The 54,597-nt window shown below is 68.9% G+C and carries 60 protein-coding genes and 3 tRNA genes (2 of these 63 cut by a window edge); 32 read left to right on the forward strand and 31 right to left on the reverse strand.

Annotated features, from left to right (window positions below):
* Positions 1-559 carry the 3' portion of a YihY/virulence factor BrkB family protein gene (locus TRAD_RS04145; RefSeq protein WP_013177339.1) on the forward strand. It extends 305 nt beyond the left edge of the window, so 559 of the gene's 864 nt are visible here — the last part of the coding sequence; its start codon lies off the left edge, out of view; the stop codon is at positions 557-559.
* Here the strand turns inward: TRAD_RS04145 and TRAD_RS04150 are convergent.
* Positions 556-897 (reverse strand): hypothetical protein, encoded by a 342-nt coding sequence (locus TRAD_RS04150; RefSeq protein WP_013177340.1) that lies wholly within the window; start codon positions 895-897, stop codon positions 556-558. The two genes, TRAD_RS04145 and TRAD_RS04150, sit on opposite strands and share 4 nt — an antisense overlap.
* Positions 898-1,027: 130 nt before the next feature.
* Between TRAD_RS04150 and deoC the strand changes: the two genes are divergently transcribed.
* The 5 genes from deoC (at position 1,028) to TRAD_RS04180 (ending at position 6,181) form a co-directional block, all read left to right on the forward strand.
* On the forward strand, positions 1,028-2,050 hold the full coding sequence (gene deoC / locus TRAD_RS04155; RefSeq protein ID WP_013177341.1) for a deoxyribose-phosphate aldolase: 1,023 nt from the start codon (positions 1,028-1,030) through the stop codon (positions 2,048-2,050).
* A 10-nt stretch (positions 2,051-2,060) separates the two neighbouring features.
* A complete protein-coding gene (locus TRAD_RS04160) occupies positions 2,061-2,315 on the forward strand; it encodes a hypothetical protein (RefSeq protein ID WP_013177342.1) in 255 nt (84 codons plus the stop codon).
* On the forward strand, positions 2,315-2,713 hold the full coding sequence (locus TRAD_RS15065) for a type II toxin-antitoxin system VapC family toxin (protein ID WP_013177343.1): 399 nt from the start codon (positions 2,315-2,317) through the stop codon (positions 2,711-2,713). The genes TRAD_RS04160 and TRAD_RS15065 overlap by 1 nt, the downstream gene beginning before the upstream one ends.
* A gap of 9 nt (positions 2,714-2,722) precedes the next feature.
* Positions 2,723-3,283 carry a GNAT family N-acetyltransferase gene (locus tag TRAD_RS04170; protein ID WP_148221182.1) on the forward strand — a complete coding sequence of 187 codons (561 nt, stop codon included), beginning with the start codon at positions 2,723-2,725 and terminating at the stop codon, positions 3,281-3,283.
* Positions 3,284-3,742: 459 nt separating this feature from the next.
* Positions 3,743-6,181 carry an aldehyde dehydrogenase family protein gene (locus TRAD_RS04180; RefSeq protein WP_013177346.1) on the forward strand — a complete coding sequence of 813 codons (2,439 nt, stop codon included), beginning with the start codon at positions 3,743-3,745 and terminating at the stop codon, positions 6,179-6,181.
* Between the two features lie 42 nt (positions 6,182-6,223).
* Here the strand turns inward: TRAD_RS04180 and lhpH are convergent, their stop codons facing one another.
* On the reverse strand, positions 6,224-7,231 hold the full coding sequence (gene lhpH, locus TRAD_RS04185) for a trans-3-hydroxy-L-proline dehydratase (protein WP_013177347.1): 1,008 nt from the start codon (positions 7,229-7,231) through the stop codon (positions 6,224-6,226).
* 110 nt (positions 7,232-7,341) lie between these two features.
* Here lhpH and TRAD_RS04190 point away from each other — a divergent pair, with 110 nt between their 5' ends.
* Together TRAD_RS04190 and TRAD_RS04195 are read left to right on the forward strand one after the other, a co-directional pair.
* A complete protein-coding gene (locus TRAD_RS04190) occupies positions 7,342-8,370 on the forward strand; it encodes a Gfo/Idh/MocA family protein (protein ID WP_013177348.1) in 1,029 nt (342 codons plus the stop codon).
* A complete protein-coding gene (locus TRAD_RS04195) occupies positions 8,370-9,380 on the forward strand; it encodes a Gfo/Idh/MocA family protein (protein WP_013177349.1) in 1,011 nt (336 codons plus the stop codon). The genes TRAD_RS04190 and TRAD_RS04195 overlap by 1 nt, the downstream gene beginning before the upstream one ends.
* A 201-nt stretch (positions 9,381-9,581) precedes the next feature.
* On the opposite strand, the gene TRAD_RS04200 is transcribed toward TRAD_RS04195, so the two are convergent.
* The 9 genes from TRAD_RS04200 to mgtE all read right to left on the reverse strand — a co-directional run bounded on the left by TRAD_RS04200 (position 9,582) and on the right by mgtE (position 19,909).
* The gene (locus TRAD_RS04200; RefSeq protein ID WP_013177350.1) at positions 9,582-10,406 is read right to left on the reverse strand and encodes a carbohydrate ABC transporter permease; all 825 of its coding nucleotides are present in this window, start codon (positions 10,404-10,406) and stop codon (positions 9,582-9,584) included.
* On the reverse strand, positions 10,403-11,332 hold the full coding sequence (locus TRAD_RS04205; protein WP_013177351.1) for a carbohydrate ABC transporter permease: 930 nt from the start codon (positions 11,330-11,332) through the stop codon (positions 10,403-10,405). The genes TRAD_RS04200 and TRAD_RS04205 overlap by 4 nt, the downstream gene beginning before the upstream one ends.
* 83 nt (positions 11,333-11,415) lie before the next feature.
* Positions 11,416-12,666, reverse strand: coding sequence for an ABC transporter substrate-binding protein (locus TRAD_RS04210; RefSeq protein ID WP_013177352.1), 1,251 nt, complete (start codon positions 12,664-12,666; stop codon positions 11,416-11,418).
* Positions 12,667-12,837: 171 nt separating this feature from the next.
* Positions 12,838-14,205, reverse strand: a complete 1,368-nt coding sequence (locus tag TRAD_RS04215) for a flavin monoamine oxidase family protein (RefSeq protein WP_013177353.1) — start codon at positions 14,203-14,205, stop codon at positions 12,838-12,840.
* Positions 14,206-14,396: 191 nt separating this feature from the next.
* Positions 14,397-15,488: an acyl-CoA dehydrogenase family protein gene (locus TRAD_RS04220; RefSeq protein WP_013177354.1), complete on the reverse strand. Its 1,092-nt coding sequence runs from the start codon at positions 15,486-15,488 to the stop codon at positions 14,397-14,399.
* A 17-nt stretch (positions 15,489-15,505) separates the two neighbouring features.
* Positions 15,506-16,504: a Gfo/Idh/MocA family protein gene (locus tag TRAD_RS04225; RefSeq protein WP_013177355.1), complete on the reverse strand. Its 999-nt coding sequence runs from the start codon at positions 16,502-16,504 to the stop codon at positions 15,506-15,508.
* A 71-nt stretch (positions 16,505-16,575) separates the two neighbouring features.
* Positions 16,576-17,340, reverse strand: a complete 765-nt coding sequence (locus tag TRAD_RS04230; protein WP_013177356.1) for an AAA family ATPase — start codon at positions 17,338-17,340, stop codon at positions 16,576-16,578.
* Positions 17,341-17,461: 121 nt separating this feature from the next.
* The gene (locus TRAD_RS04235; RefSeq protein ID WP_013177357.1) at positions 17,462-18,196 is read right to left on the reverse strand and encodes an MgtC/SapB family protein; all 735 of its coding nucleotides are present in this window, start codon (positions 18,194-18,196) and stop codon (positions 17,462-17,464) included.
* Between the two features lie 285 nt (positions 18,197-18,481).
* The gene (gene mgtE / locus TRAD_RS04240) at positions 18,482-19,909 is read right to left on the reverse strand and encodes a magnesium transporter (RefSeq protein WP_013177358.1); all 1,428 of its coding nucleotides are present in this window, start codon (positions 19,907-19,909) and stop codon (positions 18,482-18,484) included.
* A 408-nt stretch (positions 19,910-20,317) separates the two neighbouring features.
* Between mgtE and galK the strand changes: the two genes are divergently transcribed.
* The gene (galK, locus tag TRAD_RS04245; protein ID WP_013177359.1) at positions 20,318-21,484 is read left to right on the forward strand and encodes a galactokinase; all 1,167 of its coding nucleotides are present in this window, start codon (positions 20,318-20,320) and stop codon (positions 21,482-21,484) included.
* Here galK and TRAD_RS04250 read toward each other — a convergent pair.
* Complete coding sequence (locus tag TRAD_RS04250; RefSeq protein WP_013177360.1) at positions 21,481-22,455, reverse strand: CobW family GTP-binding protein; 975 nt, start codon at positions 22,453-22,455, stop codon at positions 21,481-21,483. The two genes, galK and TRAD_RS04250, sit on opposite strands and share 4 nt — an antisense overlap.
* Before the next feature lie 41 nt (positions 22,456-22,496).
* A complete protein-coding gene (locus TRAD_RS04255; protein ID WP_013177361.1) occupies positions 22,497-23,729 on the reverse strand; it encodes a YibE/F family protein in 1,233 nt (410 codons plus the stop codon).
* Positions 23,730-23,882: 153 nt separating this feature from the next.
* On the opposite strand from TRAD_RS04255, the gene TRAD_RS04260 reads away from it, so the two are divergent.
* The 6 genes from TRAD_RS04260 (at position 23,883) to TRAD_RS04285 (ending at position 27,464) form a co-directional block, all read left to right on the forward strand.
* The gene (locus TRAD_RS04260; RefSeq protein WP_013177362.1) at positions 23,883-24,149 is read left to right on the forward strand and encodes a large ribosomal subunit protein bL28; all 267 of its coding nucleotides are present in this window, start codon (positions 23,883-23,885) and stop codon (positions 24,147-24,149) included.
* A 41-nt stretch (positions 24,150-24,190) separates the two neighbouring features.
* Complete coding sequence (locus TRAD_RS04265) at positions 24,191-25,093, forward strand: metal ABC transporter substrate-binding protein (protein WP_013177363.1); 903 nt, start codon at positions 24,191-24,193, stop codon at positions 25,091-25,093.
* Between the two features lie 60 nt (positions 25,094-25,153).
* Positions 25,154-25,897, forward strand: coding sequence for a metal ABC transporter ATP-binding protein (locus TRAD_RS04270; RefSeq protein ID WP_013177364.1), 744 nt, complete (start codon positions 25,154-25,156; stop codon positions 25,895-25,897).
* A 57-nt stretch (positions 25,898-25,954) separates the two neighbouring features.
* The gene (locus TRAD_RS04275) at positions 25,955-26,869 is read left to right on the forward strand and encodes a metal ABC transporter permease (RefSeq protein ID WP_013177365.1); all 915 of its coding nucleotides are present in this window, start codon (positions 25,955-25,957) and stop codon (positions 26,867-26,869) included.
* Positions 26,870-26,937: 68 nt separating this feature from the next.
* Complete coding sequence (locus tag TRAD_RS04280; RefSeq protein WP_013177366.1) at positions 26,938-27,252, forward strand: hypothetical protein; 315 nt, start codon at positions 26,938-26,940, stop codon at positions 27,250-27,252.
* Positions 27,249-27,464: a hypothetical protein gene (locus TRAD_RS04285; protein WP_013177367.1), complete on the forward strand. Its 216-nt coding sequence runs from the start codon at positions 27,249-27,251 to the stop codon at positions 27,462-27,464. Before TRAD_RS04280 ends, TRAD_RS04285 begins: the two co-directional genes overlap by 4 nt.
* A gap of 407 nt (positions 27,465-27,871) precedes the next feature.
* Here TRAD_RS04285 and TRAD_RS04290 read toward each other — a convergent pair whose 3' ends face one another.
* Positions 27,872-28,156 carry a WGxxGxxG family protein gene (locus TRAD_RS04290; protein ID WP_013177368.1) on the reverse strand — a complete coding sequence of 95 codons (285 nt, stop codon included), beginning with the start codon at positions 28,154-28,156 and terminating at the stop codon, positions 27,872-27,874.
* 79 nt (positions 28,157-28,235) lie between these two features.
* Positions 28,236-30,050 (reverse strand): menaquinone biosynthesis decarboxylase, encoded by a 1,815-nt coding sequence (locus TRAD_RS04295; RefSeq protein ID WP_013177369.1) that lies wholly within the window; start codon positions 30,048-30,050, stop codon positions 28,236-28,238.
* Positions 30,051-30,188: 138 nt separating this feature from the next.
* On the opposite strand from TRAD_RS04295, the gene TRAD_RS04300 reads away from it, so the two are divergent.
* A complete protein-coding gene (locus TRAD_RS04300) occupies positions 30,189-30,764 on the forward strand; it encodes a Maf family protein (RefSeq protein WP_013177370.1) in 576 nt (191 codons plus the stop codon).
* Between the two features lie 122 nt (positions 30,765-30,886).
* Positions 30,887-31,174, forward strand: a complete 288-nt coding sequence (rpsT, locus tag TRAD_RS04305) for a 30S ribosomal protein S20 (protein ID WP_185095215.1) — start codon at positions 30,887-30,889, stop codon at positions 31,172-31,174.
* Positions 31,175-31,261: 87 nt separating this feature from the next.
* Here the strand turns inward: rpsT and TRAD_RS04310 are convergent, their stop codons facing one another.
* Positions 31,262-31,594 (reverse strand): DUF3140 domain-containing protein, encoded by a 333-nt coding sequence (locus TRAD_RS04310; protein ID WP_013177372.1) that lies wholly within the window; start codon positions 31,592-31,594, stop codon positions 31,262-31,264.
* 29 nt (positions 31,595-31,623) lie between these two features.
* Positions 31,624-32,208, reverse strand: a complete 585-nt coding sequence (locus TRAD_RS04315) for a sulfite oxidase-like oxidoreductase (protein WP_013177373.1) — start codon at positions 32,206-32,208, stop codon at positions 31,624-31,626.
* Positions 32,209-32,308: 100 nt separating this feature from the next.
* Between TRAD_RS04315 and TRAD_RS04320 the strand changes: the two genes are divergently transcribed.
* From TRAD_RS04320 to TRAD_RS04335, 4 genes are all read left to right on the forward strand, one after another.
* Positions 32,309-33,025: an RNA methyltransferase gene (locus TRAD_RS04320; RefSeq protein WP_041947137.1), complete on the forward strand. Its 717-nt coding sequence runs from the start codon at positions 32,309-32,311 to the stop codon at positions 33,023-33,025.
* Between the two features lie 64 nt (positions 33,026-33,089).
* A tRNA-Ser gene (locus TRAD_RS04325) sits at positions 33,090-33,178 on the forward strand.
* Between the two features lie 30 nt (positions 33,179-33,208).
* Positions 33,209-33,300 (forward strand) — tRNA-Ser (locus TRAD_RS04330).
* Positions 33,301-33,345: 45 nt separating this feature from the next.
* A tRNA-Arg gene (locus TRAD_RS04335) sits at positions 33,346-33,422 on the forward strand.
* Between the two features lie 147 nt (positions 33,423-33,569).
* On the opposite strand, the gene TRAD_RS04340 is transcribed toward TRAD_RS04335, so the two are convergent.
* The 12 genes from TRAD_RS04340 to phoU all read right to left on the reverse strand — a co-directional run bounded on the left by TRAD_RS04340 (position 33,570) and on the right by phoU (position 42,762).
* Positions 33,570-34,247, reverse strand: coding sequence for a M15 family metallopeptidase (locus TRAD_RS04340; protein ID WP_185095198.1), 678 nt, complete (start codon positions 34,245-34,247; stop codon positions 33,570-33,572).
* Positions 34,248-34,263: 16 nt separating this feature from the next.
* Complete coding sequence (locus tag TRAD_RS15070) at positions 34,264-34,788, reverse strand: copper resistance CopC family protein (protein WP_013177376.1); 525 nt, start codon at positions 34,786-34,788, stop codon at positions 34,264-34,266.
* On the reverse strand, positions 34,785-36,098 hold the full coding sequence (locus TRAD_RS04350; protein WP_013177377.1) for a methanobactin export MATE transporter MbnM: 1,314 nt from the start codon (positions 36,096-36,098) through the stop codon (positions 34,785-34,787). The genes TRAD_RS15070 and TRAD_RS04350 overlap by 4 nt, the downstream gene beginning before the upstream one ends.
* A 54-nt stretch (positions 36,099-36,152) precedes the next feature.
* The gene (locus TRAD_RS04355) at positions 36,153-37,079 is read right to left on the reverse strand and encodes an MbnP family copper-binding protein (RefSeq protein ID WP_013177378.1); all 927 of its coding nucleotides are present in this window, start codon (positions 37,077-37,079) and stop codon (positions 36,153-36,155) included.
* 62 nt (positions 37,080-37,141) lie between these two features.
* Entirely contained in the window at positions 37,142-37,963 is an 822-nt protein-coding gene (locus tag TRAD_RS15075; protein WP_013177379.1) for a copper resistance D family protein, read from the reverse strand.
* A gap of 5 nt (positions 37,964-37,968) precedes the next feature.
* Entirely contained in the window at positions 37,969-38,439 is a 471-nt protein-coding gene (locus TRAD_RS04375; protein WP_013177380.1) for a copper resistance CopC family protein, read from the reverse strand.
* 1 nt (position 38,440) lies between these two features.
* Complete coding sequence (locus TRAD_RS15080) at positions 38,441-39,076, reverse strand: hypothetical protein (RefSeq protein WP_013177381.1); 636 nt, start codon at positions 39,074-39,076, stop codon at positions 38,441-38,443.
* Between the two features lie 120 nt (positions 39,077-39,196).
* Complete coding sequence (locus TRAD_RS04385; protein WP_013177382.1) at positions 39,197-39,583, reverse strand: DUF2946 family protein; 387 nt, start codon at positions 39,581-39,583, stop codon at positions 39,197-39,199.
* A gap of 48 nt (positions 39,584-39,631) precedes the next feature.
* Positions 39,632-41,188: a hypothetical protein gene (locus TRAD_RS04390; RefSeq protein WP_221401654.1), complete on the reverse strand. Its 1,557-nt coding sequence runs from the start codon at positions 41,186-41,188 to the stop codon at positions 39,632-39,634.
* A 115-nt stretch (positions 41,189-41,303) separates the two neighbouring features.
* Positions 41,304-41,618 carry a hypothetical protein gene (locus TRAD_RS04395; RefSeq protein WP_013177384.1) on the reverse strand — a complete coding sequence of 105 codons (315 nt, stop codon included), beginning with the start codon at positions 41,616-41,618 and terminating at the stop codon, positions 41,304-41,306.
* Position 41,619: 1 nt separating this feature from the next.
* On the reverse strand, positions 41,620-42,018 hold the full coding sequence (locus tag TRAD_RS04400) for a FixH family protein (protein WP_148221184.1): 399 nt from the start codon (positions 42,016-42,018) through the stop codon (positions 41,620-41,622).
* A 72-nt stretch (positions 42,019-42,090) separates the two neighbouring features.
* Positions 42,091-42,762: a phosphate signaling complex protein PhoU gene (gene phoU / locus TRAD_RS04405; RefSeq protein ID WP_013177386.1), complete on the reverse strand. Its 672-nt coding sequence runs from the start codon at positions 42,760-42,762 to the stop codon at positions 42,091-42,093.
* Positions 42,763-43,713: 951 nt separating this feature from the next.
* On the opposite strand from phoU, the gene TRAD_RS04415 reads away from it, so the two are divergent.
* Both TRAD_RS04415 and TRAD_RS04420 read left to right on the forward strand, forming a co-directional pair.
* On the forward strand, positions 43,714-44,385 hold the full coding sequence (locus tag TRAD_RS04415; protein WP_013177387.1) for a response regulator transcription factor: 672 nt from the start codon (positions 43,714-43,716) through the stop codon (positions 44,383-44,385).
* An 8-nt stretch (positions 44,386-44,393) separates the two neighbouring features.
* On the forward strand, positions 44,394-45,380 hold the full coding sequence (locus TRAD_RS04420) for a sensor histidine kinase (RefSeq protein WP_049772958.1): 987 nt from the start codon (positions 44,394-44,396) through the stop codon (positions 45,378-45,380).
* On the opposite strand, the gene TRAD_RS04425 is transcribed toward TRAD_RS04420, so the two are convergent.
* Positions 45,363-46,088: a metallophosphoesterase family protein gene (locus tag TRAD_RS04425; protein WP_013177389.1), complete on the reverse strand. Its 726-nt coding sequence runs from the start codon at positions 46,086-46,088 to the stop codon at positions 45,363-45,365. The two genes, TRAD_RS04420 and TRAD_RS04425, sit on opposite strands and share 18 nt — an antisense overlap.
* Before the next feature lie 203 nt (positions 46,089-46,291).
* Complete coding sequence (locus TRAD_RS04430; RefSeq protein WP_013177390.1) at positions 46,292-46,669, reverse strand: PRC-barrel domain-containing protein; 378 nt, start codon at positions 46,667-46,669, stop codon at positions 46,292-46,294.
* A 217-nt stretch (positions 46,670-46,886) separates the two neighbouring features.
* On the opposite strand from TRAD_RS04430, the gene TRAD_RS04435 reads away from it, so the two are divergent.
* The 9 genes from TRAD_RS04435 to TRAD_RS04475 form a co-directional block, all read left to right on the forward strand.
* A complete protein-coding gene (locus TRAD_RS04435; RefSeq protein WP_013177391.1) occupies positions 46,887-47,642 on the forward strand; it encodes an SDR family NAD(P)-dependent oxidoreductase in 756 nt (251 codons plus the stop codon).
* A gap of 81 nt (positions 47,643-47,723) precedes the next feature.
* Positions 47,724-48,335, forward strand: coding sequence for a trimeric intracellular cation channel family protein (locus TRAD_RS04440; RefSeq protein ID WP_041947582.1), 612 nt, complete (start codon positions 47,724-47,726; stop codon positions 48,333-48,335).
* A gap of 1 nt (position 48,336) precedes the next feature.
* Complete coding sequence (locus tag TRAD_RS04445; protein WP_013177393.1) at positions 48,337-49,311, forward strand: threonine ammonia-lyase; 975 nt, start codon at positions 48,337-48,339, stop codon at positions 49,309-49,311.
* 67 nt (positions 49,312-49,378) lie between these two features.
* Positions 49,379-49,753 (forward strand): hypothetical protein, encoded by a 375-nt coding sequence (locus TRAD_RS04450; protein WP_148221185.1) that lies wholly within the window; start codon positions 49,379-49,381, stop codon positions 49,751-49,753.
* Between the two features lie 34 nt (positions 49,754-49,787).
* A complete protein-coding gene (locus TRAD_RS15085; protein WP_013177395.1) occupies positions 49,788-50,825 on the forward strand; it encodes a hypothetical protein in 1,038 nt (345 codons plus the stop codon).
* Between the two features lie 389 nt (positions 50,826-51,214).
* Complete coding sequence (locus tag TRAD_RS04460) at positions 51,215-51,736, forward strand: hypothetical protein (protein WP_013177396.1); 522 nt, start codon at positions 51,215-51,217, stop codon at positions 51,734-51,736.
* Positions 51,737-52,072: 336 nt separating this feature from the next.
* Positions 52,073-52,966: a UbiA family prenyltransferase gene (locus TRAD_RS04465; protein WP_013177397.1), complete on the forward strand. Its 894-nt coding sequence runs from the start codon at positions 52,073-52,075 to the stop codon at positions 52,964-52,966.
* A gap of 23 nt (positions 52,967-52,989) precedes the next feature.
* On the forward strand, positions 52,990-54,411 hold the full coding sequence (locus tag TRAD_RS04470; protein ID WP_013177398.1) for an alkaline phosphatase family protein: 1,422 nt from the start codon (positions 52,990-52,992) through the stop codon (positions 54,409-54,411).
* A gap of 24 nt (positions 54,412-54,435) precedes the next feature.
* Positions 54,436-54,597, forward strand: partial view of a Gfo/Idh/MocA family protein gene (locus TRAD_RS04475; RefSeq protein WP_013177399.1) — the 5' end (the start) only. The gene runs 957 nt beyond the window's last position; 162 of the gene's 1,119 nt are visible here — the first part of the coding sequence; the start codon lies at positions 54,436-54,438; the stop codon falls past the right edge of the window.

Genomic DNA, 54,597 nt, shown 5'->3' on the forward strand with positions numbered 1-54,597 from the left:
TGCGGGGGTGCTCTTCGGCGCTTCGCTCGTGCTCCTCGAGCTGCGCGCGTCCTTAAACACCATCTGGGGGATCCAGGCGGAGGTCGCCTCGAAACGCGAGGGCGTGTTGCGCTTTCTGAAAAACCGCGTTATCTCGGTGCTGATGGTTTTCGGCCTCGGCTTTTCGCTGCTCGTGCTCGTTGTGCTCAACACCTACCTCAGCGCGTCGGCGGCGCTTTTGCAGGGCCGGGTGCCGGTGGTGATGCTGCAACGCCTCGAGACGACCCTCAGCCTGGGCCTCATCTTCGCCTTTTTCCTCTTTGTCTTTAAAGTGCTGCCTTCTGCCAAGGTGCAGTGGCGCGAGGTGTGGCTAGGGGCGCTGGTGAGCACCCTGCTCTTCGCCTTCGGGCGCTACCTCATCGGGGCGTACCTCGCCAACAGCGCCCTGAGCAGCGCCTACGGGGCGGCGGGGTCGTTCGTGCTGGTCTTGCTGTTTGTCTTCTACTCCGCGCAGATCCTCTTTTTCGGCGCGGCCTTGTGCCGCGCGCAGCGCGAGCGGGCGCGCGTCTACCCGGCTTAGGGGCGCCAGTTCAGGCGGCTCCAGCCGACGAGGTCGTCGACGAGTTGATGGCTCGCGAGGTTGAGGGCCACCGCGCCGGGGTCGCGCCCGTGCTGCGCGCGGTAGACCGCCTGCAGGTGCACCTTGACGCGCTCCCGAAACGGCTCGAGCCCCAGCACCTCGCCCCCTTGGCGCTCGTCGTCGCCCGCCCAGCGCGCCTCGAAACCGCCGCGGTCGCCGAGCCCCAAGCCGCGACGCGAGAGCGTCACCGCACATACGCCCAAGGGGGTGCGCACGAGGTAGTGCTCGGCAGCACCCGCCTGCGCGCCGCTAGGGGTGTCGTCGGGGGGACGCTCCACACCCTAGGTTAGCACCGGTAGAACCTCGCGCGTACGCTACACTAACGGTGAGCTAAGCGCCCTCCACGTTTTAGCACCCAGTCAGGACGCCCCGAGAGGACGGGGGCGTCCGCGCGAGCGAGGAGACCCCATGACGGTTCAAGAGACCCCACAAGCAACCCCGAACGGTACGCCGGACGCTGCCTCCTACCCTGCCTTTCACCCCACCCACGGGGTTCGCAACCCCGGCACGGCGCTCGAGCTCGACTGGGTGCGCGGCGCCCAGGTCAACCGGAGCGCCGTCGAGCGCCGCGTCGCCACGCTCCCCGGGCGCCGCACCGTGAAAAACGTTCACCAGGCCGCGTGGCTCCTCAAAGCGGTGAGCTGCATCGACCTCACCACCCTCGCCGGCGACGACACGCCGGGCCGCGTGCGGCGCCTCTGCGCCAAAGCGCGCCGCCCCGTGCGCGAGGACCTCCTAGAGGCGCTCGGGATGACGGGGCTTACCGTCGGCGCGGTCTGCGTCTACCCCACGATGGTGCCCCACGCGGTGCGCGCGCTCTCCGGCTCCGGCGTTCCCGTCGCGTCGGTCGCGACGGGTTTTCCGGCGGGGCTCACGCCCATGCCCCAGCGCCTGGAGGAGATCCGCTACGCCGTCGCCGAGGGGGCGGCTGAGATCGACATCGTCGTGACGCGCGCGTTCGTGTTGACCGGGGACTGGGAAGCCTTGTACGACGAAGTCAGGACCTTCCGTGAGGCCTGCGGCGAGGCGCACCTCAAAGCCATTTTGGCAACGGGCGAGCTCGGCACTCTGCGCAACGTCTACAAGGCGTCCTTGGTCGCCATGATGGCCGGGGCGGACTTTATCAAGACCTCGACCGGCAAGGAGGCCGAGAACGCCACCCCGGAGGTGAGCCTGGTCATGGTGCGCGCCATCCGCGACTACCTGGAGCGCACGGGCTACGAGGTCGGGTTTAAACCCGCCGGGGGCATCCGCACGGCCAAAGAGGCGCTCTTGTGGCTCTCGCTGACGAAAGAGGAGCTGGGGCGGGCGTGGCTCGAGCCCGGACGCTTCCGCTTCGGCGCGAGCAGCCTTTTGGGTGATATCGAACGGCAGCTCGAGCACTTCGTCACCGGGCGCTACTCGGCCGCGTACCGGCACCCGCTAGCGTGAGGAGGCTGGCATGACGGTAAAAGAGCGTGTGATGAGGCGTATTGAACAGCTGGATGAGGCGCAGTTAGAGCAGCTCGAACGCGGCTTGTTGGAGCAATGTGAACATCACGCGAACGCCATCACGCCGGAGTTGGCGGAGGAGTTTCAGCTGCTCGAGGAGCTCGCCGCTCCGATGAGCGAGCCTGACCGCCAAGCGTTTGAGGCGTCGGTGCGCCGCCGACCGCTCTTTGGCGGCAGAAGCTTGGACCTCGAGCCTGACGTTTGATGGTCACGCTCGATACCAACGTCGTCTCAGCGCTTATTACCGGCCACGAGGAGGTGGTCGCGCGGTGGAAGCAAGCGCGCCTGGCTGGCGCGCAGGTAAAGCTCAACGCCATCAGCTACTACGAGATGCGGCGGGGGTTGGTTCTGCCCCGCTTCGCACGCAAGTTCGCAGCTTTCGAGCGCTTGGTCAGCCTACAGGGCTTGTTGCTGCTCGACCGCCCTGCTTTGGATGTCGCCGCGAGCATCTATCAAGACCTCCGCAGTAGGGGTACCCTTTTGGAGGACGCTGACATCTTGATTGCGGCTGTTGCCCTTGCGAACGGAGCGACCCTTGCCACCCGTAACCTCAAACACTTCTCCCGTATTGAGGGACTCAAGCTCGAGTCCTGGGAGGCGTAGGTGTTCGCCATGCGCATTGACGAAGGGCTCGAGCTGCGCCTTTTGGAGCAGCGGCACGCGAGGGCGCTCTACGACCTGACGACAGCCAACCGCGCCCACCTGCGCCCCTACTTGCCGTGGGTGGACAAGCTCGAGTCGGTGCGCGGGACGGAAGCCTTTATCAGGTCGGGGCTCGAGCAGTTCGCGCGCGGCGACGGCTTTCAAGCGGGTATCTACCACCGCGGGGCGCTCGCCGGGATGTGCGGCCTGCACTACATCCGCCCGGACACGCGCCGCACCGAGATCGGCTACTGGCTCGCCGAGGCGGCGCAGGGCCAGGGTATCGTGACGCGGGTCTGCGCGGGCCTCTGCGCGTACGCCTTTGAGGAATTGGGCCTTCACCGCGTCGAGATCCGCTGCCACCCCGGCAACGCCAGGAGCCGCGCCGTGCCCGAGCGCCTGGGGTTTACCGAGGAGGGCATTTTGCGCGGGGTCGACAAGCTCGCTTCGGGGTGGGCGGACTGGGTGGTCTACGGGCTTTTGGAGGACGAGTGGCGGGCCCGAAACGGGGCGGGCGCCGTTCTAGAATGAGCGCACGGCGGGTTAGGTGGTCGGGGAGGTCGCGGTGGAGGTCAGAAAAGCGTTCGGCACAGTTGGCGGGGGCGGCCTCGAGGGGTTGCTCGCCATGCGCGGTGAGGTGCGGGACTGAGCCACCTGGACACGATCCGTGTCGTGCCGCTCTGCACGCTCGAGGCAACGCGTGGGGACGTAGAGGCGTTTTTGCGCAGCCAACCCCTTGACCGCTTGACGGTAAGCCGCTGGGTGGATGCGCGTCTGCGCGCGCGACGCGCTGATGAGGCGGTTCGGTGAGCACGTGGAGACCACCTCTTGCACGTGTGTCCCGACGTTTGCCGACGCCGACCTTGCGGCGACCCTCCTCCTTGCCGCCATTGACAACGCGCGACGTCCCCTCGACACGCTCGGCAAAACCCCTCTTCGCGCCGCGCAGGCGCTCGGCGTCGCCGCGAGCGATGCCGGGATAGGAGCCCCATGACGGTAGACAACCCCACCGTAAAGGATATCTTCGACACGATGGACTACGGCCCCGCCCCCGAGAGCGCCGCGAGCGCCGTCGCGTGGCTTGAGCGCCACGGGCGCACCTTCGACCTCTTTATCGGCGGCGCGTTCGTGAGGTCAGCCTCCGAAGAGCGCTTCGACGTCATCAACCCAGCGACCAGGGAGGTCTTGGCGAGGGTCTCGCAGGCGGGCGAACAGGACGTGGACGCGGCGGTCGCGGCGGCGCGCAAAGCCTTCGGGCCGTGGTCGGCGCTCTCTGGGCACGCGCGCGCCCGCTACCTCTACGCGCTCGCTCGGGGCGTGCAGCGGCACTCGAGGCTCTTTGCCGTCCTTGAAACCCTCGACAACGGTAAACCGATCCGCGAGACGCGCGACCTAGACCTCCCTCTCGTCGCCCGGCACTTCTACCACCACGCGGGTTGGGCGCAGCTTAGAGACACCGAGCTTGTGGGCTACGAGAGCGTCGGCGTGTGCGGCCAGATCATCCCCTGGAACTTCCCGCTGCTGATGCTCGCCTGGAAGGTCGCGCCAGCGCTCGCGATGGGCAACACCGTGGTGCTCAAACCCGCCGAATTCACTCCCTTGACCGCCCTGCTCTTCGCCGAACTCTGCCAGGAGGTCGGGCTGCCGCCGGGGGTCGTCAACATCGTCACCGGCGACGGGCGCACGGGCGAACTGCTCGTCGCCCACCCGGACGTCGACAAGCTCGCCTTTACGGGGTCGACCGAAGTCGGCAAGCTCATCCGCGAGAAGACGGCGGGGAGCGGTAAAAAGCTCTCCCTGGAGCTAGGCGGCAAGTCGCCCTTTATCGTCTTCGACGACGCCGACCTAGACAGCGCCGTCGAGGGGGTCGTCGACGCCATCTGGTTTAACCAGGGGCAGGTCTGCTGCGCGGGCTCGAGGCTGCTCGTTCAGGAGGGCGTGGCCGAGCGGATGACGCACAAGCTCCGCGAGCGCATGGAGCGGTTGCGCGTCGGCTCGCCGCTCGACAAAGCCGTGGACATGGGGGCCATCGTGGCGCCGGTGCAGCTCGAAAAGATCGCCCGCTTGGTCGAGCAGGGCAAGGCCGAGGGGGCGACCTGCTACCAACCCTCGTGGGCGGTACCCGAAGAGGGCCTCTTCTACCCCCCGACGCTCTTTACGAACGCCCACCCCGCCTCCACGGTCGCGCAGGTCGAGATCTTCGGCCCCGTGATCGCCAGCACCACCTTCCGCACCCCCGCCGAGGCGGTCGAGCTCGCCAACCACACCCGCTACGGGCTGGCCGCCTCGGTGTGGACGGAGAACGTCAACCTGGCCCTCGACGTCGCCCCCAAACTCAAAGCGGGGGTGGTGTGGATCAACTGCACGAACCTCTTCGACGCGGCCTCGGGCTTCGGCGGTTACAAGGAGTCGGGCTTCGGCCGCGAGGGGGGGCGCGAGGGGCTCTTCGAGTACCTGGTGCCGAGCTGGGAGAAGAGGCAGAAGTCAGAAGTCAGGAGCCAGAAGTCAGGAGGTAGGCGTCAAGCGACCTCGGAGGGTTCAGAGTCCACGGCAGATGAGACCCTGCCGAGCTTCGGGATGCCGCCCATCGACCGCACGCCGAAGCTCTACATCGGCGGCAAGCAGGTGCGGCCCGACTCGGGCTACAGCCTCCCCGTCTTTGACGCCAAAGGCAACCTCGTCGGGGAGGTCGGCGAGGGCAACCGCAAGGACGTTCGCAACGCCGTCGAGGCCGCGCGCAAGGCGTCGGGTTGGACAAAGGCGACGGCGCACGCTAGGGCCCAGGTGCTCTACTACCTCGGCGAAAACCTCGCGGCGCGCGCCCCCGAGTTCGCGGCGCGGCTCTCGCAGCTCACCGGGGCCTCGAGGCGAGCGGCCGAAGCGGAGGTCGAGGCGGCTATCGAGCGCATCTTCTTCTACGCCGCTTACAGTGACAAGTACGACGGCGCCGTGCACGCGACCCCGGTGCGCAACGTCACCCTCGCCATGCTCGAGCCCCTGGGCGTCGTCGGGGTGGTCTGCCCGGACGAGGCGCCCTTGCTGAGCCTTCTGTCGCTCACGTTGCCCCTCATCGCCCTCGGCAACCGCGTGGTGGCCGTCCCGAGCGAGCGCTACCCGCTCCTAGCGACCGACCTCTACACGGTTCTGGATACCTCCGACGTGCCGGGCGGGGTGCTGAACCTCGTCACGGGGCCCCGTGACGCGCTCACGAAGACGCTAGCTGAGCACGACGAGGTGGACGCGCTTTGGTACGTCGGCACCGCCGAGGGGAGCGCGCTGGTCGAGCGGGCGTCGGTGGGCAACCTCAAAAGGACGTGGGTGAATGACGGCTACGCGCGCGACTGGTTCGACCCCGTGCAGGCCCAGGGGGGGGAGTATCTGCGGCGCGCGGTGCAGGTGAAGAATATCTGGGTGCCGTATGGGGAGTAAACTTGGGAGACGATATTAAGATGCTTGTTTCGTTCCCGGGCGCTAACGCAGCAAGAACCCCTCGCCCACCGCGTCATCGGGCTCGACGACCCACTGGCAAAAGCCGGTGATGTGGGCGCTGCCGCTCACTTCGGGGACCACGGCGGGAAGGTCCCCCACGGTCGTCTCGCTAAGCACCCTGCCCGTAAAGACCGTCCCCAAGATGCTCTCGTTGACGAAGGTCTGGCCGAGCGCGAGACGCCCCCGCGCGTAGAGCTGCGCCATGCGCCCCGCCGTGCCGGTGCCGGTCGGGGAGCGGTCGACCTCGCGGTCGGCGAACACGCAGATGTTGGCCTGGTCCGAACCCTCGTGCCGCGGCGGGCCGCCGATGATGGTGCCGTAGAGGCCGCGCAGCGCGGGCTCCTCGGGGTGAACGACCTCGAGCGTCGCCTCGACCGCCCGCTTCACCTCGTCGCCGAGCTGCACGAGCGCGCGGGTGTTCTCTGGTCGCACCGCTAGCCCCGCTTGCGCCCCGTCCAGATAGGCGTAGAACGCGCCGCCGAAGGCGATGTCCAGGGTCAGCTCGCCGAAGCTGGGCGTCACGACCGTGAGGTCGCGCGCGTACAAAAACGACGGCACGTTGCGAAAGCGCACGCCCGACGCCTTGCGGCCGTCCCACGCCACGAAGGCCTCGATAAAACCCGCCGGGGAGTCGATGCCGACGCGCGTCTCGGGCGTTTGCGCGCTCACCATGCCCGTCGCCACGGCCACGGTCGCTACCGCGATGATGCCGTGGCCGCACATGGTGCTGTAGCCCTCGTTGTGCATAAAGATCACCCCGAAGTCGGCCTCCGGGGTGACGGGTGGGGTCACGTAGCAGCCGTACATGTCGGCGTGCCCGCGCGGTTCCCACATCAGGCTGCGGCGCACCCCATCCAAGTTGTCGCGCACCCAGCGGCGCTTTTCGAGCATCGTCGCGCCGGGGATGAGGGGGATGCCTGCCGTGACGATGCGCAGCGGTTCGCCGGCGGTGTGGGCGTCGATGGTGGTGTAGGTGCGGCGAAACTCCATGCGAGCAGTATAGACGCCCGGAGCCGTTGGCAAACGCCGTAGCCGGGCGGTAAGCTCGGCTAACGCTGCACAAGGAGGGCGCCGCGAGGGGCGTCCGAAGGAGGCTCGTCATGCGCGTTGGGATCGTCGGGGCTGGAACGATGGGCCGAGTTCACGCGGCCGCCTGGTCGCAGACGGAAGCGGAGCTCGTAGGGGTGACCGCGCTCGAGCCCACCTCGAGCGCCGCGCTCGCCGAGCGTTACCGCGCGCGGGCCTTTGCGAGTTACGAGGAGCTGCTGCGTGAGGTCGACGTCGTCGACCTCTGCGTGCCGACCGACCTTCACTGCGCGATGACCCTACGGGCCGCGGCGGCGGGCAAGCACGTGGTGTGCGAAAAGCCGCTCGCGCTCTCTTTAAGTGACGGGGAGCGCATGATCGGCGCTTGCGAGGCGGCCGGGGTACGCCTTTTCGTAGCGATGGTGGTGCGCTTTTTCCCGCAGTACGCGCTCGCCGCGCGCGCGGTGCAGGCGCTCGAGCTGGGCACGCTCGGGGTGCTGCGCCTCAAACGCGTCTCCTACCCGCCGCAGGTTTTAGACAACTGGTTCGCCGACCCCGCGCGTTCGGGGGGGATGCTGGTCGACCTGATGATCCACGACCTCGACTACGCCCGCTGGCTCGCGGGGCCCGTGACGCGCATTTTTGCCAAGTCGGTGCGTTCGCAGCGGGCGGGGCCCGGCGCTGCAGAAAGCGAGGCGGGGGGCGCGCGCGCCGACTACGCCCTCGTCACGCTGCGCCACGAGAGCGGGGCGATGTCGCTGATCGAGGGGGGGTGGGCGCACCCGCCGGGGGTCTTTCGCACGGGGTTCGACCTCGCGGGCTCGAGCGGCGTGCTCGAGTGGCGCTCTGAAGACACCGAGACCATCCGCCCCTACCTGTACCCCACGGCGGACGCGCGGGACGTCGCCGGCGTCGGGGTGCCGACTTCGGCGCTCCTGGAAGATCCCTACAGCGCCGAAATCCGGCACGTGTATGAGGCGCTCGCGAGCGGCGCGCCCTTTCGCGTGACGGCCGAGGAGGCGCTAGAGGCGCTGCGGCTCGCGCTGGCCGCGCAGCGTTCGCTCGAGACCGGCCGCCCCGTACACCCGCAGGAGGTCGCGTGATGCCGCGCGCGCCGCTGCGGATCGGTATCCTGAGCCTCGCGCACGTGCACGCCGACGGGTACGCGCGGCTGCTGCTGGAGCGCCCCGACGTTCGCTTCGTCGGCGTTTCAGACGACGACCCACAGCGCGGGGCGCGGGCTGAACAGGCCTTCGGCGTGCGCTGGTTTGCGCGCCACGAGGACCTGCTCGCCGAAGGTCTCGACGGCGTCCTGATCTGCTCGGAAAACGCCCTGCACCGCGCGCACGTCGCGTTGGCCGCGGCGGCGGGCGCGCACGTGCTGTGCGAAAAACCCATCGCGACCACCCTGGAGGACGCCGAGGCGATGCGCGCGGCCTGCGCGCGCGCAGGGGTGCGCTTTATGACCGCTTTCCCCATGCGCTTCGACGCTTCGGTGCGCGCCGCCAAAGATCTCTTGGCGCGCGGCGACCTCGGCGAGCTCTACGCGGTCAACGGGATCAACCATAGTGAGAACCCCAGAGGGCACCGCGCCTGGTTTGCGCAGCGCGACCTCGCCGGTGGCGGCGCCGTGATGGACCACACCGTTCACCTCGTCGACCTCCTGCGCTGGTATACGGGGAGCGAGGTGCGCGAGGTCTACGCGGAGGTCGCCAACCCCTTCGACCCCGAGGTGGACGTGGACACCGCCGGGATCGTCACGCTGACCTTCGGCAGCGGGCTTTTTGCCGCCGTAGACTGCTCTTGGAGCCGCCCCGCCGGGATCTATCCGCGCTGGGGGCACCTCAAGATGGAGCTCGTCGGCGCGCGCGGCGTGGTTTCAGTCGACGCGTTCGGGCAGTACGCCACCCGCTTTGGCGGCACGGCCAGCCGTCCGGTGACGTGGCACAACTGGGGGAGCGACCCGAACCGCGCGATGTTGGCGGCGTTTTTAGAGAGCGTCCGCGAGGCTCAAGAGCCGCCGGTGACGTGGCGAGACGGGTACGAAGCGCTCAAGGTGGCGCTGGCGTGTTACGCGTCGGCGGCGCGGGCGCAGCCCGTAGCCCTTGGGTAGCTCGAGCGGCGGCCTTCGCGCCTCGTAGGAGCGGCTGGGGGGCACAACCGCTTCACGACTGGCTGCCGTTACCCTCTCGGGACATGCGTGCTCGACGGAAAACGCGCGCGTCGGGGCGGTGTGTGTACGGGCACGCACATCTGCACATCTGGCGTCTGGGGTGGGCTCGAGCGGCCGCCGCGTGGGGCCGGTTCGGGAGGCTCACTTCACCGACCCCGCCGTCAACCCTCGGATGAGCTGCCTGGAAAAGAGCACGTAGAGGACGATCACCGGCACCATCGCCAGCGTCAGGGCGGCGAGCACCGCGTTCCAGTCATTGATGTACTGGCCCAAGAAGACCTGCGCGCCCAGGATGACCGTCTTGGTGCGCTCGGCGGGCGCCAAAATGAGCGGGAACCAGAGGTCGTTCCAGATGGGGATCATGTTAAAGACCGCCACCGTGCCCAGCGCGGGGCGCACGAGCGGCAGCACGAGGGCGTAGATGCGGTACTCGCTGGCGCCGTCGATGCGGGCGGCGTCCTTGAGGTCCTTGGGGACCTGGCGCATGAACTGCGTCAGGATAAAGACCGCCAGTGGAATCCCCGCCGCCGCGTAGACCAGGATGAGCGCTAGGAGCGTGTTGGTGAGCCCGAGACGCACCATCATCTGCAGCAGGCTGACTGTGCCTAAGCGGATGGGCACCATGATGCCCAGGGCGAGGTAGAGCCCCAGGAGGGTGTTGCCGGGGAAGGGGTACTCGGCGAGCGCAAAGGCGGCCATCGAACTTACCCAGAGGATGAGGGCGAGCGAGGCGAGTGTGACGACGAGGCTGTTGCGGAAGTACAGGGGGAAGTCCGCCCCGCCGAGCACCGTCCGGTAGCCCGCGAGGTCCCAGGTTTCGGGTGTCGGCGGCGCGTAGGGGGTGCGGAAGATGGCCAAGCGTCCCTTGAACGAGTTGACGATCACGAGCACTACGGGGAAGAGCGCCAGCGCGGTGTAGAAGAGCAGCACCGTGTGCGCGGCCAGGGTCGCGGCGGGGCGCTTCACAGCTCGATCCGCTGCAGGCGGCGTTGGTAGCCGAAGAGGTACACGAGCACGCCCGAGAGGATGACCAGCAGCATCACCCCCGCGATCGTAGCGCCCATCGTGGGGTTGCCGGGTTGGAGCTGAAAGCCGAAAAAGGTGCGGAAGAAGAGGGTGCCCATGATGTCGGTCGAGAAGTTGGGGCCGGCGATGGCGCGCTGGGTGGTGTAGATGAGGTCGAAGGCGTTGAAGTTGCCCACGAAGGTGAGCACCGAGACGATGCCCACGGTGGGCAGGATGAGCGGGAACTGGACGCGCCAGAACACCCCCCAGGCGGTCGCGCCGTCGACCCTAGCGGCCTCTAAAAGTTCATCGGGGATGCCGACGAGGGCCGCGAGAAAGAGCATCATCGGGATGCCGACGTTTTGCCAGACCGACACCAGCGACAACGTCACGAGCGCCGTCGACTCCTGACCGAGCCACGGTTGGTTGAGGTGCTCGAGGCCGAAAAGGCCCAAAACGTCGCCGGAGATGCCCCACAAGGGGCTTAAGATAAGGCGCCAGATAAAGCCGATGAGGACGACCGAGAGCACCGTGGGGGTAAAGATCAGCGTGCGGTAGACCGCGCGGCCGCGCACCAGCTTCGACGAGAGCAGAACCGCTAGAGAGAGCCCCACGGGGTTTTGCACGAGCATGTGGATGGCGAAAAAGAGGACGTTGTTGGAAAGCGCGTTCAGAAGTTGCGGCGCCCACTGCGGGTGCGAGAGGAGCGTGCGGTAGTTCTGCAACCCGACGAAAGCCAGCCCCCGAGCGCCCCCCTCCTCGACTGTCGGCGCGAAGAGGCTGAGCCGTAGGGAGTCCAGCAGCGGATAGATCATAAAGGCCGTGTAGAGCAGCACGGCGGGGGCCAAGAAGACGAGGATGTGGACGGGGAAGGGTCTGCGGCGCATGGGGTAAGCAGAAGTCAGTAGCCAGTAGTCAGAAGTCAGTAGGGTTTATTTTGACTTCTGACTACTGAATGCTGGCTACTAGTCTACTCTCCCTGCTGCGGCTCGTACCAAGCCTCGAGCCCCGCCTGCACCGTCTGCGCCGCCTCTTGCGGGGTGATCTCGCCGTTTAACAGCCGCGCGGAGACGTTCCAGAGCTGGTTCTCGTTGTTCGGCTCGCCGCGCGAGAGGATCTGGTAGCTCGAGCGGATGGTCGATGCGCACTCGCCGCGCCAGCTCACGAACTCTTGGGCCAAGGGGTCTTGAAGCGTCACCTCGTGGTTCGAGAGCGGGAAAAAGCCGGGGAGCGCGTTTGCGTAGAGCTCGGCAAATTCGGGCGTGGTCATCCACTCCAAAAAGAGGCGCGCGGCCTCCTGATTGGGGCTAGCGGCGTTTAGGCCCATGCCGATGTCCGTGTGGTCGCTGATAAAGCAGTCCTCTTGGCCTTCGGGCGGGGGCGGGCGAAAGGCGCCCATGGGGAAGGGGGCCTGCTGGTTGAAGACCGAGATGTCCCACGAGCCCGCCGGGTAGACCGCGCCCATCCCGAGGGTAAAGGCGGCCTGCGCGTCGGGGTAGGTGGTCGCCTGGTAGCCGTTCATCAGAAAGGGCCGCCACGCGGCGAGCGCTTCAAACGCCGCCAAAAAGCCGCCCTCGTCGTAGCCGATGGTGCCGTCGATGAGGCCCCGCCGCCCCTCTTCGCCGCGCCAGTAGTTCGGACCGATGTTCTGGTAGCCCATGGTGGCCGCTTCCCACTGGTCGGCGGTGCCCATGATGAGGGGTTCGTAGGCGCCGCTCTCGCGAACCGTCTGCAGCAGGCTCAGGAACTCCTCGTAAGTCTGCGGCTCAGAAAGGCCTAACTCGGCGAAGATGTCCTGGTTGTAGATAAAACCGTGGATGACCGAAGCCATGGGGACGCAGAAGACGTCGGAGCCGTCGTCGGTGATCCAGGCGCTCTTGGCGACGTCCGAAAAGTTCTCCATACCGGGGAGGTCGTTTAAGGGGGCGAGGTGCCCCCTCTGAAAGAGGTCCAAGGAGACGTCGAAGGGGCGGCAGGTGATGAGGTCGCCCGCGCTGCCCGCCTCGAGCTTGGAGTTAAGCACCGCGTTGTACTCCGCCGGAGCCGACGGCGCGAAGGTCACCTGGATGTCTGGGTAGCGCGCGTTAAAGGCGGGGATGATGGTCTCTTGCCAGACCGTGAGGTCGTCGTTACGCCAGCTCTCGATGGTGAGGCTTCCGCTCTGAGCGAGCGCGGCGCCGAGCAGGGTAGAGCAGAGGACGAGGCCGAGGCGAAGCTTCATAGACCCTCCTATAGATCTGTGAGCTGGCCTCTACTCTACGCTTTTGCCCGCGCGCTCGCTAGATGTGGCTCTGTAGCGATGGCCCTGTAGCGCGCCGAAGTGGGGTGTCGGGGCAGCTTGAGCGGTACCCAGGTTCGCCTCGAGCGCCCCGCGACACCCTAGCGAGCCCCGTTACAAAAGAGCCGCGACCCTCTCGGCGGCCGCCTCGCCAGTGCGCACCGCCCCCTCGAAAAAGCCGGGCCAGCGCTCGGCCACCTCCGTACCCGCCCAGTGGATGCTGCCGACGGGGGCGGCGAGCGCTTCGCCGAAAGACGTCCACACGCCGGGCGGCATAAAGGCGGTGTAGCCCCCGCCGGTCCACGGGTCGCTCGTCCAGTCGGCTTCGTCGTAGGCGATGGGGGAGAGGGCCTCATCGCCGAAATAGCGGGCGAGGTCGGCGAGGATGGCGGCGCGGCGGTCGCTCTCGTTGAGCTGCCGCCACGCGTGGTAGCGGTGGCCGTAGACGAACGCCGCGATGACCCCGACGTCGCCTGCAAGCTCGGAGCTGTCGGCGCACAGCTCGACCCAGCCGCTATTGCCGATGCCGGTCCCGACAAGCCCTCGGTCGCGCCAGAAGGGGCGGTCGTAGGCGACCAGCAGTTTGGCGCAGGTGCCCATCGGCATGCGCTGGGTGAGCTGGCTGCGAAGCGGCGGCAGCGGCGGGTCGTAGGCGATCCGGCCGGCCAGGTGCGGGGGCATGGCGACGATGGCGAACCGTGCGGCGTAGCGGCCGCGGGGCGTCTCGAGCGTAACGCCCGCGCCGTCTTGGCGCGCGCGCAAGACCGGTTCGCCCGTACGGACGCGTTCGGCAAACGCTGCGGCGATCTTCGCGGGGAGCTGCCCCGCTCCGCCGCGCAGGAGCTCGGCTTCCGGGTACTCGGCTTGCGAGGCCACGCGGTGGCCCCAGAGGACGTGGAGCAGCGACACCTGCTCCGGTTCGGCGCACCCCGTGCCGACCGCTCGAGCCATGTAGGAAAAGTACCAGTTGCCGAACGCCGTGCGGGTGTTTTCACCGATCCACTGCGCGAAGGTCACGGCGTCGAGCTTGCGGGTGAGGTCGTTCGAGCGCGGATGCTCCGGTTCCAGACGCGCCGCTAGGGCGTCGAAGCGGGCCCACGCGTCGATCGCGTCGCTCCAATCCCCTTCCGGAACGCCCGGGGGGAGCCCCTCGAAAAACCCCTGAAAAAACCCCTCGAACTCGTAGCGTTGGTCGCCGAAGATGAGCACCTTGCGCCCCTGCGACGGTGAGGGGAAGCGCTCGACACCGTACTCGCTTAAAAGCGCACAGAAGCGCTCTTGGGTGGGGCCGACCCACTGCCCCCCCCAGTCGACCCACCCCCCCGAGGGCAGCGCGCGGCCGTACATCCGGCCGCCTATGCGGTCTCGCGCCTCGAGCACCAGCACGGAGGCGCCGGCGCGGTGCAGGTTGCGAGCGGCGACGAGGCCGGCGAGTCCGGCGCCGACGACGATGCAGTCGTATGTCGGTGTGTCTGTGGGCAACGTCAAGGCTCCTTTCCACGGATCGCGCGCCCACCCCGACCCCACGCGGTTTTCCAGAGCCTAACAGGTGGTGTGCCGGCTCAAGTTGGCGGGCGCCTACATCGGGCGTGCGGCGAGCCATAAGGCGCGCGTCGGGTAACGCGGCGTCCGACCGTCCCGCGTGGCGGTCGGCGCGCCTAGGGCTTTGGCGCCTAGAGGCCGAGCGCGCGCCGCCCGACAAGCTCCAAAGCCGCGTCACCCGAGGGGGGGTGCATGAGCCCCGCCCGGACGTCGCGGAAAAGGCGTTCTAAAGGCAGCTCCGGTCCGAGGCTGGCGCCGCCTGCGAGGCGCAGCGCCGCTTCGGTGACCCAGAGCGCCGCCTCGATTGCGACGTGCTTGGCGGCGACGACGCGGGGGTAAAACGCCTCCCGGTCGCCCTCACCCGTCCAGGCGTGGGCGGTCGCGACGAGGAGGGTGCGCGCGGCGGCGAGCCGCACCGCCATCTCGCCGAGCTGCCGCTGAATGGTGGGGAGCGTGGCGATGGGGCGGCCGAGCGCGGTCGGCACGCGCTCCAGGGCGTAGCGCGCGGCGGCCTCCTGCGCCGCGAAGGCGGTGCCCAGGTAGGTCGCGGCGATCAGGGTCGGGAACCAGAGGTTGGGACCGGCGCGCCCCTCGGCGACGAGGTGCGAGACGGGGACGCGCACCCGGTCGAAAAAGACGTCGTCCGAGTTGCTGGCGCGCAGGCTGAGGCCGCCCCCCCAGGTGCGTTTCCAGCGGACGCCGGGGAGGTGGTTGGGGAGCCAGAGGGTGCGCGCTTGTTCGTCGAGGGTGACCCGCACGAGCAGGTGCTCGAGCCGCTCCCCGCCCGTGACCCACGTCTTGTGGCCCGTGACGACGAGCGCGTCCCCCTCGCGCACGGCCTCGGTCTGCGGCAACCCGCCGCGCGACGGCGACCCGAGCTGCGGTTCGCTGGCCGCGGCGTTAAAGAGCTCGCCCCGCACGGCGCGCTCGCAGAACTCGGGGGCGAGCTCCCCCCAAGCGCCGGTCTCGAGCGCGTGCCCGAAGAGGTGGAGCTGCATGGCGGCTACCAGGGCGGTTGAGGTGCTGCCCTCAGCCAGCGCGAGCTGCGCTTCGGTGCAGACGCCCAGAGAAGCGCCCGCGCCGCCGTAGCGTGCGGGCACCGAGAGCGCCAAGTAGCCCGACCCCTTGAGGTCGGCGACGTCCGCCTCGGGGAGCTCGCCTTGCTGGTCGGCCTCGGCGGCCCGCGCCGCGAACCCCCGTGCGAGCGCCCCTGCGAGCGCCACGGGGTCGCCCGTTCGGTTCAGGGCCGCCCCTCGTCGGCGCGCCGCGCGGCGCGCAAGAGCGCCTCGATGACGCGGAGGTTGGCCGCCGCGTCGCTGACGGGGTAGGGGACCGGGGCGCCCGTCAGGGCGCTCTCGGCGAACGCCTCGGCCATGAGGGTGAACTTGTTCGCGCCCGCGACCGTGTGGACCCGCTCCTCGGTCGTCTTGCCCCGATGCGTGCGCCGCTCGAGGATCGTCGTCTCCGCTTCGCCCACGCTAAAGGGCGCCTCGAGCCGCAGCGTCCCTTCGGTGCCGGTGAGCTCGAGCACGTCGCGGCGCGCAGCGGTGAGCGCGCAGTCAAAAGACGCCGTCACCCCGCCCGGAAAGCGCAGCAGCCCCGACAAGCTCCCGTCGACGCCCCCCTCAAAGCTCGCGAAGGCCGCGACCTGCACGGGTTCGGCGCCGGCGAGCGTGCGGCTCGCGTTGACGCAGTAGCAGCCCACGTCATAGAGGGCGCCGCCGCCGAGCTCGGCCTGCCAGCGGATGTCCTGGCGGTTGTCCAGCCGAAACGAGAAGGCGCTGCAGATCGCCCTTAGCTCCCCGATGGTGCCCGCCGCGAGCAGCTCTTGCAGCGCTCGAAACCGCGGGTGGAAGCGGTACATAAACGCCTCCATCACCGCAAGGCCCGCGCTAGCGGCGGCGCGGCCGATCTCGAGGCACGCGCTCGCCGTGACGCCGAGCGGTTTCTCGCAGAGCACGTGTTTGCCGGCGGCTAGGCTCGCAAGCGCCCACGGTTTGTGCAGGGTGTTGGGTAAGGGGATGTAGACCGCGTCGACCTCGGGCGAGGCTAAGAGCGCCTCGTACGAGCCGAACGCCTGCGGGATGCCGAGCGCGCCGGCGGCCTCCCTGGCCCGCGCCTCGTCGCGGCTCGCGAGCGCGACGACCTCGCCGTTACGCGCCCTTTGCAGCGCCGGGACGACCGACTTGAGCCCGATGCGCGCGGTGCTCAGCACCCCCCAGCGGAGTTTCTCTGCCACACGAAACCTCCTGCAAAGAGCTTACACCGCCCCGGTAACCCGCAGGTCCAAGCGTTGGTCGGCGACGAACCTCAGGGCGTGGTGGCGCGGTAGGGCGGGTCGTTTGGTGTAGGTGGCGTGGGCGTGTCGCCGCCGCTCGTGGCGGCGCGCTCGATGAGGCCGAGCGCGCGCGGCAGCAGCTCGGGGGCGTCGCTTTCGAGTACGGGTACCCGCAGCTCGCGGGCGGCCGCCTCGAGCCCGGCTTGCAGCGCGCGGATCTCCTCGAAGCAGCCCAGATAGCGCGCCGCCGCGCGTTGTCCAAAAGTTTCCTGGGCGCGCGCCAGGAAGCGGCGGCGATGTTCGTCTGCCGAACGCACGACGAGCAGCAAGGGGACGCTTAGGACGTTCCGGCGGGGCTGCGGTAGCAGTCCGGGGACGAGGTGTACGCCCTCGACGATCAGGGCGGCGCGCTCACACGCGGCCCGCTCGACGACCGCCTGCAGCCCGAGGGCGACCTGGGTCGCTTGAACCCGAAACCCAGCCATCACGCGCTCGGGGGCGGCGTTACCGGGGGACGCGAGGACCGCACAGGCTTCAAAGCTCGAGGCGTAAAGCGCCGCCATCTGCTGCGGCGAGGTCAGCGCGCGCATGATCTGACGCACGGTGTCGCTCGAGATGACCCGGTAGATGCCGAGCCGCTGCGCCAACGCCGCCGCCAGCTGCGATTTGCCGCTGCCGCTGACGCCGCCGATCAGAAGGTGTAGGGGTGGCGCTTCGAGACTGGGGTCAGCGCCTAGGGTGGAAGGACGAAGCGGGGCGAGGTGATGCTGGTAGGGGGGCGAGCGGTGCGTAGCCATGAGAACCTCCGGTAGAGGCGCCGGTAGGGGGCGTGGTGGGGGAGGGGCGCTGGGCCGGCGTCGCCCACCGACGTCACGCGCGCCGACGCGGTGGCGTTGTCGGCTCGGGTCGCCAGCGGCGCTAGCCGCTGGCGACCTCCCAGCTGACTTCGGTCACGCTCGGCTCCAAACTGAGCCGCCCGACGAGCTGCTCGAGGACGGCGTCGGCGCGGCCTTGGGTGACGAGGCGGGCGCGCACGCGCACCTGTTCGGTGTTTTCGACGTCGCGGCTGCGCAGGTTGCGGATCCTTAGGGGGCTGCCGCTCAGCATCTGCAAGAGGAGCGCCCGCACGTGCGCCTCTTGGGGGGCGACCGAGACGATCTCGATGGTGTAGCCCGTCTCGACCTCGCTGTCACTAAGCGGTTGCCGGTCGATGCGCCGCGCGAGCGGGCGCAAGAGCACGTTGGCGAGCAGCACCACCAGAGCGGCCATAAGCGCCGGGATGACAAATCCCGAACCCGCCAAGACCCCGACGGCGGCGGCGCCCCAGAGCGTGGCGGCGGTGTTGAGGCCGCGCACGCTGGCGCCGTCGCGGATGATCACCCCAGCGCCCAAAAAGCCGATACCGGAGACCACCTGTGCGGCGACCCGCGTGGGGCTCGCGTCGCCGTCTATAAAGAGCGGCAGCGACACGAACGAGGCGGCCCCGACCGAAACGAGCGCGTTGGTGCGGAGCCCAGCCATGCGCTGCCGCCACTGGCGCTCCAGACCGATGGTGGCGCCGAGCGCTAGGGCCAAAAGGAGCTTGAGAAAGAACTGCGCGTAGGGGTGCGCAAAAGCCGCCCCTAGCGTTGCGGAAAGGTCAAAAGGCGTCACAGCGCACCTCCTTGGGTCAGAGGGTCGAGAACGACCGCTGTTAGCTTACTGTTTGGCGCCGGTGCGCAGCGCCGGGCGTGAGCGCGGTGGCGTAGAGGGCGACCGACGCGGACGCTCGGGCCCCGTGCCAACAGGCGCGCAGCTTCTTACGCTGCCGCTCGTAGCTTGCGCGTTTTGCCGAGAGGGGCTCTCTGCGCGCCCAGCTCTGCGAAGGCGCCTCCGGCCTCCGGCATGTGCCAGCGGCCTAGCACGGCGAGCGGCCACGGCCCGTGATCGCGCGCTAGCCTAGAGGAGCGCAAGGGCGCCGAGCGCCGCTTCGACACCCCCCTCGCCGACGCCGATCAGCGCCGAGACCAGGTAGAAGTAGAGGGCCAAGCCGACAAAGTCCTTGATGGTGGTGATAAAGGGGTCGGCGCCGGGGGCGTGGTCGAGCCCGAGCTTGACCATCAGCCAGGGCAGCAAAAAGCCGAGCAACGTGGCGAACGTCACCACCGTGGCGATCGACACGCCGACCGCGACGCCGAGCTGCGGGACGCCGTTGGGCGCGCCCTGCCAGAAGTAGGCAGCAGCGCCCGCGACGAGCCCCAAGACGAGGCCCATGATGGCGCCGATAGCGACCTCGCGCCCCAAGTGGCGCCCGAAGCGGCGCAGATCGATGTGGCCGAGCGCGAGCCCGCGCGCGAAGATGGTCGTCGACTGGGTGCCGACGTTGCCGCCCATGTCCATCACCAGAGGGATAAAGACGGCCGCGGCGATGACCGCCTCGAGGATCTCCTCGAAACGGTCGATCAGCCCGCCTACCGCCAGCCCACCGGCGAGCGTCACCAGCAGAAACAGGATGCGCACCCGCACGGGGTACCAGACGCTCCCTTGGGTGAGGCGTTGGCTGTTGACCTCGTCTTTGCGGCGAGTCAGGTCGCCCACCCCGGCTTTCCAGTACATCGTCTCCGACGCCTCCTCCTCGAGCAGATCGACGACGTCGTCGAAGGTAATAGCCCCGACGAGCCGCCCCTCGGCGTCGGTGACGGCCAGGGCGGGGAGGCGGTGGCGTTTGAGGAGGGTCGCTGCGCGCAGGCGGTCGTCGTGCGCGCGGACGTAGACCTCCGGCGCCTCGACGAGGTGGCGAACTGGCGCCTGGGGGTCGGCTTTGAGGAGGCGACCGGCTTGGATAAAGCCCTGGTAAAAGCGCCCCTCGTCGATGACGAAGACCACCCCGAGCTGCTCGCCGCTTAAGGGGCTGCTCCGCAGCGAGGCGAGCGCCGCGCCGACGGTGGTGTCCATGCGCACGGCGTGGTAGTAGGGGCTCATCTCGCGCCCGGCGCTCTCTTCGGGGTAGCCGAGCAGCTCGTTGACGACCCGCCGCGCGTCGGGGCTCAACCCGGCGATGAGGCGTTTGGCGACCTTGGCGGGCAGCTCGTCAAAGAGGCGCATGCGCTCGTCGGGCTCGAGCGCCTCTAAAAGCGGCAGCACCTCGGGGTCCTCCATCCCGCGCACGAGCGCCGCCTGGTCGCGCGGTTCGAGGCGCTCGAAAACGACGATGGCGCGGTCTTTGGGGAGGAGCCGAAAGGCGATGACCTGCTCTTTGGGCTCGAGCGTGGGCAGCAGCTCGGTGAGTTGGTCGGTGCTGGTCTGGGCGAGGCGCTCTTTAAGGGTCTGTAGCTGAACGGCGCTGACGCGCGTACCGGCGAGGGTGCGGATGTCGGGTTGCGTCATGGGTGACCTCCGTCGACGTGAGGGCCCTGCAGCCCTCTTGGGCGGGGTCACGCCCGCGCAGTGTCAGTAGCTAGACAGCACCTAGCAGCGCACACCCCCGAAAGGGCCGCAGGGTCGGCGTTGGGTTGTTACCAGACGTGAAGGCGGTTTGGCGTCCGAACTGTGCGGTTCGTCTTGCAACGCGTGTCGGCTCCTTTCTGTGGGGGTTGGCCTAAAGCCTTTGTTAGGGTAGTCACTCGTCGGCGCGGGTGTCAAGCCCAGATGGACTTTGGGCTCTGACCTTGGGCTCTGGGGCGTCTCTGGAGTTGCCGTATAGATGCCGCTCTGCGCCGCTCTCTTGGCCCAGAGGGCCCGCGCCGCCGTAAGCTCGCCTCACAGCCGTTCGCGGCGCGGTAGAGTGAGCGCGTGATGCGCTACACCGCCGACTTGCGAGCCGAAGTGACCGAGGCCTTCAAAACGCGTTACGGAGCCCCGCCGGAGGTGCTCGTGCGCGCCCCCGGCCGCGTCAACCTGATCGGTGAGCACACCGACTACAACGACGGTTTCGTGCTGCCCATGGCCCTAGAGCGCGCCGCGTGGCTGGCGCTGCGCGCGCGCCCGGACGACACCGTCACCGTGCGGTCGCTCGAGCTCGGCGACGAGGTGAGCTTTCGCCTGAGCGCCCTCGAGCGCGGCGAGGGGTGGGCGGAGTACCTCAAGGGGAGCGCCTGGGCGCTGCAAGAGGACGGGTTTCACCTGCGCGGTTTTGAGGGGGTGCTGCGTAGCGACGTCCCCCTGGGGGCGGGGCTCTCCTCGTCGGCGGCGCTGGAGCTCGCCACCATGCGCGCTTTCGCCGAGGTCTCCGGCTTTCCCTGGGAGCCCAAACGCATGGCGCGCCTTGCGCAGCGCACCGAGAACGCCTGGGTGGGCGCGCAGACGGGCATCATGGACCAGCTCATCTCGGCCTGCGGCGAGGCGGGGCGGGCGCTCCTCATCGACTGCCGCAGCCTCGAGACGGAGGCGGTCGCGCTGCCGGCGGGGACGGCCGTGGTCATCATGGACACCGCGACGCGCCACAAACACGTCGAGTCGGGTTACAACGACCGCCGCCGCCAGTGCGAGGAGGCGGCCGCGTTTTTCGGCGTGCGCGCCCTTCGCGACGTGTCGCTAGCGGACTTTCGGGCGCGCGAGGAGGCGCTCGCGGCCGCCTGCGGCGACGAGGTGCGCCGCCGCGCGCGCCACGTGGTCTCCGAGAACGCCCGGACGCTCGCCGCCGCCGCGGCGATGCGCGCGGGCGACGCGCCGGCGCTCGGGCGGCTGATGGACGAGAGCCACGCGAGCATGCAGGGCGACTTCGAGATCTCGTCGTCTGAGCTCGACCTGATGGTGTCGCTCGCGCGGCAGCAGCCGGGGTGTTTGGGGGCGCGGATGACCGGCGGCGGTTTCGCGGGGTGCGCCGTGGCGCTCGTGCGCGAGGCGGACGCGCCCGCGCTCGTTGCCGCCGTGAGCCAGCGCTACGCCGCCGAGAGCGGCCTTGAGGGGGCCTTTTACCTGAGCGAGGGGGCGGCGGGGGCGAGCGCGGAGCGGGTCGCCTAAGCCCGCGTCCGCGCGCGCCGCGCCAGAAAGCGGCGTTTGGGGGGTGGCGCTGCGGTCTCGGCGAAAGCGGCGCGCAGCGCTTCGGCGTCGAGCTCGCGCCCGATCACCACGAGCTGCGAGCGGCCGTCGGCCGGTTCGGGGAGCAGGGTGAGGTTTAAAACGTCGCGCACCGCCTGCACGAGGAGGCGCTGCTTGGCGCCCTGGAGGCTCACGAAGCCTTTCGTGCGCAGGATGCGGTCGGGTTGGCTGAGGATAAAGGTCTCGAGAAAGCGGTTGAGCGCCCCCCGCTCGAGCGCCGCTTCGCCGGTGAGCACGAGGCTCCGGAGCCCCGGCGTGTGGGCGGTCGCGTGCTCCGGGCGCCACGCCGGGGCGAACAGCTCGGCGCCGAGGAGCGCTGCGGGCAAGACGCGGCCGTGCTCGGCCTCGAGCACTGCGGCGAGCGGGTTGAGTTTGGCGATGATCAATCGCGCCCGCGTCCGCTCGGCCTCGCCGACGGCGTCGCACTTGTTGAGCACGACGACGCTCGCGTAGGCGAGCTGCAGCGCCCCCTCGGGGGAGCTCTGCACGGTCTTTTCGAGGTTGCGGGCGTCGGCGACCCCGACGAGCGCGCGCAGCTCGAAGAGCGCCTTGACGTAGGGGTCGAGGATGGTCTGGGCGACGGGTACGGGGTCGGCGACGCCGGAGAGCTCGACTAAGATGTGCTCGGGCGGGTCGTCGCGCAGGCCCAGTTTGATGAGCGCGTCGACGAGGTCGTCGCGGCCGAAGCAGCAGAGGCAGCCGTTGGCGAGCTCGGTGACGCCGCCCTGCTCGAGCGTCTCGATAAGCGCGCCGTCGACCCCGAGCGTACCGAACTCGTTGACGATGACGCCGAAGCGCGCCCCCCCCGACGCCAACAGGTGGTTGACCAGGGTGGTTTTACCGGCGCCCAAAAAGCCGCCGATGACCGAGACCGGAATGCGCCGCTTAAGCATGGGCACCTCGCGTAGGTATTTGAGAAAGGCTTGTCAAGAGGTTACTTGCCGCGGCCGCGCAGACTCGCCTCGCGGCGCCTTAAGAGCGCCTGCGCCGCCGCTTCGGGGTCGCGGGGGGGTTGCAGGTCGAACTGCCGCGCGCGTTGCAGCTCCCCCCCGGCGGGGTGGGCGTGCAGGTTGAGCTCGCCGCGGCGCAGCGCGAGCTTGTCGCCGCGGAACATCAGGGCGGCGATAAAGGTCGTCAGGGGCACCGCCAAGATCAGCCCGACCGACCCGACGAGCGTGTGCACCACCTCGGAGGCGACGAACTCGAAGTTGAGCGCCCGCGTGAGGGTAAAGTCGTTGACGCTTAGCAGCACGAGCAGCGGGAGTGCGGCGCCCGTGTAGGCGAGCACGAGGGTGTTGACCAAAGAGCCGACGTGGTCGACCCCGACGTTCATCCCGCGGGTGTAGAGCTCGCGCAGCGAAAAGCTCGGGTTGACGTGGGCGAGCTCGCGCACGACGCTCGCCTGCACGATGGTGATGTCGGTGAGCGCCCCTAAAGCGCCGATGAGGAGCCCCGCGAGCAGCAGCCCGCGCAGGTCGACCTGCGCTGCGACCACGGCGATCGAGAGCGCTTCGTCGCTGCCTAGGCCGGTGAGGTAGGCCGCGCGGGTAAAGAGGACGCCCAAGACCATCGTGACGATAACGGCGACGAAGGTTCCCAAAAGGGCGGCCGTGGTGCTCCACGAAACGCCGTGGACGAAGTAGATGGCGAGCACCAGCATGCCGCCGACCCCGAGCAAAGACACCACCATGGGGTTCCACCCCGCGAGGATGGCGGGGACGACGAAGGCGATGGCGATCAGGAGGCTCGAGCCCGTCGCCAGCACCGCCCGAAACCCCTTGCCGCGCGCGATGGCGGTAGCGACCACCAGAAAGAGCGCGAGCAGCCAGCCGAGCGCCGGGCGGCGCACCCAGTCCGAGACCACGTACCGCACCCCGCCCTCCGGATGCGGGGCGTAGTAGAGCTCGACCCATTCGCCGACGCGGTACGCGGGCAGGTCGAAGTTGGGAGCGCCGGCGCCGTCGGGGAGCGGGGTGGGGAGCTCGGCCTCGACGGTCTCGCCGCTGCGCAGCGTTACGGTCGCGCGCTCGCCTAGCGCGACGATGCGGCCCTCGACGAAGCCGACGTCGCGGCGGGTGTCCGGGGCTGCGGGGGAGGCGGCCCACCCCACCGCGAGCCCGCACCACAGGTAGAGCCAGAGGGGCAGGGAGAGGAGGCGAAGCGACATGCAGGGCAGTTTAGCAGAGCCCTAGATGAAGCGCCTTAGGCGTGAGCCGTTGGGTTAGCGTGTCGGGTGGCGCTAGACAGCCACCTAAATGATAACGTAGTATCAACAAGCGAGGAGGGCGCCGTGCTTCGCCCCAACCGAAAAGGAGACGTTATGCCCAAAGTGTGCGCCGTCACCGGCAGACGAACCCGCCGCTTAACGACCAGCAGACGCCGCGGCTCCGCCAAGAGAAAGGGTGGGGTCGGCCTGAAAAAGGTCGGCGTTCACACGCGGACGCAGCGGCCGAACCTGCAGAAAAAGACCCTGTGGCTCGGGGGTCGGGCGCAGCGCGTGTGGCTGAGCGCCAAGGCGCTCCGCAGCCTCGACCCGACCCTGCTCGCGCCGCCGCTACGCGCCGAGCGCCGAGCTGGTGGCCGATAGATGCCTGCGTTGCCGATCCCGCCGCGTTTTTGGAGGAACCGATGACACGAACCCTGTTGGGCCTGCTGCTGGCCCTGAGTCTCGCGCTGAGCGCCGTCGGGGTGGCGCAGGGGGAGCGCCCCGTGGTGGTGGCGTCCATGCACCCGCACTACGACCTTATCCGGCAGATCACGGCTGGGGAGGCGGAGGTTGTGCGCCTGCTGCCCATCGGCGCCTCGCCCCACACCTTCGACCCGACGCCGCGCGACGTCGCGCGCGTCGGCGCGGCCGACCTGGTGATCTTTAACGGCGGCGTCGACGCGTGGCTGCACAACCTGGTGGCGGCCTCGGGGACGGACGCGCCGCTGCTCGAGCTGATGGCGGTGTTGGACCTCGACGCAGCAGCCGAGGGGGCGCGCCCCCGCGACCGTGGTGTTGGGGACGACCACCGCGGCGTCAACCCCCACGTCTGGCTCGACCCCGTGCTGATGGCGCAGGCCGTACCGCACTTCGTCGACGCGCTCGCCGCAGTCGACCCGGCGCGCGAAGCGCTCTACCGCGCCAACGGCGAGGCGCTCGTCGCCGACCTCGAGGCGCTGCACGCCGAACTCACCGAGATCTTGGCGCCAGTTGCCGGCGCGCCCTTCGTCCCCTTTCACGACGCCTGGCCCTACTTTACGGCGCGCTACGGGCTCGAGCAGGTCGTGGTCATCGAACCCGCCCCCGGGCGCGAACCGACCCCGAGCTACCTCGCCGAAGCGCTCGCGCTCATCGAAGCGAGCGGCGCGCGCGCGATCTTTAACGAGGTGCAGCTGCCCGCCCGCCCCGCCGAGGTTTTAGCCGAGCAAGCCGGCGTCGCGCTCTACACCCTCGACCCCGAAGGGGGGGGGACGAGCGACGAGGAGACCTACCAGGCGTTCATGCGCGACAACGCGCGCACCATCGCCGAGGCGCTGTCGCGGTAGCGCGTTGGGGCGCTCTGGCAGCTTCGACCTCCGCGCACCGAACGGGATAAGCTAAGCCGCGTGACCTCCCCCGACCGCCCCCCGCTTCACTTCCACCACGTCAGCGTCCGCTTCGGCGAGGCGGAGGTGCTCAGCGACATCTCGTTTGACCTCTGCGCGGGGGCGTTTTTGGCCCTCGTGGGCCCCAACGGGGCGGGCAAATCGACCTTGATCAAGGTCGCTTTGGGGCTCGTTACCCCACATAGCGGGCACGCGGCGCTCTTCGGCGCGGCGGCGGGGCGGCACCCCGAGCGCATCGGCTACGTGCCGCAGCTTAAAACGTTTGACCGCACCTTTCCGGCTTCGGTGCTCGAGCTCGTCGTCTCGGGGCTGCGCCGGAGCTGGCCGGCGCGCGTCCAGAAGCGCGAACGCGACGCGGCGCGCTTGGCGCTCGAGCAGGTCGGTGCGGGGCACCTCGCCCTCAAACACCTCCCCAAGCTCTCCGGCGGGGAGCTGCAGCGCGCCTTTCTAGCCCGCGCCCTCGTCCGCCGCCCCCAGCTCGTCTTGCTCGACGAACCGGCGACCGGGGTCGACTTCCTGGCCGAACACGACCTCTACGACCTTTTAGAGCGCTACCAACGGGAGACGGGCGCCACGGTCGCGATGATCACCCACGACCTCGCCGCCGCGCGCTACCACGCGACCCACGTCGCGGTCCTCAACCGGCGGCTGCACGGCTTCGGTCCCCCCGCCGAGGTCTTCGCCGGCGACGCCCTGACGCGCGCTTTCGGCCACCTCGGCCACCCGCACAAGCTCGCGGTGTAGCGCGCTGTGGCGTTGTGGCGACCCGGTGCGGCACGCAGCGGCGCGCCGGCCGTAGCGATGAGCGTTAGTGCTACGCTGACCGGTGGCCTCGACCGGGGCGCCACGACGACCCCTCAGGCCTCCAAACCAAACGCCTCCGTGCACCTAGAGGAAACCGATATGCTCGCCGAACTCATCGACGTCTTTCAGCTCCCCTTTATGCAGCGCGCGCTCCTCGCGGGGCTTCTCGTCGCGCTCATGTGCGGCGTGTTGGGGGTTTTCGTGGTGCAGCGGGGGCTGTCGTTTTTGGGCGACGGCCTCGCCCACGCGGCCTTCGGGGGGGTAGCTCTGGGGCTTTTGCTCGGGGTCGAGCAGCCTCTGTGGGTGGCGCTCGCCTTTACCCTGGTGGCCTCGCTCGGCATCGCTTGGGTGCGCGACCACACGCGGCTCTCGTCGGACACGGCGATCGGCATCTTTTTCGCGGTCTCGGTGGCGCTGGGCGTGATGTTTATCAGCTTCGAGACGCAGTTTAACGTCGACGCCTGGCACCTGCTCTTCGGTTCGATCCTGGGTATCGGCCAGCAGGAGCTGCGCCTCATCGCGGGGCTCGCGCCGCTCTCGTTGGGGCTCTTGGCGCTGCTATGGAGCCACCTCGCCTACGCGACCTTCGACGCCGAGCTCGCGCAGACCGACGGGGTGCGGGTGCGCGGCCTCGAGTACCTGCTCTTTGCCCTCGCGGCGGTGGTGATCGTCGCTTCGGTGCGGGTCGTCGGGGCGATCCTGATCGCCGCCTACTTGGTCATCCCCGCCGCGAGCGCGCGCCTCGTGACCCGCTCGCTTTTCAGCATGACGCTCCTGAGCGCCCTCCTAGGGGTGTTCAGCACCGCCTTCGGCCTCGGCGCCTCGTACGTTTTGGAGGTGCCTTCGGGGAGCACCATCATCTTGACGCAGGCGCTGCTCTTTCTCGCCGCGGCGCTCGCCTCGCGGCGTTAGCGGGTGTCGCGCGCGCCTCCATGCGCTAAACTCCAATCTGCCGGGGGTGCGGTGCCGTAAACTCACGCATGGCGTATCGGCAGATTGCAGAACACCACATAGGCACGGGGGCGGTGCCGGGTATCCAGCGCTTTTACCGCTGCCCCAACCGCTACGGCGCGATCGTCTTTCAAGAACCGCTCTCGGGACCTTCTGCGCGGCTCCTCGTGACCCCGGTGTACTTCGAGGGGGACAGCGAGGACGACTACCGCGTCCTCTCGAGCGACAGAGCGACCGAGGGCCGCTCCGACGACCTCTTGCGCCCCGCCTTCGTCACCTCGCAAGCGGAGGTCGAGGCGCTTTTAGATGAGCTCAGCCGTCTACCCGAGGAGGAACCGCGATGAACCAGCTTAGCCGTGAGGACTTTTTTGCCCTGCCGCTCGAGGAGATCGAGGGCCGCACCGGCCTCCCCGCCCCGCAAGGCGCCGACGAAGCGGAGCTGCAGGCGTACCGTGAACGCGCCTGGAGGAGTTACAAGCTCGACGTCGCCAACCGCGAGGAGTGGGTCGGTATCGAGGGGGAAAACGTCGGCCCGGCCGAGGACGAGACGCTCTAGCGACGACACCCGCCAGGGCTCGAGGCGCCACTTAGCACTAGGGCCCACCCTGCGCGCCGAGGTGACCGAACCCCTCGGCGCGCAGCCCTTGGGCAACGCTAAAGCACCCCTGCGGCCCCTTCGGGGAGGTCGGCAACGACCAGAAATCGTCAGGAAGGTCTCAGCCGCCCCTGAAAGCGGAGGCGTAGCGGAAACCGCGCGCTCCGGGAAGTCGGCGAAGGCGTGCGGCGAACGCTTTTGCCGCCGCTAATGCCGCCCTGGGCCAGGACGAGCGTGCGCTCGGCCCGACGCAGCCAGCCTCTATACGCGTCATGGTCGGGTCACACGCTGGTCTAGTAGGCGGCGCGCCCCAAAAAAACCGTCCGGAGGGTGTCCGGACGGCCTCTGCGTTCGGTGTTTGGGGTTGGTTAACGCCTGGTCCCGTCGACCACGACGTTGCGGTCGCCGCCGCGGCCGCGGCCCGTGAGCCCCGCCAACCCGAGCAGGCCGAAGAGCCCGATCCAACCCCACCCGCCGCCGGTGCCCTGCGTCGTGGTCGTGGTCGCGGGCGCAGCAGGGGCGGTCGTGGTCGTCTCTTGGACGTTCGTGCCGGTCGTCCCCGTCGTCCCGGCGGCGTGGGCTGCGGGGAGCCCGACGAAGAGCAAGCTGAGTGCGAGGGCGCCATTGCGGCAGGTTTTTTGCAGCGTGGTCATGGTTGCCTCCCTTGGGTTTACCCTAGACGAGGTAGGGGAGCGCGGTGTGTACTGCGCCTCACACTGCTGCTGCGCCCGCTCAACCGGGGACGGGCTCGTTGACGAGCCGGGGCCAGAGCGCGTCGACTTTGCGCTTGACGGCTTCTGTCATGGTGATCTTTTCGGGCCAGCCGCGGTGAAACCCCTCCTCGGGGAGCTTGGGCGTGCCGTCCATCACGAACACCGGTCCGCTCGGCCCCGTTAAGACCTCGACGTCGCGCTCCGGGTCGATGTTGTTGAGAAGCGTCCAGATGCAGTCTTCAAAGTCTGCGGGGTCGGTCTCGTGGTCGAGCACGGCAATCAGCCGCACCCCGGTGGCTTCGGGCTGCGCGGCGGCCCACGCCCCGAGCTCCCGACCCTGCCCCGCGCGCTGTTTGTGGGTGGTCAAAAACCAGAAGCCGCCGGCGAGCTGGTGCTGCCGCGACACCGCTTCGTGTGTGGGGAGCTCCGCTTGTGAGCGCGTTTCGTTCGGCGTCCAGGCGGCGTTCGCCCCCTCCTCGTCGTGTTTGCGGGTGCCGTCTACGATCAGCTTGCTGCCGTAGCTCCACGAGCGGCTCGAGTGGTCGAGCACATCGATGGGCCCCTTGGCGAACTGCGAATCCCGCCCCGGCACGGCGTTTTGGAGAACCGTGCGCCAGAACGCGAGGTGCTCTTGCGGCTTGACCTTTTCGTCGGTCACCAGCAGCACCTTGGCGAACATCATCTGCCCCAGACCCAGCAGGCCGTTGGCGACCTTGTAGGCTTGTCCCGGGTACTCTTTGTTGATGACCACGTTGACCAGGTTGTGGGCGATGCCGGCGGGGGGCATGTGATAGTCCACGATTTCGGGCAAGATGAGCTGCGCGGGTACCAGAAAGATGCGCTCTGAAGCCTCGATGAGGTAGGCGTCCTCCATCGGTGGGCGGCCCACGATCGTCGCCGGGTAGAGGGGGCGCTCGCGCATGGTGATGGCCGTAACGTGAAAGACCGGATAGAGGTCAGAAAGCGTGTAGAAGCCGGTGTGGTCGCCGAAGGGCCCCTCGGGGCGCCAGGGCTCTTCGGGGTCGACGTAACCCTCTAAAACGAACTCGGCGTTCGCGGGCACCTCGAGGTCGACCGTGAGGGCTTTGGTCAGCTCGATCGAGCGCCCGCGCAAAAAGCCCGTGAGTGAAAACTCGTTGATCCCCGGAATGGGCGGGATGGGGGCGGTGGCGGCGTAGGTGAGCGCGGGGTCGCCGCCTAATGCGACGGCCACCTCGAGCCGACGCCCCAGCCGCTTGGCCTTTTCAAGGTGCTTCGCGCCCGTCTTGTGCCGCTGCCAGTGCATCCCGGTGGTCGCGCGGTCGTAGACCTGCATCCGGTACATGCCGATGTTCGGCTCGCCCGTCTCGGGGTCTTTGGAGATGACCAAGGGCAGGGTGATAAAGGGCCCGCCGTCTTGGGGCCAACACGTGAGGATGGGGAGCTTGGTGAGGTCGACCTCGTCCCCGCGCCACACGACCTCCTGGACGGGGCCGCCCCGCACGCGCTTGGGCGGCAGCGAGGCCAACTCTTTGAGTTTGGGCAGGTTCGAGGCGAGCCCCAAAAGGCCGCCGCCCAGCTTGACCTCGGTGAGGTTGCGGATGCGCTCGCCGATGGCGTCGAGGCTTTTGGCGCCCAGTGCCAGCGCCATACGCTCACGGGTGCCGTAGAGCCCGATCACCAGCGGGAAGTCCTTACCGGCGACATTTTCAAACAGCAAAGCGGGGCCGCCCGTCTTCACCATGCGGTCGGCGATCTCGGTGATCTCGAGCTCCGCCGAGACGCTTTCGCGAATCCGCAGCAGTTCGCCGCGGCGCTCGAGTTCGGCTACGAAGCTCTGCAGGTCGGTGTACATGCCCCTAGGATACGGGTGGCGGGCGCGCGCGCGCGTCGTGTGAGAAGGCTGGGTGCGGCCTTTCGGTGTCAGGGCGGCCCCTCGGTGCCAGGGCGGCGCGTGCGGGGTGGTGCCGGGGGGCGGGGTAGACTCTAGAGCGTGAGCAACCCCCCCATCATCCTGGCGAGCGCTTCGCCGCGGCGCCGCGAGCTGCTGCAGAACCTGGGCCTACACTTCGACGTGATCCCCGCCGACATCGATGAAACGCACGGCCCCGACGAAACCCCTTTCGAGCTCGTGCGCCGCCTGAGCGTTACCAAGGCCGAGGCGGTAGCGCGGCGCTACCCGGACGCGCTCGTGATCGCCGCCGACACGCTCGTCGTGCTGCGCGGCGAGATTTTAGGCAAACCCAAGGATCGGGAGCAAAACCGCGACTTTATCGCGCGGCTCTCGGGCCGCACCCACGAGGTCTTCACCGGACACGCGCTCCGACGCGGTGAAGGGCGCGCCGAGCGGGTCGTCAGGACCGCCGTGCGCTTTCGCAAGCTCACCGACGACGAGATCGACCGCTACGTGGCGACCGGCGAAGGGCTCGACAAAGCGGGCGGTTACGCCGTGCAGGGCCGCGGCGCGGCGCTCGTGCGCGAGGTGCGCGGCTGCTACTTTAGCGTCGTCGGGCTTGGGGTGGCGACGGTGGTGGCGCTCGGCCGCGAGCTAGGGGTGACGCTCGTCTAGGGGGCGCCGCGGTGCCCCCGCGCGCGTTGCGCTAGCGCGGGCCGCTATGCTAGAGTCAAAAGGTTGACGGCCCGACCCGGGCCAAAGAGCGCGAAACCCGAAGACGCTGACCCCAAAGGAGCATCATGGCAAGAAACCCGTCGGCAATGAAGTACCACCGCCAGTCGCAAAAAGCCAGGGCGAAAAACCGCGCCGCGAAGAGCACCATCCGCACCTTCGGCAAAAAAGCCGTCGAGGCGGCCGAGCGGGGCGACCTGGAGGCCGCCGCGAAGTTTCAGCGCGTGACGGTGAGCCTCATCGACCGCGCCGCGAAGGGCTCGACGCTGCACAAAAACGCCGCGGCGCGGCGCAAGTCGCGCCTCGCTAGGCGCCTCAACAAGCTCGCCGCTGAGCAGGCGCAAGCGGGCTAGCGCGCCCCAAAAACGACCCCGAGCGCAGCGCTCGGGGTTTTTACGTGGAGGTGTCCACGGTAGCGCCACGCGCCGCTGCGACCCGCGCTAACCGTCGTCCTTACAGGGGTCGTGACCCCAATTCATGAGCGAGTAGCGCCAGTTGCTCTCCTTGGGGTCTCCCTCGGGCCGCTGCGCTAAGTGGCGTTTGATGTAACCGACCACGCGGCGCATGTGCGCTCGGTCCTCGTCGGTGAGTTCAGCCTTCTTCTTGCGTTTGATGCTGAGGATGCGCCTGCCGGAGGCGTGTCCCTTGGACTCGCCGTTCCCATCTTTTTGACCGACCGACTTTGAAGCGTCGGTCTCGAGCCACCGCTCTAGCTCCTTGGGTTGCATGTTGACGAGTTCGGCGAACTCACGCTCGACATCCTCTTGTGCCATCACCCCTCCTGTCGCGGCGGTAGCCCGCGTTAGCTGTAGCGCTCTTCGCGAAAGGGGTCGCCGCGCCTATGGTAGCCGTTGCGCTCCCAAAACCCCGGCCGGTCCCCCCGCATGAACTCGATCCCGGAGAGCCACTTGGCGCTCTTCCAGGCGTAGAGGTGCGGGATCACCGCGCGCACCGGTCCGCCGTGGTCGACCGGGATGGGCTGCCCTTCGAGCTTGTGCGCGATCAGGCAGCCGTCCGCCAAAAAGTCCTCGAGCGCGAGGTTGGTGGTATAACCGCCGTAGCAGTGCAGCATCACGTGCGTCGCTTCGGGGTGGACCGCGAGGTGCCGTATCAGCTCGGTCGTCAGCACCCCCGTCCAGCTCACGCCCAGCTTCGACCAGTGCGTCACGCAGTGAAAGTCCCTGGTGATGCGCGTCTGCGGCAGGGCGAGGAGCGCCTCCCACGAGAGGGTCGTCTCTTCGGCGAGCCCGAAGATGCGCAGCTCAAAGGTCGCCTCGCTGACGCGCGGGGTAGGACCGTAGGTCATCACGGGAAAGCGCTCCGTCACGCTCTGTCCCGGGGGCACGTTGGAGCTGGCGGGCGCCTTGTGGAAGATCTTGCCGAGCATGGTTCAAGCTAGCACGGCGCCCGGCGCGCAACCTTGCTCTAGTCGACGCTTTGAGCGGCCCCGCCGAAGGGTGCGCGGAACGGGGGCGTATACTAGCGGCGTGGGTGCGCTGCGTATCGTGCTTGTTCGGCCCAAAGACCCCGCGAACGTCGGTGCGGCCGCGCGGGCGATGAAAAACTTTGGCCTCGGCGACCTCCACCTTGTCGCGCCACAGCGCCCCATCGGTCGGCGCGCCTACGCGCTCGCCTCGCACGCCCAGGACGTGCTGCAGCGTGCCGTGGAGCATGAGAGCGTCGCCGAAGCCCTAAAGGGTTGCACGCTGGTACTCGGGACGACTGCGAGGGAGCGCCGGGAGGGGCGGATGTACACGCCCCGAGAGGCCGCGCAGACGCTCACACCGGAGGGGCTCGCGGTCCTTTTCGGCCCCGAGGACTTCGGCCTCAGCAACGACGACCTCAAGCACTGCCAGGGCTACATCCGCATCCCGACCGCCGCCTACGCTTCGCTCAACCTGGCTCAAGCGGTGCAGCTCGTCGCTTACGAGTGGTTTGTCACCTCGCAGGAGCAGCCCCCCCCGAGCCCCCCGGAGGAGCGTGCCGCGCGGGAGCTGCTCGAGGGGATGTACGACCACCTCCTCAAGACCCTGCACCTGATCGGTTACACCGACGCCCAACGCCAGGGGAGCGCCGAGCGGCTCTTTCGCGCCATCTTCGACCGCGCCGACCTGAGCGCGCGCGAGGTCGCCGCGCTCCGCGGCCTCTGGCGCCAGGTGGCGTGGGCCGTGACGCGGGGCAGCGCGAGGGAGCAGGGTTCGTAGAGACCGGGTTCGTCGAGGCGTTGACAGAGCTCAAGCCGGGTAGGTATACTCACGAACGCTGACCGGAGGGTTGGCCGAGTGGTTGAAGGCAGCAGTCTTGAAAACTGCAGTAGGGTCTCCCTACCGGGGGTTCGAATCCCTCACCCTCCGCCACCGCCAGAGCGCTTCGGCGGCTGCGAGTGTGGAGAGGTGGGTGAGTGGTTTAAACCACAGTCCTGCTAAGACTGCGTTCGGCGAAAGCTGAACCGAGGGTTCGAATCCCTCCCTCTCCGCCACTGCTTTAGGGTATACTCTAGAGCGTAGGGCCGAGCCCCTAGCATGCGCCCGTAGCTCAGCTGGATAGAGCGTCTGACTACGGATCAGAAGGTCAGGAGTTCGAATCTTCTCGGGCGCACCACAGAACAAGCGTCTAGGACGCGAAAAAAAGACCCCGCACCGCGCGGGGCTTCTTTTTTTGGTGGCGCTTTACACCTCATGTGACCCCTACTTGGCACCGACGCATTGACACCCCTGTGGGGGGTGCTCGAGGCCTTCCGGTGTCGCCCTAGCGCTCCCCCGAACCCCGCCGCCACAACCACTCCCGCAGCGTCAGCCCGCTCTCGGTGACCGCCCGCGCGACCTCGCGGCCCACGTAGCGGTAGTGCCAGGGTTCGTAGATATAGCAGGTGAGTTCCTCTTGGCCCGCGGGGTAGCTCATCACGAAACCGAAGCGGTGGGCGTTCTCGGCGAGCCAGCGGCCCTCCGGGGTCTCGCCCCAGTCGCTCACGTCCCAGGGGTCGGGGCCGCCCGCGCTGCGAAAGTCGAGCGCCGTGCCGAGCTGGTGTTCGGAGTGGCCGGCTCGAGCGCTGCTCCTCAAAGCGGCCTCGAGCCCCTCGCGCGCCACCCAGTAGGCGAAGGTTCGCTCCTGGTAGCCGTACGAACGGTAGGCGGAGGTGAGCTCGAGCGCTAGCCCGTCGGCTTCGGCCGCTTCGCGCAGCGCCCGGAGGTCGTCAATCACGAGCTCGCGCACCAAAAAGCCACCCGCGAACCCCGCCAGCTCGGCGCTGACGAGGTCATTTGGGGCGTAGCTCTCGGGGAGCCGGTAGGTGGTGTCGAGCAGGGTGTAGGGCCAGTCGTCGAGGTCGCTGAGGGGCGTCCGGACGTCCCCGTAGGCGCACGGGGGCAGCGGCGCGGCGAGCGCGAACGCGCACGCGAAAAGGAGGAGCTGCGCGAGCTTTGCCAAGGGGGGGTGCAACGCGCTACTCGCTCCCTTCGGGGTCGTAGGTGAAGGTAAAAAAGTCTTGGATCAGACGCCCGTCTTCGGCGAGCGCGCGCCACATCACCACGTACGCCCCCGCTGGTAGCGCCTCCTGGAGGCTGAGCGTGACCGTGGGGCCGTCGGCTTGCACCCCCGTATCGACGCGCGCGTCCTCGTCGTCTTGGAGTGGGAGCACCTGGGCGGCGAGGGTGGTGGCAGCCTCATCGAGGGTGTCGGGGTCGTCTGGGTCTGGGGTGGGTGCCGGGGGGAGCGCCCCGCCCGTCTCGGTAGCGCCCGCATGCGCCGCACCCACCTCGAGCGACGCCTGCGCCGCCTCGACGGGGAGCGGGTAGACTTTGAAGAGGCTGAAGTCGAGCGTGACGCTCTCGCTAAACGTCAGCACCACCTCGGCGGGGGGCTCGGTGAGGGTGGCGCCGGCCGCGGGGCTCGAGGAGATGAGTTCGGCGTGCGCGTGTGCGGCGCCAAGAGCGCTACAGGTCAAGAGAGCAAGGGCGCGTACGATCATCTCGTTAGCTTAACGCGCCGCGCTCGCTGCGGCTCGGTCCAGGGGTTGCTGAAACGGGGGTCGGTGAGGAAGGTTTCGTCGGTTAGGCTCTCTAAAAAGGCGATGAGGTCGGCGCGCTCGTCGTCGGTCAGGGAAAACCCCATGACGAAGCCGCTCTTGAAGGGGTTCGTCCGCCCGTCGCCCGCATTGGGTCCCGAGGCGATCACCCGCCCGCCGGCTTCATAAAAGCGCACGACCTCCTCGAGGGTCTGGGCGCTGCCGTCGTGAAAGTAGGGTGCGGTGACGGCGACGTTGCGGAGGCTCGGCGCGCGAAACCGGCCCATGTCGGCGGGGTCACCGGTGATCTCGTAGAGGCCGGTGTTGGGGTGCGGGTAGCGGCCCTTGCCGCCGAGGTTGTAGAGCCCGGTGTTGTGAAAGGCGCTCTCTCTAAAGGTCGTGTTCTCGTGGACCGTAGGGCCGGCGAAGTTGAACCCGCCGTGGCAGTGGTGGCACTCGAGGCGTTCGGACAAAAAGAGTTCGAGCCCGCGCTGCGCCGAGTCGGAGAGCGCGTCCCAGGCGCCGCCGTAGACGAAGCGGTCGTAGGGCGAATCGCCCGAAAGAAGCGTGCGCACAAAGGCTGCGAGCGCCTGCACGGTGGTGCGCACCGAGAAGGGGTCGTCGAGCTCGGGGTAGGCGGCGTGAAAGAGCTCTTGGTAGCGCCTGTCGGCGCGCAGCCGTGCTAGCAGCTCGTCTTCGCGCCCCGCGAGGCCGAGCTCGACGGGGTTTTCGCCGAACATGGGGACGAGGATGTGCCGCTCGAGCTCGGTGAGCGTCGGGTTGGCCCAGTTGAGCGTCGGCATGTAGACGACGTTGGCGAGCGAGGGGGCGTTGCGCGGCCCCCGCTCGCCGGTCGAACCGACGCTGCGCTCCCGCCCGTCCGTAAAGGCGCGCGCTTGGACGTGGCACGAGGCGCACGCCTGCGTCTGGTTGCCGGAGAGCCGCACGTCGTAAAAGAGGTGCCGCCCGAGCGCCACCTTGGCGTGCGACATGGGGTTGTCGTCGGGGACGAGGGGTTGCGGGAAGCCCGGGGGAAGCTCCCAGGTAAAGGGCGCGGCGGGGGCGGGCGCCGAGACGCTGCTGGCCGAGGTGCTGCTGCGGCCCGCGTGGGTCGTCTGCACGAGGGTGTGACCGAAAACGACCGCAACGGGAAGAAAGAGCGCGCTGAGCACCCCTCCCAGAAGCCAGAGGTCCAGACGGCGACCGGTGACGCCCTTGGCGCCGCGCCGGTCTGCCCGCGCGTACCGTGGCGTTAGCTGCGTGTGTCTACGCATCCTTGCCTCCTTGAAGCTGGAGGCGGGTGTCCGCCTCCAGCTTGTGCCAAAGCGCTACTGCGCGCGCGCTACGCGGAAAAAGCTCGCTCCCGGCTCGCTGCTGCCACTCTGGAGGTCGAGTCCGAGGTTGGTGAACACGACCTCGCAGTCGGGGTCGTCGTGGCCCGACATGCACCCCGGAGGGGCGAGCTCGAGCGACTGGCTGAGGTCGACGCCCTCATAAAGCCGTGCGAGGTCGGCGACGATGGTGTCGCGCATGGGGTCGAGCTCGAGCCGCACCTCGACGCGGTTGGGGCGCTCACACTCGGCGTTGGGGGGGACGACGCTCGAGGGCGAAGCGCAGCCGGTGCTGCCCAGGTGAAGGGGCCAGAACCCCTCGCGCGGCGCGGCATGCCCCTCGGTGTCCTCGGGGTCGCTCTCCGGCGTCGCAGCGTGCTCGCCCCCGCCGGTCGCTTCGGGGCTGCTAGCGGTCTGCAGGTCGATGCGGGCGAACTTGTACCCCGCCTGCCAGTTCCACCAGAGGGCGCTCAGGTTGAGCGGGCTAGGGGCGGTGGTGACGTCGAGGTGATTGAGCGTAAAGGGCACCCCGAGGGTAAAGGCGACGCCGATGTAGTCGCCCGCCGGGGCGCGCCCCATCACCTGGGTGTTGGTCTCCGCCGTTCCCCCCTCGCAGCTGCCGCTGCCGTCCTCAAAGTCGAGGAGCGCGACGGGCCCGTGCTGCCAAGCGTTCTGCTCGAGCTCGAGGGGTACCTCATCGCCGGTGGCGCTCAGCAAGCGGACGTTAGAGACGTAAAAGCGCAGGTCGAGAAGTTCGGTTTCAGTCGCCTCGCTGCCCAGGGGTGGCAGCGGCGCGCCGCACGAGACGCGCTCGTCACCAGCGCGAACATCGAAGGTGAGGGTCACGGGGGAAACGTCATCCTGCGCGCTCGCGAGCGGCAGGGCGAAAGCAGCGAGCGCGGCGAGGACGGCGGTCGTTTTCATACGGCCTCCTTGGCGTTGGGTGTTCGTGGTGTTCACGGTGCGTCCCTAAGCGTCCTTAATCGCTAATCGTGAGGTAAAGGGCTCGTGGTGAGCACGCCGGTCACGGCGAAGATCGCCAGCAACAGCCCCGCTTCGGCGAGCAAAACGGCGCCGAAACGGTGGGTAAGCGTGGCCGAGTTCCCCCGACGCAGCCGCGGCAGAAAGTGCCAGCGGTTAAGCGCTGCGAGCGCGAGGGTAAGGCCGACGAGGGCGACCTTACCGAGGAGCGACCAGCCGTAGCGGGTAGTGACGAGGACCTCGGGGCGCTCGATGTGGAGCGCGCTGGCGTAGACGCCGGTGGCGACGAGCAAGAGCACGCTCCACAAGCCGATGCGGGAGACGCGTCCGAGCACCCCTAGGCGCGCCTCCCCGAGGCCGCGCCAGCCAAGGGCGGCAAAGAGCACCGCGCCGCCCCAGAGCATCGCGGCAGCGAGGTGCCCCAGGTCGGCGACCAGCGCGGGGGGGCCGTGCATCACGGCGCCGTGGCTAAGGGCGCTAAACGAGAGGAGCACCCCGGCGCCCGCTAGCCCAAAGGGCCACGGGCGCGAAACGCGCAAAAGCCCGACGAGCGCGCCGGCGAGCGCGACGCGCGCGAGCACCCAGCGCCCGTGACGGGTCGTGGCGGCGTACTCGAGCGTGAGCCCCGCGTCGAAGCGGCCGGTGAGCCGAACGAGCGTCCAGACGAGGTCGCCCAAGCTGCCGAGGACGAGCAGTGCGGCCCCGAGGAGGGCGAGCGCGCGCAGGGAGCGCTCCGGCGCGCCGGGGCGGAGCGCGAAGCGGTAGAGCCCGGCGCCCAGGAGCAGCAGCGCGCCGAGGTACGCCGAGGCCTTTAGAAGGGCGTCCACGGGCCCTAGGGAAGCACGCTAAAGGTAAAAAACCCCTGCGTGGTGTGGGTGTCTATCGACAGCACGCGCCACATCACGACGTAGTGCGGCGCCTGCAAGCCCTCCTTGAGCGGCAGCGTGACCTCGGCGCTGACGCGTCCGTCGGCTTGCACGCCGGTGTCGGCGCGCGCCTCGTCGTCGTCCCTGGCCTCTAAGACCTCCGAGACGAGCTGCCCGGCGAGGGCACTCAGCCGCTGCTGCGCGTTCTCGGCCGACAGGTCGATCTCCGCCTCGAGGGGGTAGACCTTGTAGAGGCTGAAATTGACCTCGGTCGGCTCGGTAAAGCGCAGCGTCACCGCCTCGGGGAGTTCGCTCAAGACCTCCCCTTCGGCCGGCGTCGACGCCTCGAGGTAGGCGTGGGCGTGCGCCGCCCCCCCCAAGAGGGCGGCGCACGCCAGGAGCACGCGGAACAAGGTGGTAGCGGTGAGCGGCGTCATCTCAGGGGATGCTGATCGCCTCGAGCGGCAGCACGCCCGGTTCGCTGTGGGTGTACGCCTCGAAGGTCTCGTCGACCTCGAGCTCGCCGATAAAGCCGAAGATGCGGATCGGGTAGTCGCCGCTCTCGGTCGGGACGAAGGCGGCGGTGTAACGCCCCCCGCCGAGGTCGATGAGTTCGAGTTCGAGGGTGCTCTGGCCGTCCGGGCTGATGATCTGCGCGCTCAGCCCGGGTGCGAGGTTTTCAACCCCGGCGCCGCCGTGGCTGTGGCCGTGCTCGTCGGCGTGATCGTGCGCGTCGGCGTGCTCGTGCCCGTGGTCGTGGCCGTGGTCGTGCTCATGGTCGTGGGTGTGCTCATGATCGTGGCCGTGCTCACCCTCGTGCGCTGCGGCGGCGTGGTCGTGAGCGTGACCGTCCCCGTGGCCGTGTTCACCGGCGGCCTCGAGGTCTTCGGGGCGCGCTTCGGTGATGATGAGGTCGAGGCCGTTGAGGATGCCCGCATAGGCGGGGTTGACGGTGAACCCGACGGTGATCATGTAGGGGGTACCCGCGCTCTCACCGACGATGCGCGACTCGTGGGCGAAGGCGGCACTGAGCAGGGCGAGGGCGCACGCGGCGCCGAAAAGGCGTTGCAGCATAGCTTTCCTTTCATAAACGTGTCGGTCAACGACGGCCCAAGCTGTCTGGGCCGCCCTTGGTAGGGGGGAGGGTGTAGATGATGTCAGCAGGGGTGCGGCGAGGCGCGTGCCCAGATGCCGCTACGCTGCGCGGGGTGGCGCGCGGCTCCGGTAGTGCGCGACGGTGCGGTGAGAGGGCGCTCGGGTCGCGGCGCGAGCGGTTCTAAAGCGGCGCAGCGAGGCGACGGTCGGGTTGACTTCGGGGGCGAGGAGCCCCGCGCCGACGACGCAGAGCGCGCAGTGCGGCTCGCCGCGGTCGTGATGGCTTTTGTGCTCGCCGTGTGAGCGCTCCGGGGTGGGGTGATGGGGGTGCGCGGCGCATGTCGCTCCGTGGCCGAGCTGACCGAACGCGGCCACCTTGTGCGGTGCGTAGGGGGCCAGAGAGACCCCGAGCCCCACGGCCAGGGCCAGAGCGGCCCGCGCTACCCAGCGGAGCGCGTTATGGTTGCAGACGCGCCGGTGCCTCATGGCTCGCACCACTCACCAGCCTCATACCCCAGGGCCACGCCAAAGGCCCTAAAAGGTCGGACCAAACACGGTGCCGCGCATCTCCATGGGCTGGGCGAGCACCCACACGGAAAACGCGGCGAACACGAGGATGAAGATGAGGGGTGGCCAGAGCGCCAGGGCGCCGCGCCGTCCAAAGTCGCGCAGGGCGATCCTAAAGGCAACCCAGAGGGCGAGGAGCGAGTAGAAGCTCACCAGGGTCGCGCCGATGGGGAAAAGCCAGCGCGTCGGGATCAGCCGGGAGAGCCGCCAGTTGGGATCTACGGGCAGCCCGCGGAGGGCGAAAAAGTGCTCGAACACGGGGACGATGCTGAGCGCGCCGGTTAAAAAGTGAAAGAGGTAGTGCGCCGCCCAGAAGCCGAACGCCAGCGGCAGGAGCACGTAGCCCCAACGTAAGAGCGCTGCCTGGAGCCCCTGCCGGACCCCGCCCAAACGGTCGGCGTAGAGCGCCATCGCGGCGGTGATGCCGAAGCCAAAGGCGCTCACGAGCCCGAAGATGAAAGCGAGCAAGAGCGGTTCGTTGCGCGTCCCCAAGGTGTCGGACAACCACTGCGCAAAGCTGAAGTAGGGCCCGATCATGGCAACAGCGTTGAGCAGTCCCCAGAAGGCGAGAAAAACCCCGAGCAGCACCACGCTCAGCTTGCCGCGGCGCGCCCACACCTCGCGGGTCCACTCCCACCCCGGAGCGCGCGTGACGAGCGCGACGTTGTCGTAGGGGCAGGCGCGCACGCAGTTAAAGCAGTTCGTGCAGTCCATGTTCGACTGGATGGTGGGAACGAAGAGGTCCGTTTCGCACCCCGGGAAGAAGCCCTCGCCGTTGGGGCGCGTAATCTCGCTCAAGGGGATAAAGGCGGCTTCGCCCTTCGCGTCGGCGCGGTCGGCGTAGCTCTCGCGGCCGTGCAAGCACGGTTTATGCTCGCACCGGCGGCAGATGTCGGCGTCTTTGGCGGCGATCTGCGTCGGCGAGGCGGTCGCGAGGGCGAAGTTGAAGTTGCCCAGCGGGCACACGTAGCGGCAGAAGGTGCCCGCCGGAAAGAGGGTGTCGATAATGAGCGCGCCCGCGAAGTAGGCGAGCACCAGCCACGCGGTCAGCCAGGGGCTCGCCCAGAGGTTGAACGCTTCGTACGAAAAGAAAAAGAGCAGCAGCAACAGGAGGACGACAACCTTGTTTTTGAGCACGCCGGGCCAGCGGAGTTTGCCCGGCAGCAGGCGCTCGAGGCGCCGGGTCGCGCCGCGCGTCAGCATGAGCGGGCACGCGGCGCAAAAGGCGTTGCCCAACAGGGCGAGCGCGACCACCACGAGCCCGCGGTAGTGGAGCCAGACGCTGGTGGTGGCGACGTTGCGCGGGGCGAGCTGCCGACCGGTAAAACCGTCAACGAGGACGAAGAGGGCGAGCACCAAAAGTGGCAGCTGAAGGGCCAAGCGGGCGTAGCGCCAGCGCACGAACGCGCGCAGGCCCGGCAGAGCGAAGAGGTCGAAGCCTCGAGGTTGCGCGACGAGGGGCCCCGAACGCGGGGTGTGGGCGGGGGTCGCGCGCTCGGTAGGGTACATCGGCAGCTCGGTCATCTGGTGAGCTGCTCCGGCGAGAGGTGAACGGTCATCGGTCCCCTCCTAGGGTGTGATGGGTGGGCGCCGAGGGGGACGCCTCGGCGCGCGGCTTCGGTAACGGCGCGTGCTTAGGTTACGGAAGCTGCCCGGGAGGGGCGCGGCTACAGGAGCGGAGGCGCAGCGGCGCCGCGGCGCGCGGTGTGAGGTGCGTAGGGGGCGCGTCGCTTTGGTAGAGCACGAAGGGCACCACCGCGGGTGCGCAGAGGGTGGCGACGCCCAGAACCGCGTCGACCGTATGCACGTGCGGCGGGGTCCCCTCGGGGTGGGTGTGGCCGAAGTCGTGTTCAGCGGCGAGGACGGGAGTGGCAAAAAGCGCCGAGGTCAGCAGAAACGCGAGCAGGGCCCTGAGCCCCGCCGAGAGGGCGCGCTGAAGCCGCGGCGCGTGCACCTTAGCCTCCGGGAACGGAGATCGGCCGGTCGGCGCTCGCGCGGGCGCCGTCGGGCAGGGTCACCTCGGCGGTGAGCAGCCAGTCGCCCGCCATGTTGAGGTCGAAGTCGGGGACGCTGTAGAGGCCGGGCTCGAGCTCCTGCGCCTCGGCGATGACCGGCTCCATGCCGGCGTGCGTCATGTTGCCCGTCACCGTGACCTGCGCCTCGGAGACGCCCTCGCTACCGTCGAGGACGTAGACGAGCACCTCGGCGGGGCCGACGGCGGGGGGGTTGGGCAGCTCGAGGCTCACGCGCACCCCCGGCGGGTTCTGCACGCTCCCCGCACCGCTGGCCGCTTCGGGCGGCCGGCAGGCGCTAAGGGGCGCGCACAAAAGGAGCATCAGGACAAGTCGCTTCACTCCGCCTAGTGTACTCCGCGCGGGCGCTTGGGGGGGTGGTACGAATGTCCTCAGCTGTTTGCCAGAGGCGGGCTAGGGGTTCAGGACTGCGAAACGCTCGCCAGTAAGCCAGTAGAGGGTGTGTTCGTTGACGTTCTCGAGGTGGTCGCCGATGCGCTCTAGGTGGCGGGCGACGCTCAGCAGCTTCGTCGCTTGGCCGATCAGCTTGGGGTTTTCCATCATGTAGGTTAGCAGTTCGCGCTGGATCTGCTCGTAGAGGTCGTCGATCTCGTCGTCCATGGCGTGCGCCTCACGGGCCGCGTTCGCGTCGGACTCGGCGATCGCTTTGATGGTGCGCTCGTTCATCAAGCTCAGGATCTCAAAGATGCGCACCGTGTCGACGTACTTTTTGATGGGCGGTTTTTCGGCCAGCTCGGCGCCCGCCCGCGCGATGTGTTTGGCGTTGTCGCCGGCGCGCTCGATGTCGGCTAAGGCGCGGTGCATGGCGCCCAAAAAGCGCAGGTCCGAAGCGGCGGGTTGGCGCCGCGCGATGACCGTCAAGATGGTCTGCTCGAGGCTCGCCTCGAGCGTGTCGACCTGCCGGTCGTTCTCCGCGCAGCGCTCGGCCGCCGCGACGTCGCCGTCAATAAGCGCGCGTTTGGCGAGTTCGCACGACTCGCGCACAAACGAGAGCATCCGCACGACCGAAGCGGTGATCTCCTGGAGGTTTTGGTCCAAGGGGTTCATGATGTCAGAGCGTAGCATCTTACGAGTATGACCGCGCGCTGTCAGGGGGGTGTCAGGAGAGCGGTTAAGGTAGTTACGCAGCCTTTACAAGGGGGCGGTGCTCCACCGCCACCGACGTTCGCGAAAGAAGGCGCACGGGGGCTTGGACCGCGGGCTTCTGCCGGGAGGGGAATAGAGGCTTGGGTCGAGAGCGGTTGCGCTGGACGCCCCACGTTTCTGAGGTGCTGTGCAAGGAGATGCTCACATGAAGAGCCAGGGAGAGCTACCAGCCAGAGGGGCCCTGATAGCGTACGAGCCCCCACCCCCGCAGCCCCCTGCCGTTCAGATGCTAGTTGTAACTTCTGGTAGAGCTGTTCTCGGTCAGGAGGTGGTCCGCCGCTGGTGGTAGATGGAGAACTGGTTGAAGTGTCCTTGGACGACGCTGCGGCACGTCAGCTCGAGTGGCCTTTCCCGCTCATAACCCCTAGTACGGGAGACTTGCGGTGGACGTTCCACACCGCTGTGGCGCCCAGAAAGGTGGAGCTACAGATCATAGACGCTGCCACGTTTGACCCGCTCAAGCTCCCTCACGAGCACGACAACCTCGCCTCGTGTACGGTCAACGGCGACGACTTCGGCGGACAGCTACCCCGCTGCCTCTCGTCAAAAGATGACAGCGGACAGTGATTGCTATCCACCCCGGTCGACCGCAAGGTGGACACTCCCATGAAGGTTATCTTGACAGCCTGGTGGCACTACCTCTCTCCCTCGTCCTGACGGCTACCTCGCTTGATGAAGCGTTTGATTCAACAACCTTGTGGGCGACTTGGGTGTTTACGCTGTCTGGTGAGTCAAAGTAGGCGGTCGTCGGCTTACGTCGTCCCGTTCCCTGACGGCGCCCTGACAAAGGGGGGGCTACAATGCTCCTATGCAGGCCCTCGGGACCCCGGATAGCACGCGAGGCACGCCCAAACGCGGCATCCCCAAACGATGAGCGCGCGCGTCTTGGTCGTTGAAGATGAGTTCGTGGTGCGCGAACTCATCGCGTTTCACCTCACGCAAGCGGGCTTTACCGTCGAGGAGGTCGGCACGCTCGAGGAGGCGTGGCGTTCGCTCACCGGCGTCGACGCGGTGGTGCTCGACTGGATGCTCCCCGACGGTTCGGGGGTGGAGTGGCTGCGGCGGCTCCGGGCGACCGTGCGGGGGGAGCGGCTGCCGGTGTTGATGCTGACCGCCCGCGCGAGCGAGCGCGACAAGGTCTTCGGGCTCGACGCGGGGGCGGACGACTACCTCGCCAAACCGTTCTCGTCAGCCGAGCTGACCGCCCGGCTGCGGGCGCTGCTGCGCCGCACCGAGCCGCAGCGGGTGCACAAGGTGGGCCCTTTGGAGCTCGACGAGCGCCTCGGGGTGGTGACCTTAAACGGCCGCGAGCTCTCCTTGACCCGCCGCGAGTTCGAGCTGCTGGCCTTTCTCTGCGCGAGCCCCGGGCGCGTCTTTTCGCGCACCGAGCTGCTCGACCGGGTGTGGGGGGAGGACTTTCTGGGCACCGAGCGCACCGTCGACCAGCACATCGCGCAGCTCCGGGCGCTCGTCGGCGCGGAGCTCATCGAGACGGTGCGCGGGCGCGGCTACCGCCTCCGCGCGCCCGAAGGGTCCGCTTAGGCTCGAGGATGGAGGGGCGCGTGGACGCGAGCGGGTTGGGCGCCGAGGCCTTCGGCGACTGGTTCGACGCGCTCGACGACGGCCTGATCCTCGTGCGCGGCGGCCGCGTGGTGCGGCTCAACGCTGCGGCGGGGCGGTTGTTGGAGGTCGACCCCGAAGCGGCGGTCGGTGTGCCTCTGATCGGCGTGCTGCGCGACCACCGCCTCGAGACGGTCTTCTGCGAGGGGGGCGAGGTCGAGCTCGAGACGCGCGGCCGGGTGCTGCGCGCCAAAGCGACCCCCACGAGCCTGTTGCTGCGCGACATCACCGAGGCGCGCCGCGCCCAGGAGAGCGCCCGCGAGCTCCTGGCGGTGTTGTCGCACGAGCTGCGCACCCCCGCGACGGCGATCCGCTCGAGCCTAGAGGCGCTCCGCTACCCCTTACCCGAAGAGCAGCGCGAGCGCTTTTTGGCCCACGCCGAGGCCGAGACGGAGCGCTTGGTGCGGCTGCTCGACGACCTCACCGTGGACGTCAAACCGCCGCGGCTGCGCTCGCTGGCGCTGCGCGAGGTGTTGGCGCGCGCCGAGGCGCTCCTGGAGGACACCTTCGAGGCCCACCGCGTGCGGCTTAAGACCGACGTGCCGCCGCTGATGGTGTGGGCGGACGCCGACAAGCTTCTGCAGGTGCTGATCAACCTCCTTGAAAACGCCGCCATCCACGGTCCCGACGGCGCTACCGTACACCTCAGCGCGCGACCGGTCGGCAGCATGGTGCAGGTCGTGGTGCGCGACGAGGGGACGCCGCTGCCGCAAGGGGGTATCGAGCGCCTTTTTGAACCGCACGCGCGCGGGCGGCGCGTCAAGGTCAAGGGGACGGGGCTAGGGCTCTACATCGTCCGCAGCATCGCGCAGCGCTGGGGCGGCCAAGCGTGGGGGCGGCCGCTCCCTAGCGGCAACGAGTTCGGCTTCAGCGTGCCGTTAAAGGGGAGCGCGCAGGCCTCAGAACCTCCCCGGTAGCTTCTCCGTCATCTTGCCGCGCTGCACCGCCTCGGCGACGGCTTTGGGCAGCCCCCACGCGACGATGTCAAACGCGACCGCGGCGACGTCGTAGTCGACTTTGTCCATGACGACCTCGAGCCCCCGCTCCGAAAAGCTCAGCAGGGCGTAGTCGGCGCCCGGTTCGCCGTTTAACGAGAGCCCGACCGACCCCGGGTTGATCACCCAGCCCGCTTGCAGGGCGTGATAGAAGGGCACGTGCGAGTTGCCGACGGCGAGGAGCTGGCAGCGCTGCGCCGCCAGCAGTCGGGTGAGCGCGGCGGCGTCTTGGTGGAGGCTGATGCGCTCACCCTGGCCCAGGGTGCCGTGGCACGCGCGCAGGCGTCCCAGAGGGGTCTGGAGGCGGAGCTGGACGGGGAGCTGCCTCAAAAAGGCGACGTGCTCGGGGTGGATCACGCTGCGCGTCCACTCGAGCGTCTCGTCGGCGACGCCGGCGCGCGGGCGTCGCGGGCGGGCGAACGCGAAGGCGACCTGTTCGTCGGCGGCGCCGAGCAGACACATCACCCGTTCGCGGCGCAGCAGCTCGAGCGTCTCGTTGGGCGAGGGGCCGTAGCCGACGACGTCACCCAAGCAGAGGATCGTCTCGGCGCCCCGCCTTTTGAGCTCCCGCAAGACCGCCTCGAGCGCGAGCACGTTGGCGTGAACGTCGCTGATGAGCCCTAACCGCACACGCGGAGTCTAGCACCGCGCGCGCACGCGCCGTGTCGGAGATTTCTCGTCGTGGCGCCCGCCGCCGCGGTGAGCGGTGGGCCTGCGCGAAGGCGGCGAGACCCGGTCCGGGTGTCCGAGCCGCCCGACGACCCAGCAAAAAGCCCAACAAAAAGCAAAAAAGGTGGGCCTAAAGCCCACCTTCACCTTTCGCTGGCCGCGCGTTAGACGCGCTCGTCCCAGTAGGGGCGGGTGCCGTAGTGCTGGTGCACGCGCTGGCCCCAGTCGCGGTCGGCGACGTTGGGCCAGTTGTTCTTGTCGAAGCCCTCGGCGTTTTTGAGCACCTCTTGGTCGACGTCGAGGATGAAGTTGTGGTTTTCGGCGTCGAGCCTAAAGGCGTTCCACGGTACGGCAAACAGCTTGTCACCCATGCCCAAGAAACCGCCGTAGCTCACCACCACGTAGGCGATCTTGCCGCCCTCGAGGTCGATCATGAGGTCCTGGACGTTACCCAGGTTTTCCCCTTGGCTGTTACGGATGTTGTCGCCGATCAGGGTTTTGGCGGTCAGGTTGCGGCCTTCTGGGGTGCGCATTTGGCTCATGTGTTCTGCCCTCCCTCGTAAAGTGAGCGCCCTTGACGCGGCCGACCGGAAGGGTCGGCACAACCGGATCGTCAGGCGCTGGCGTCCCGTCTACCCTAGGCGGGCGCGGAGCGCGCGACAGTAAGCGCGTCTACGAACCCGGTATGGCGGTACTAGTATCGCCCTCGGGACGGCGAGGCGAAGCGGCCATGCTAGGGTGAGCCTCGAGGAGGACACCATGACCTACAGCTTTACGGACAAAGTGGCGCTCGTCACGGGGGCCGGGTCGGGGATCGGCGAGGCGTGCGCCGTGACCCTCGCTGCGGGAGGCGCCAAGGTCATCGTCAGCGACCTCGACGAAGCGGGGGGGCGGCGCGTCGCCGAGGCGATCGGCGCGGACGGGGGGGAGGCGGTCTTCGTCAAAGCCGACGTCTCCGACCCGCAGGAGAACGAGGCGCTGGTGCGCGCGGCGACGGAGCGCTACGGCGGCCTCGACCTGGCTGTTAACAACGCCGGGATCGGCGGCGAGTCGAAGCCGACCGGCGAGTACAGCGTCGAGGCGTGGCGCCAGGTGATCGACGTCAACTTGAGCGGGGTGTTTTACGGGCTGCGCTACCAGATCCCGGCGATGCTCGCGCGCGGGGGCGGGGCGGTGGTCAACATGGCGTCGATTTTGGGGGTGGTCGGTTTCGCCAACGCGCCCGCTTACGTCGCGGCCAAGCACGGCGTCGTGGGGCTCACCAAAAACGCGGCGCTCGAGTACGCCGCCAAGGGGGTGCGCGTCAACGCGGTCGGGCCGGGGTTTATCAAAACCCCGCTCATCGACCGCAACCTCGACGACGCGACCCAAGAGATGCTCGTCGGCCGCCACCCCATCGGGCGCCTCGGGCGTTCGCAAGAGGTCGCGAACCTCGTCGCTTTTCTCCTCAGTGACGACGCCTCGTTCATCACGGGGGGCTACTACACGGTGGACGGGGGGTACACGGCGCAGTAGGCGACCTTCTGGCCCGGCGCGCGTTGCCCTCGCGGCGCGCTCGCGTTAAGCTGCGCTGTGCTGCTCTCCGTGTCCCCCAACCTGCTCGAGCTGCTCAGCTGGCTCGGCACGCTCACCTTCGCCGCGACCGGTGCGCTCGTCGGGGTGCAGCGGCGCTTCGACCTCTTGGGGGTGCTCGTGCTGGCGGCGGTCACGGCCATCGGCGGCGGTTCGATCCGCGACGTGATCGTCGGCATCTTGCCACCGACGTCGCTCCAAAATGAGCCGCTCCTCTGGGGCATCGCCCTGAGCGGCCTGGTGGTCTTTTACCTGCACCGGTTTTTGCGCGCCGAGGGGCGGCTCATCTACGGTCTCGACACGCTCGGGTTGGCGGTATTCGCCTCCCTCGGCGCCGAGCGGGGTCTTAGCGGCGGCCTCGGTATGTGGGGGACGGTCTTCGCGGGGGCCGTGTCGGGCGTCGGCGGCGGGGTGCTGCGCGACCTGCTGACCGGACAGGTGCCCGGCATCCTCTACCGCAACGGCGACCTCTACGCCTCGGCGGCGGCCGCGGGGGCGCTCGTGGTCTTCTGGAGCTACCCCTTCTCGCCCGAGTGGGCGGTCGTCGCGGGGCTCGTGACGACGCTCGCCCTGCGCCTCGGCAGCCGCGCGCTCGGCCTCAAGCTGCCGGTGCCGCGGCACCCGGGGGGGGTCTAGCGTGCTCACGCCGCCCACGCTCGAGGACGTCCGGGCCGCCGCGGCGCGCCTAGCGGGTACGGTGCACCGCACCCCGCTGCTGCGGCTGCCGCTGGCAGGGGAGGTCTACGCGAAAGCCGAGAGCTTGCAGCGGACCGGTTCGTTCAAGCTGCGCGGCGCGCTGAACTTTCTTGCCTCGCTCCCCGAAGCGGTGCGCGCGCGGGGGGTCGTGGCGCACTCGAGCGGCAACCACGCCCAAGGGGTCGCCTGCGCGGCCGCGCTCCTCGGCGTCCCGGCGACCATCGTGATCCCCGAAGGGGCCGCTGAGGTCAAGGTGGCGCGCACCGAAGCCTACGGCGCCCGCGTCGTGCGCTGCGCCCTCGGCGAGCGCGAGAGGGTGGCGCAGGGGCTCGCCGAGGCGCACGGCTGGACGCTCGTCCCCCCCTTCGACCACCCGTGGATCATCGCGGGGCAGGCAACCGCCGGGCTCGAGCTCGTCGAGGCGCTGCCCACCGTCGCGGACGTGCTCGTCCCCTTGGGGGGCGGTGGCCTGCTCGCCGGGGTGGCGCTCGCCGTGCGGGCGCTCGCCCCGCAAGCCAGGGTCTGGGGGGTCGAGCCGGAAAGTGCGGCGGACGGCAAGGCGTCGCTAGCGGCGGGGCGCGTGCAGCGCTGGCCCCCCGAGCGCACCGCCCGCACGGTCGCCGACGGGGTGCGCACCCCCGCCGTGGGGGAGTGCAACTTCCGGATCATCCGGGAGCGCGTCACCGACATCGTGACGGTCTCCGAAGCGGCTATTTTGGAGGCGACGCGCTGGTACGCGCGCGAGGCCAAGCTGGTCGTCGAACCGACGGGCGCGCTGAGCTTGGCGGGGCTGCACGCGCTCCGGGCGCGCGGCGCGCTCGGGGGGGGACCGACGGCGCTCCTGATTAGCGGTGGGAACATCGGTCTTCAGGCGCTCGCCGAGCTCCTGGCGGGGACGTCGCCAACGGACGCTTGAGCCCGCGCCCGGGTGTGCGCCCGCCGCGGGGTTTTGCGAGGTGAGTTGTGTACAATACTGCTGTACCGTGATGACACCTTTCGCCGCGCTTCTCCTCCTCGCTTTTCTCTGGCTCGTCCTCTTTGTGCTGCTCCTCTGGGGGCTTTTGGCGCCGCGGCGGCGGGACCAAGCGCCGACCGTGCGGGCTCGCCGACACGAGCCGCCGACGCCCGTCGTCCGCACGGTGCGCGCTGCAGAGCCGCCCGCAGAACGCCCCGTGCGCCGCGCGACAGAACCGACGGTCTACCGCACCTCGGTGCACCGCGGCGCGGCGCGCCCCGAGCCGAGCCGCGACGCGCCGCGCTACGACGCCGAAACCGATGAGGCGACCGAGCGCCCGCGCAGCCGCGACGACGAGGCGTTCGAGCGCTTCTGGAGACCCCGTGACGACCTCGAGTTCTAGGCGCGTGAACCCGTTGCGCCCCGCGTAGGCCGCTGTGGCGAACCCCCTACACGTCCCCAAGATGCTCGAGCTCGTCCGCGAGCTCGACCTCAGCGCGCTGCAGCGCCTCGCCGAGGGGCGCTTTCACCTCCTCGTGCTGGGCGAGGCGGCGCAACGCCTCGCCGAGCGGCTGAGCGAGACGCCGGGGCGCACCGGCGTTCACCCGTGGCTGAGCGTCCTGGAGGGAACCATGGGGGAGGGGCTCCCGTTCGCGCCGCCCGACGGGGTGCTCTTCGTGAGCGCCGACACGGGGGCGCCGCCGCGCGCGGTGAGCGAGGCGGCGGCCCGCGGCGGGGTGCCGCTGCTACGCGTCTGCGTCGCTGCGCCGGCGGAGGTGGGCGCCGACTTGCCCCGCCCCGGTGAGACGGGGCGCGCGCTCCTGCCCGAGCTCACGCCCGAAGCGGTGCGCCACGCGCTCGCGCCAGCGCTCCTGCGCGCCCTGCCCGAGCGGCTCCACCTCGCGCTGGCGCGGCAGCTCCCCGCGCTGCGCCCCGCGCTCTTTCGCGGGCTCATCGAGGAGACGGCGCGGGCGAACGCGCTCTACGCCGCCTCGAGCAGCGTGGTCGGGCTCGTCCCCGTCCTTAACCTTCCCGTGGCGCTCGCCGACACCGTCGTGCTCAGCAAAAACCAGCTGGTGATGACCTACAAGCTCGCGCTCGCGGCGGGCAAGACGGGCGGCGCGCAGGAGGTCTTGACCGAGGCGCTCGGGGTGTTGGGCGGCGGCCTCCTGTTTCGGCAGGTCGCGCGCGGCCTCGTCGGGCTCGTACCGGTGTGGGGCGCCGTGCCGAAGGTCGCCGTTGCCTACGCGGGAACGTGGGTCATCGGACAAGCGGCCGAGCGCTGGGCGACGCAGGGGCGCGCCCCGAGCGCCGCCGAGCTGAGGCCGCTCTACCAAGAGGCGCTGGCGCGCGGCCAACGGCTCGCCCGCAGCCTCGTTCCGCGGCGCCGGGCGCAGAAAGCCTTGCCCGCGCCCGAAGCGCAGCCCGACGACAGGGCGGGCGAAGAGGCGCAGCCGACTGACCCTCCACCCTAGAGGCGCCCTGAGCGGCTACCCATGCCCTCTGTGACACCATGAGCAGGCTGGTTAGCTGCGTTGTCACATCGATAAGAATGATAAAAAGTCGCTCGGCACGCACGTTCTGAGGTGATACCGGTAGGGACGCCCCGTGGCGCGGCTACATCCCTAGGCTACAGTCGTGAACGTGGGTGCAGCGTGGTTTCGGTGCGAGAGCCTCTCCGACCCATCGCGGCTACCTAAGCAAAGCTTCATCTGCGCGTCATCTCGGCGCTCGGGGCGCTCTCTAGACTAGAGCGTAGGCGCGGTACACCCTCCCTCGATCCCCGCTACCGCGCCGTCTTTTCGCCCCCGACCCGTGCCGCTTAAGACACCTTGGCAGGCTGCAGCGGCTCAAGGAGTGCACGATGAAACGTTCTGCCCTACTGCTAAGTCTCCTGACGCTGCTCCTCGCGGGCTGCGAGGTGATCATCACCGGTCCCCCCGCCGTGCGCGAGCCGCTGCGCGTTCTCGAGGCGACCTATAGAAGCAACTTCCAGGATCAAAACGGCCGCTACCTCATCTGCGACAACCGCACCACCACCCTTATCTACCGCTTTCGCTACCAGGGCGAGCTGCGCTCGTGGCGCTCCTACCTAAGGGGCCAGACGCTCGGTGAGGTGCGGGGCGACCGCACCTTCTACCCGAGGAGCCCCGGGGTTAGGGGATTTGACTCGGGCTACGAGGTGACGTATCAGATGGCCCCCTTTTTCGCACCCTACGCGGGCGGCGACCCCGCCGGGGCCGTCACCCCCCAAGCCATCGACGTCGTACCGGTGCCGCAACCCGAGGTCATCGGCAACACCCGGCTCCACCTGACGCTGCGCGGCGTCGGCGACGACGCCACGTTCGTGTCGCAAAACATCCCCGTCGTGGCCAACTGCCCCTAAGAGCGGTCCACGCCCTTACCCGCTCACCCCGCCGACGCCCCTGCTCGGGGCGCTCCGGTGGGGTGCCTTGGCTAAGGGGCGCGCCGGATGGCACGGGGTGCGCTGCCGCGGGGCGCGGCTTTGGGGCCGCCCCAAAGGACCGATCAGCGGGTATAGTCGGGGTTGCGACGCGCTCGCCGGAGCGCCGTTTTGCTTCGCCGGTGAGCCGAGCGACCCCTCGTTCGCGCCTAGCGAGCCCTTCCGTGAGGTCGCTACCGGTTCCCGAAACGTGCGTGCTCTAGAGCGCTTTTACCTGTGAGAGCGTAGGTAACCGCTAGCTGCCAAAAGGAGACGAACGTGACCTCGACGCCTCATCAGCCTTCGCGCGCGCGCGCGCACCTTGCGCTCGCGCGCCTCTCCAACAGCCCGACGGTCGTGAGCAACGCCCTAGCCGGTGCGGCCTTGGCGGGCGCCTTGAGCGCCGCGAGGGCGCCCACGGCGCTCGGCGCCCTCGTGATCCTGAGCGCCGCGATGGTCCTCTTTTACACGGCGGGGATGTACTTAAACGACCTCTTCGACCTCGAGCACGACCGCCGCGAACGCCCCGAGCGCCCGCTCCCCGCCGGCGCCGTCTCGCGGCGCGAAGCGCTGACTGCCACCGTGCTGCTCTTTGCCGCCGGCACCTTTTTGCTCTCGCTGCTGGGCGCCGCGCCGCTCGCAAGCGGCCTCGTCTTGCTGGCCCTCATCGTCCTTTATGACGCGTGGCACAAGACCAACCCGCTAAGCCCCCTTTTGATGGCCGCGACGCGCGCGATGGTCTACGTCACGGCGTTTCTGGCGCTCCGCCCCACCGTGCCGCCCGACGGGATGGTCGCCCGGATGGTCCTCTGGGCGCTGCTGTTGGGGCTCTACATCGTCGGCCTCACCACGATCGCCAAAACGGAGACGCGCACCCTGACGGGTTACTGGCCCGCGGCGCTGCTCTTTTTGCCCATCTTGTTCGCCGCCCCGCTGCTCCCCTGGACGCTCCTGTGGTTGCCGCTCGCGTTCGCGCTCTGGCTCGCCTACAGCCTCTCGTTCGTCTACGCGCCCGCGCGGCAGGTCGGGCGGGCGACCGCGCAGCTGATCGCCGGGGTGTCGCTCCTAGACGCGCTCGTGCTGGGGCTTTTCGGCACGCTCGGCGGGGTCTGGGCGGCGCTGGTCGCCTTCGGCGCGACGCTCGCGTTGCAGCGCTACATCCGGGGCACCTGATGGCGCCCTAGGAGGGGACTACCATGCACCGAACCGCCCACAAAACCGCCGTGCTCAACGTCGTCGGGTTGACGCCCGAACTCATCCCCCACATGCCGCGCGTCAAAGCGTTTGCGGACGCGGGCGCGCTCGCGACCCTCGCCGAGGTCGTGCCGGCCGTGACCTGCAGCGCGCACGCGACCTTTCTGACCGGCACCCTGCCGCGCGAGCACGGCATCGTCGGCAACGGTTGGTACTTTCGCGACGAGTGCGAGGTGCGCTTCTGGCACCGCTCGGATCGGCTAGTCGCCGGGGCGCGCCTCTGGGACGTCGCGCGCTCACAAGACCCCACCTTCACGGTCGCCAACCTCCACTGGCGCTACGCCACCTACTCGTCGGCGGACGTCGTGGTGATCGAGCGCCCCACCTACCCCGCCGACGGGCGCAAGCTGCCCGACATCTACACCTGGCCGCACGACCTGCGCCCCGCCCTGACGGCGGAACTCGGCACCTTTCCGCTCTTTCACTTTTGGGGCCCAAACAGCAGCATCAAGGGCAGCCGCTGGATCGCCGAGGCGGCCAAAGCCGTCGAGACCCGCTTCGACCCGACGCTGTCGCTCGTCTACCTGCCGCACCTCGACTACGCGCTGCAGCGCTTCGGGCCCGATCTCGCCAAAGTCGCGCGGGACCTGCGCGACATCGACGCGGTCGTCGGCGACCTGATCGACTTTTTCGCCGCGCGCGGCGCGCGGGTCGTGCTGCTCTCCGAGTACGGCATCGATTTCGTCTCCAAACCCGTGCACCTCAACCGCGTGCTGCGGGAGCGGGGATTTTTGAGCCTGCGCGAGGAGCTGGGTTTGGAGGTGCTGAACTTCGGCATGAGCGAGGCGTTTGCCGTCGCCGACCACCAGATCGCGCACGTCTACGTGCAGAACCCCGCGCGCTTGGGTGAGGTTCGGAGCCTTTTAGAGGCCACCGAGGGGGTCGGCGAGGTGTTAGACCGCGAGGGGCAGCGGCGCTACGGACTCGATCACCCCCGCTCCGGCGACCTGGTGGTGCTCGCGGAGCCGGGCGCCTGGTTTACCTACTACTACTGGTTCGACGACCGCAAAGCGCCCGACTTCGCGCGCACCGTAGACATCCACCGCAAACCCGGTTACGACCCGGTCGAGCTCTTTTTCGACCCCGCGATCAAACAGCCTAAGCTCAAAGCGGCCCGCATCCTCGCCTGCAAAAAGCTCGGCTTCCGCTACCTGATGGACGTCATCGGCCTCGACGCGACGCTCGTGAAAGGGTCGCACGGGTTGCGGAGCCGCAGCGAGGCGCGCGCGCCCGTGCTGATCACCCGAGAGCCCCTTAGGGGTCGGGTGCTCGACGCCACCGAGGTCTTCGGGGTGATCTTGGAGCACTTGGGGTTAGAGGCTCCCGCTTCGGCCCCGCGCCGTGGGGAGAATCTGTTAAGGTGAGCCTCGAGCCCATTGGAGGAGCGCTTGGTCAACGCCACCTTAAACCCCCTTCGCGTCGGTATCATCGGCGCGGGTAACGTCAGCAACCAGTACCTCAGAGCGGCGCGCTTTTTCCGCGCCTTTACCGTGGTGGCCATTGCCGACCTCGACGCGGCGCGGGCCCGCGCGCAGGCCGAGACCTACGGC

This window comes from Truepera radiovictrix DSM 17093 (assembly GCF_000092425.1).
Classification (GTDB): Bacteria; Deinococcota; Deinococci; order Deinococcales; family Trueperaceae; genus Truepera; species Truepera radiovictrix.

Bases quoted from the DNA above. Each gene is read 5' to 3' on its own strand.
- deoC (WP_013177341.1), top strand. From the start codon at position 1,028: ATGACGGTTCAAGAGACCCCACAAGCAACCCCGAACGGTACGCCGGAC.
- TRAD_RS04160 (WP_013177342.1), top strand. From the start codon at position 2,061: ATGACGGTAAAAGAGCGTGTGATGAGGCGTATTGAACAGCTGGATGAG.
- TRAD_RS15065 (WP_013177343.1), top strand. From the start codon at position 2,315: ATGGTCACGCTCGATACCAACGTCGTCTCAGCGCTTATTACCGGCCAC.
- TRAD_RS04170 (WP_148221182.1), top strand. From the start codon at position 2,723: ATGCGCATTGACGAAGGGCTCGAGCTGCGCCTTTTGGAGCAGCGGCAC.
- TRAD_RS04180 (WP_013177346.1), top strand. From the start codon at position 3,743: ATGACGGTAGACAACCCCACCGTAAAGGATATCTTCGACACGATGGAC.
- lhpH (WP_013177347.1), bottom strand. From the start codon at position 7,231: ATGGAGTTTCGCCGCACCTACACCACCATCGACGCCCACACCGCCGGC.
- TRAD_RS04190 (WP_013177348.1), top strand. From the start codon at position 7,342: ATGCGCGTTGGGATCGTCGGGGCTGGAACGATGGGCCGAGTTCACGCG.
- TRAD_RS04195 (WP_013177349.1), top strand. From the start codon at position 8,370: ATGCCGCGCGCGCCGCTGCGGATCGGTATCCTGAGCCTCGCGCACGTG.
- TRAD_RS04205 (WP_013177351.1), bottom strand. From the start codon at position 11,332: ATGCGCCGCAGACCCTTCCCCGTCCACATCCTCGTCTTCTTGGCCCCC.
- TRAD_RS04210 (WP_013177352.1), bottom strand. From the start codon at position 12,666: ATGAAGCTTCGCCTCGGCCTCGTCCTCTGCTCTACCCTGCTCGGCGCC.
- TRAD_RS04230 (WP_013177356.1), bottom strand. From the start codon at position 17,340: ATGGCTACGCACCGCTCGCCCCCCTACCAGCATCACCTCGCCCCGCTT.
- mgtE (WP_013177358.1), bottom strand. From the start codon at position 19,909: ATGACGCAACCCGACATCCGCACCCTCGCCGGTACGCGCGTCAGCGCC.
- galK (WP_013177359.1), top strand. From the start codon at position 20,318: ATGCGCTACACCGCCGACTTGCGAGCCGAAGTGACCGAGGCCTTCAAA.
- TRAD_RS04250 (WP_013177360.1), bottom strand. From the start codon at position 22,455: ATGCTTAAGCGGCGCATTCCGGTCTCGGTCATCGGCGGCTTTTTGGGC.
- TRAD_RS04255 (WP_013177361.1), bottom strand. From the start codon at position 23,729: ATGTCGCTTCGCCTCCTCTCCCTGCCCCTCTGGCTCTACCTGTGGTGC.
- TRAD_RS04260 (WP_013177362.1), top strand. From the start codon at position 23,883: ATGCCCAAAGTGTGCGCCGTCACCGGCAGACGAACCCGCCGCTTAACG.
- TRAD_RS04265 (WP_013177363.1), top strand. From the start codon at position 24,191: ATGACACGAACCCTGTTGGGCCTGCTGCTGGCCCTGAGTCTCGCGCTG.
- TRAD_RS04275 (WP_013177365.1), top strand. From the start codon at position 25,955: ATGAGCGTTAGTGCTACGCTGACCGGTGGCCTCGACCGGGGCGCCACG.
- TRAD_RS04280 (WP_013177366.1), top strand. From the start codon at position 26,938: ATGGCGTATCGGCAGATTGCAGAACACCACATAGGCACGGGGGCGGTG.
- TRAD_RS04285 (WP_013177367.1), top strand. From the start codon at position 27,249: ATGAACCAGCTTAGCCGTGAGGACTTTTTTGCCCTGCCGCTCGAGGAG.
- TRAD_RS04290 (WP_013177368.1), bottom strand. From the start codon at position 28,156: ATGACCACGCTGCAAAAAACCTGCCGCAATGGCGCCCTCGCACTCAGC.
- TRAD_RS04295 (WP_013177369.1), bottom strand. From the start codon at position 30,050: ATGTACACCGACCTGCAGAGCTTCGTAGCCGAACTCGAGCGCCGCGGC.
- TRAD_RS04310 (WP_013177372.1), bottom strand. From the start codon at position 31,594: ATGGCACAAGAGGATGTCGAGCGTGAGTTCGCCGAACTCGTCAACATG.
- TRAD_RS04315 (WP_013177373.1), bottom strand. From the start codon at position 32,208: ATGCTCGGCAAGATCTTCCACAAGGCGCCCGCCAGCTCCAACGTGCCC.
- TRAD_RS15070 (WP_013177376.1), bottom strand. From the start codon at position 34,788: ATGATCGTACGCGCCCTTGCTCTCTTGACCTGTAGCGCTCTTGGCGCC.
- TRAD_RS04350 (WP_013177377.1), bottom strand. From the start codon at position 36,098: ATGCGTAGACACACGCAGCTAACGCCACGGTACGCGCGGGCAGACCGG.
- TRAD_RS04355 (WP_013177378.1), bottom strand. From the start codon at position 37,079: ATGAAAACGACCGCCGTCCTCGCCGCGCTCGCTGCTTTCGCCCTGCCG.
- TRAD_RS04375 (WP_013177380.1), bottom strand. From the start codon at position 38,439: ATGACGCCGCTCACCGCTACCACCTTGTTCCGCGTGCTCCTGGCGTGC.
- TRAD_RS15080 (WP_013177381.1), bottom strand. From the start codon at position 39,076: ATGCTGCAACGCCTTTTCGGCGCCGCGTGCGCCCTCGCCCTGCTCAGT.
- TRAD_RS04385 (WP_013177382.1), bottom strand. From the start codon at position 39,583: ATGAGGCACCGGCGCGTCTGCAACCATAACGCGCTCCGCTGGGTAGCG.
- TRAD_RS04390 (WP_221401654.1), bottom strand. From the start codon at position 41,188: ATGACCGAGCTGCCGATGTACCCTACCGAGCGCGCGACCCCCGCCCAC.
- phoU (WP_013177386.1), bottom strand. From the start codon at position 42,762: ATGCTACGCTCTGACATCATGAACCCCTTGGACCAAAACCTCCAGGAG.
- TRAD_RS04415 (WP_013177387.1), top strand. From the start codon at position 43,714: ATGAGCGCGCGCGTCTTGGTCGTTGAAGATGAGTTCGTGGTGCGCGAA.
- TRAD_RS04420 (WP_049772958.1), top strand. From the start codon at position 44,394: ATGGAGGGGCGCGTGGACGCGAGCGGGTTGGGCGCCGAGGCCTTCGGC.
- TRAD_RS04430 (WP_013177390.1), bottom strand. From the start codon at position 46,669: ATGAGCCAAATGCGCACCCCAGAAGGCCGCAACCTGACCGCCAAAACC.
- TRAD_RS04435 (WP_013177391.1), top strand. From the start codon at position 46,887: ATGACCTACAGCTTTACGGACAAAGTGGCGCTCGTCACGGGGGCCGGG.
- TRAD_RS04460 (WP_013177396.1), top strand. From the start codon at position 51,215: ATGAAACGTTCTGCCCTACTGCTAAGTCTCCTGACGCTGCTCCTCGCG.
- TRAD_RS04470 (WP_013177398.1), top strand. From the start codon at position 52,990: ATGCACCGAACCGCCCACAAAACCGCCGTGCTCAACGTCGTCGGGTTG.